The 46,501-nt window shown below is 59.8% G+C and carries 47 protein-coding genes, 1 tRNA gene and 2 pseudogenes; 25 read left to right on the top strand and 25 right to left on the bottom strand.

Annotation, left to right across the window (positions count from 1 at the left end; translation table 11 throughout):
• Nucleotides 1-170: 170 nt before the first annotated feature.
• Nucleotides 171-986, bottom strand: a complete 816-nt coding sequence (locus APH44_RS22325; RefSeq protein ID WP_054894582.1) for a M48 family metallopeptidase — start codon at nt 984-986, stop codon at nt 171-173.
• Between the two features lie 1,202 nt (nt 987-2,188).
• Between APH44_RS22325 and APH44_RS30755 the strand changes: the two are divergent.
• Both APH44_RS30755 and APH44_RS30760 read left to right on the top strand, forming a co-directional pair.
• Nucleotides 2,189-2,392 (top strand): annotated as a pseudogene (locus APH44_RS30755) (HAMP domain-containing protein); the annotation flags it as partial.
• 111 nt (nt 2,393-2,503) lie between these two features.
• Nucleotides 2,504-3,247: a methyl-accepting chemotaxis protein gene (locus APH44_RS30760; protein ID WP_371264436.1), complete on the top strand. Its 744-nt coding sequence runs from the start codon at nt 2,504-2,506 to the stop codon at nt 3,245-3,247.
• Between the two features lie 82 nt (nt 3,248-3,329).
• On the opposite strand, the gene APH44_RS22335 is transcribed toward APH44_RS30760, so the two are convergent.
• From APH44_RS22335 to APH44_RS22345, 3 genes are read right to left on the bottom strand one after another with little or no spacing between them, the layout of a single operon-like run.
• Nucleotides 3,330-3,950: an SOS response-associated peptidase gene (locus tag APH44_RS22335; RefSeq protein ID WP_054894584.1), complete on the bottom strand. Its 621-nt coding sequence runs from the start codon at nt 3,948-3,950 to the stop codon at nt 3,330-3,332.
• Between the two features lie 12 nt (nt 3,951-3,962).
• Nucleotides 3,963-4,223 carry a putative signal transducing protein gene (locus APH44_RS22340; RefSeq protein WP_054894585.1) on the bottom strand — a complete coding sequence of 87 codons (261 nt, stop codon included), beginning with the start codon at nt 4,221-4,223 and terminating at the stop codon, nt 3,963-3,965.
• Complete coding sequence (locus APH44_RS22345; RefSeq protein WP_054894586.1) at nt 4,223-4,408, bottom strand: CPXCG motif-containing cysteine-rich protein; 186 nt, start codon at nt 4,406-4,408, stop codon at nt 4,223-4,225. Before APH44_RS22345 ends, APH44_RS22340 begins: the two co-directional genes overlap by 1 nt.
• Before the next feature lie 127 nt (nt 4,409-4,535).
• Between APH44_RS22345 and APH44_RS22350 the strand changes: the two genes are divergently transcribed.
• The gene (locus tag APH44_RS22350; protein ID WP_054894587.1) at nt 4,536-5,702 is read left to right on the top strand and encodes a 1-acyl-sn-glycerol-3-phosphate acyltransferase; all 1,167 of its coding nucleotides are present in this window, start codon (nt 4,536-4,538) and stop codon (nt 5,700-5,702) included.
• Between the two features lie 85 nt (nt 5,703-5,787).
• Here APH44_RS22350 and APH44_RS22355 read toward each other — a convergent pair whose 3' ends face one another.
• The gene (locus tag APH44_RS22355; RefSeq protein ID WP_054894588.1) at nt 5,788-6,048 is read right to left on the bottom strand and encodes a hypothetical protein; all 261 of its coding nucleotides are present in this window, start codon (nt 6,046-6,048) and stop codon (nt 5,788-5,790) included.
• A gap of 157 nt (nt 6,049-6,205) precedes the next feature.
• Between APH44_RS22355 and APH44_RS22360 the strand changes: the two genes are divergently transcribed.
• A complete protein-coding gene (locus APH44_RS22360; protein ID WP_054894589.1) occupies nt 6,206-6,412 on the top strand; it encodes a hypothetical protein in 207 nt (68 codons plus the stop codon).
• 136 nt (nt 6,413-6,548) lie between these two features.
• On the opposite strand, the gene APH44_RS22365 is transcribed toward APH44_RS22360, so the two are convergent.
• Nucleotides 6,549-7,133, bottom strand: coding sequence for a YajG family lipoprotein (locus APH44_RS22365; RefSeq protein WP_054894590.1), 585 nt, complete (start codon nt 7,131-7,133; stop codon nt 6,549-6,551).
• A 144-nt stretch (nt 7,134-7,277) separates the two neighbouring features.
• On the opposite strand from APH44_RS22365, the gene APH44_RS22370 reads away from it, so the two are divergent.
• Together APH44_RS22370 and mqo are read left to right on the top strand one after the other, a co-directional pair.
• On the top strand, nt 7,278-7,511 hold the full coding sequence (locus APH44_RS22370) for a hypothetical protein (RefSeq protein WP_054894591.1): 234 nt from the start codon (nt 7,278-7,280) through the stop codon (nt 7,509-7,511).
• Nucleotides 7,512-8,116: 605 nt separating this feature from the next.
• The gene (mqo, locus tag APH44_RS22375; protein WP_054894592.1) at nt 8,117-9,622 is read left to right on the top strand and encodes a malate dehydrogenase (quinone); all 1,506 of its coding nucleotides are present in this window, start codon (nt 8,117-8,119) and stop codon (nt 9,620-9,622) included.
• Nucleotides 9,623-9,708: 86 nt separating this feature from the next.
• Here mqo and APH44_RS22380 read toward each other — a convergent pair whose 3' ends face one another.
• The 4 genes from APH44_RS22380 to APH44_RS22395 form a co-directional block, all read right to left on the bottom strand.
• Entirely contained in the window at nt 9,709-9,999 is a 291-nt protein-coding gene (locus APH44_RS22380) for a PA4642 family protein (RefSeq protein ID WP_054894593.1), read from the bottom strand.
• Between the two features lie 69 nt (nt 10,000-10,068).
• On the bottom strand, nt 10,069-10,539 hold the full coding sequence (locus APH44_RS22385) for a hypothetical protein (protein WP_054894594.1): 471 nt from the start codon (nt 10,537-10,539) through the stop codon (nt 10,069-10,071).
• 65 nt (nt 10,540-10,604) lie between these two features.
• The gene (locus tag APH44_RS22390; protein ID WP_054894595.1) at nt 10,605-11,078 is read right to left on the bottom strand and encodes a WbuC family cupin fold metalloprotein; all 474 of its coding nucleotides are present in this window, start codon (nt 11,076-11,078) and stop codon (nt 10,605-10,607) included.
• A gap of 2 nt (nt 11,079-11,080) precedes the next feature.
• Complete coding sequence (locus APH44_RS22395) at nt 11,081-11,638, bottom strand: hypoxanthine-guanine phosphoribosyltransferase (protein ID WP_054894596.1); 558 nt, start codon at nt 11,636-11,638, stop codon at nt 11,081-11,083.
• A gap of 165 nt (nt 11,639-11,803) precedes the next feature.
• Between APH44_RS22395 and upp the strand changes: the two genes are divergently transcribed.
• Both upp and APH44_RS22405 read left to right on the top strand, forming a co-directional pair.
• On the top strand, nt 11,804-12,442 hold the full coding sequence (gene upp / locus APH44_RS22400) for a uracil phosphoribosyltransferase (RefSeq protein ID WP_054894597.1): 639 nt from the start codon (nt 11,804-11,806) through the stop codon (nt 12,440-12,442).
• 2 nt (nt 12,443-12,444) lie between these two features.
• Nucleotides 12,445-13,719, top strand: coding sequence for a uracil-xanthine permease family protein (locus tag APH44_RS22405; RefSeq protein WP_054894598.1), 1,275 nt, complete (start codon nt 12,445-12,447; stop codon nt 13,717-13,719).
• A gap of 60 nt (nt 13,720-13,779) precedes the next feature.
• Here the strand turns inward: APH44_RS22405 and hemH are convergent, their stop codons facing one another.
• Nucleotides 13,780-14,793, bottom strand: coding sequence for a ferrochelatase (hemH, locus tag APH44_RS22410; RefSeq protein WP_054894599.1), 1,014 nt, complete (start codon nt 14,791-14,793; stop codon nt 13,780-13,782).
• A gap of 13 nt (nt 14,794-14,806) precedes the next feature.
• Nucleotides 14,807-15,712, bottom strand: coding sequence for a TIGR01777 family oxidoreductase (locus tag APH44_RS22415; RefSeq protein WP_054894600.1), 906 nt, complete (start codon nt 15,710-15,712; stop codon nt 14,807-14,809).
• Nucleotides 15,713-15,899: 187 nt separating this feature from the next.
• Between APH44_RS22415 and APH44_RS22420 the strand changes: the two genes are divergently transcribed.
• The 5 genes from APH44_RS22420 to APH44_RS22440 all read left to right on the top strand — a co-directional run bounded on the left by APH44_RS22420 (nt 15,900) and on the right by APH44_RS22440 (nt 20,972).
• Nucleotides 15,900-16,886 carry an NAD(P)/FAD-dependent oxidoreductase gene (locus tag APH44_RS22420; protein ID WP_054894601.1) on the top strand — a complete coding sequence of 329 codons (987 nt, stop codon included), beginning with the start codon at nt 15,900-15,902 and terminating at the stop codon, nt 16,884-16,886.
• A gap of 94 nt (nt 16,887-16,980) precedes the next feature.
• Nucleotides 16,981-17,946 (top strand): DUF523 and DUF1722 domain-containing protein, encoded by a 966-nt coding sequence (locus APH44_RS22425; RefSeq protein ID WP_054894602.1) that lies wholly within the window; start codon nt 16,981-16,983, stop codon nt 17,944-17,946.
• Complete coding sequence (locus tag APH44_RS22430) at nt 17,936-18,805, top strand: MerR family transcriptional regulator (RefSeq protein ID WP_054894603.1); 870 nt, start codon at nt 17,936-17,938, stop codon at nt 18,803-18,805. Before APH44_RS22425 ends, APH44_RS22430 begins: the two co-directional genes overlap by 11 nt.
• Nucleotides 18,806-18,828: 23 nt before the next feature.
• The gene (gene phrB / locus APH44_RS22435; protein WP_054894604.1) at nt 18,829-20,256 is read left to right on the top strand and encodes a deoxyribodipyrimidine photo-lyase; all 1,428 of its coding nucleotides are present in this window, start codon (nt 18,829-18,831) and stop codon (nt 20,254-20,256) included.
• An 11-nt stretch (nt 20,257-20,267) separates the two neighbouring features.
• The gene (locus tag APH44_RS22440) at nt 20,268-20,972 is read left to right on the top strand and encodes an SDR family NAD(P)-dependent oxidoreductase (RefSeq protein WP_054894605.1); all 705 of its coding nucleotides are present in this window, start codon (nt 20,268-20,270) and stop codon (nt 20,970-20,972) included.
• 37 nt (nt 20,973-21,009) lie between these two features.
• Here the strand turns inward: APH44_RS22440 and APH44_RS22445 are convergent, their stop codons facing one another.
• From APH44_RS22445 to hemA, 6 genes are all read right to left on the bottom strand, one after another.
• Nucleotides 21,010-21,528 (bottom strand): acyloxyacyl hydrolase, encoded by a 519-nt coding sequence (locus tag APH44_RS22445; RefSeq protein ID WP_054894606.1) that lies wholly within the window; start codon nt 21,526-21,528, stop codon nt 21,010-21,012.
• Nucleotides 21,529-21,645: 117 nt separating this feature from the next.
• Nucleotides 21,646-22,446: a glutamate racemase gene (gene murI, locus APH44_RS22450; protein WP_054894607.1), complete on the bottom strand. Its 801-nt coding sequence runs from the start codon at nt 22,444-22,446 to the stop codon at nt 21,646-21,648.
• Nucleotides 22,439-23,194, bottom strand: a complete 756-nt coding sequence (locus APH44_RS22455) for a molybdopterin-synthase adenylyltransferase MoeB (RefSeq protein WP_054894608.1) — start codon at nt 23,192-23,194, stop codon at nt 22,439-22,441. Before APH44_RS22455 ends, murI begins: the two co-directional genes overlap by 8 nt.
• Complete coding sequence (prmC, locus tag APH44_RS22460) at nt 23,188-24,018, bottom strand: peptide chain release factor N(5)-glutamine methyltransferase (RefSeq protein ID WP_054894609.1); 831 nt, start codon at nt 24,016-24,018, stop codon at nt 23,188-23,190. Before prmC ends, APH44_RS22455 begins: the two co-directional genes overlap by 7 nt.
• The gene (gene prfA, locus APH44_RS22465) at nt 24,018-25,100 is read right to left on the bottom strand and encodes a peptide chain release factor 1 (protein ID WP_054894610.1); all 1,083 of its coding nucleotides are present in this window, start codon (nt 25,098-25,100) and stop codon (nt 24,018-24,020) included. Before prfA ends, prmC begins: the two co-directional genes overlap by 1 nt.
• Complete coding sequence (gene hemA / locus APH44_RS22470; RefSeq protein WP_054894611.1) at nt 25,097-26,374, bottom strand: glutamyl-tRNA reductase; 1,278 nt, start codon at nt 26,372-26,374, stop codon at nt 25,097-25,099. The genes prfA and hemA overlap by 4 nt, the downstream gene beginning before the upstream one ends.
• 271 nt (nt 26,375-26,645) lie before the next feature.
• On the opposite strand from hemA, the gene APH44_RS22475 reads away from it, so the two are divergent.
• The 9 genes from APH44_RS22475 to APH44_RS22520 all read left to right on the top strand — a co-directional run bounded on the left by APH44_RS22475 (nt 26,646) and on the right by APH44_RS22520 (nt 34,868).
• Nucleotides 26,646-28,373, top strand: a complete 1,728-nt coding sequence (locus APH44_RS22475) for a tetratricopeptide repeat protein (RefSeq protein WP_054894612.1) — start codon at nt 26,646-26,648, stop codon at nt 28,371-28,373.
• 3 nt (nt 28,374-28,376) lie between these two features.
• Entirely contained in the window at nt 28,377-28,994 is a 618-nt protein-coding gene (gene lolB / locus APH44_RS22480; RefSeq protein WP_054894613.1) for a lipoprotein insertase outer membrane protein LolB, read from the top strand.
• 4 nt (nt 28,995-28,998) lie between these two features.
• Nucleotides 28,999-29,859 (top strand): 4-(cytidine 5'-diphospho)-2-C-methyl-D-erythritol kinase, encoded by an 861-nt coding sequence (gene ispE, locus APH44_RS22485; RefSeq protein ID WP_054894614.1) that lies wholly within the window; start codon nt 28,999-29,001, stop codon nt 29,857-29,859.
• Between the two features lie 20 nt (nt 29,860-29,879).
• A tRNA-Gln gene (locus tag APH44_RS22490) sits at nt 29,880-29,954 on the top strand.
• 47 nt (nt 29,955-30,001) lie between these two features.
• Nucleotides 30,002-30,943, top strand: a complete 942-nt coding sequence (locus APH44_RS22495; RefSeq protein WP_029614333.1) for a ribose-phosphate pyrophosphokinase — start codon at nt 30,002-30,004, stop codon at nt 30,941-30,943.
• A 121-nt stretch (nt 30,944-31,064) separates the two neighbouring features.
• Nucleotides 31,065-31,664 carry a 50S ribosomal protein L25/general stress protein Ctc gene (locus APH44_RS22500; protein ID WP_054894615.1) on the top strand — a complete coding sequence of 200 codons (600 nt, stop codon included), beginning with the start codon at nt 31,065-31,067 and terminating at the stop codon, nt 31,662-31,664.
• Nucleotides 31,665-31,744: 80 nt separating this feature from the next.
• The gene (gene pth, locus APH44_RS22505; protein WP_054894616.1) at nt 31,745-32,329 is read left to right on the top strand and encodes an aminoacyl-tRNA hydrolase; all 585 of its coding nucleotides are present in this window, start codon (nt 31,745-31,747) and stop codon (nt 32,327-32,329) included.
• A gap of 22 nt (nt 32,330-32,351) precedes the next feature.
• Nucleotides 32,352-33,452 carry a redox-regulated ATPase YchF gene (gene ychF / locus APH44_RS22510; protein WP_054894617.1) on the top strand — a complete coding sequence of 367 codons (1,101 nt, stop codon included), beginning with the start codon at nt 32,352-32,354 and terminating at the stop codon, nt 33,450-33,452.
• A 265-nt stretch (nt 33,453-33,717) separates the two neighbouring features.
• Nucleotides 33,718-34,868 (top strand): IS3 family transposase gene (locus APH44_RS22520; protein ID WP_156343779.1). Its coding sequence is split into 2 segments (ribosomal slippage): nt 33,718-33,952 and nt 33,952-34,868, totalling 1,152 coding nucleotides; the frame shifts between segments, so codons are not numbered across the junction.
• 331 nt (nt 34,869-35,199) lie between these two features.
• Here APH44_RS22520 and APH44_RS22525 read toward each other — a convergent pair.
• The 3 genes from APH44_RS22525 to APH44_RS22535 form a co-directional block, all read right to left on the bottom strand.
• Entirely contained in the window at nt 35,200-36,228 is a 1,029-nt protein-coding gene (locus APH44_RS22525; protein ID WP_054894620.1) for a DUF4238 domain-containing protein, read from the bottom strand.
• Nucleotides 36,229-36,296: 68 nt separating this feature from the next.
• A complete protein-coding gene (locus APH44_RS22530; RefSeq protein ID WP_054894621.1) occupies nt 36,297-37,121 on the bottom strand; it encodes a hypothetical protein in 825 nt (274 codons plus the stop codon).
• 1,323 nt (nt 37,122-38,444) lie between these two features.
• Complete coding sequence (locus APH44_RS22535) at nt 38,445-38,780, bottom strand: GrlR family regulatory protein (RefSeq protein ID WP_054894622.1); 336 nt, start codon at nt 38,778-38,780, stop codon at nt 38,445-38,447.
• A 771-nt stretch (nt 38,781-39,551) separates the two neighbouring features.
• On the opposite strand from APH44_RS22535, the gene APH44_RS22540 reads away from it, so the two are divergent.
• Both APH44_RS22540 and APH44_RS29845 read left to right on the top strand, forming a co-directional pair.
• Nucleotides 39,552-40,388, top strand: a complete 837-nt coding sequence (locus APH44_RS22540; protein WP_054894623.1) for a hypothetical protein — start codon at nt 39,552-39,554, stop codon at nt 40,386-40,388.
• 280 nt (nt 40,389-40,668) lie between these two features.
• Nucleotides 40,669-41,358 carry a hypothetical protein gene (locus APH44_RS29845; protein WP_156343780.1) on the top strand — a complete coding sequence of 230 codons (690 nt, stop codon included), beginning with the start codon at nt 40,669-40,671 and terminating at the stop codon, nt 41,356-41,358.
• Between the two features lie 294 nt (nt 41,359-41,652).
• Here the strand turns inward: APH44_RS29845 and APH44_RS29390 are convergent.
• Nucleotides 41,653-42,469 (bottom strand): annotated as a pseudogene (locus APH44_RS29390) (IS5 family transposase).
• Nucleotides 42,470-42,632: 163 nt separating this feature from the next.
• The gene (locus tag APH44_RS22550) at nt 42,633-43,493 is read right to left on the bottom strand and encodes a potassium channel family protein (RefSeq protein ID WP_054894625.1); all 861 of its coding nucleotides are present in this window, start codon (nt 43,491-43,493) and stop codon (nt 42,633-42,635) included.
• 141 nt (nt 43,494-43,634) lie between these two features.
• Between APH44_RS22550 and APH44_RS22555 the strand changes: the two genes are divergently transcribed.
• A complete protein-coding gene (locus APH44_RS22555; protein ID WP_054925601.1) occupies nt 43,635-44,675 on the top strand; it encodes a hypothetical protein in 1,041 nt (346 codons plus the stop codon).
• Between the two features lie 383 nt (nt 44,676-45,058).
• Here APH44_RS22555 and APH44_RS22560 read toward each other — a convergent pair whose 3' ends face one another.
• Nucleotides 45,059-45,529 (bottom strand): antitoxin Xre/MbcA/ParS toxin-binding domain-containing protein, encoded by a 471-nt coding sequence (locus tag APH44_RS22560; protein ID WP_054894627.1) that lies wholly within the window; start codon nt 45,527-45,529, stop codon nt 45,059-45,061.
• Between the two features lie 108 nt (nt 45,530-45,637).
• Nucleotides 45,638-46,354 (bottom strand): GIY-YIG nuclease family protein, encoded by a 717-nt coding sequence (locus APH44_RS22565; protein WP_054894628.1) that lies wholly within the window; start codon nt 46,352-46,354, stop codon nt 45,638-45,640.
• Nucleotides 46,355-46,501: the final 147 nt, after the last annotated feature.

The following is a 46,501-nucleotide window of genomic DNA, read 5'->3' on the forward strand; positions in this document are numbered from 1 at the left end:
TCCTGACTGTGGGAGCGGGCTCGTCCCGCGATCATCGGCGAAGCCGGTGCCAGACACCGCAGCACCTGGCACCGGCTTTGCCGGTGATCGCGGGACCAGCCCGCTCCCACAGGAATTGCTCCAGCCGCGGGATAGTTGAACCAGACAACTACCCCACAGCGCAGAGCGCTTTACTTCTTCGCCGCCTGGTACAGCGGCATCACCTTCGGAATCGCGGCCTGCAGCGACGCAATGCGGCTGGCCGAAGCCGGGTGGGTGCTCATGAACTCAGGCGGTGCGCCCTCGGACGCCTTGCTCATCTTGTTCCACAGGGTGATCGCCGCATTCGGGTCGTAACCGGCCCGTGCCGACAGTTCCAGGCCGATCAGGTCGGCCTCGTTCTCGTTGGCCCGGCTGTTGGGCAGGGTCATGGAGTAGTTCACCACGGTGTCGGCCAGCGCCATGCTGTCCTGGCCAAGGCCGAAGATCGCACCGGCGCCCTGGCGCGCCATCTCGATACCGTAGGCCTTGGACATCGCCTCGCGACCATGCTCACGCAGGGCGTGGGCGATTTCATGGCCCATGACCGCAGCCAGCTCAGCGTCGGTGAGCTTGAGCTGATCGATCAGCCCGGTGTAGACGATGATCTTGCCGCCCGGGCCGCAGTTGGCGTTGAGCTCATCGCTCTTGATCACGTTGACCTCCCACTTCCATTGCGCGGCATCCGGTCGGAATTGCGGGGCCTGGGCAATCAGGCGGTCGGCAATGACCTGCACACGCTTGGCATCGGCACTGCTCTTGTCCAGCACGCCCTTGCTCGACGCTTCACCGAGCGTCTGCTGGTACGACTGCGCATACATCTGGTTGACCTCATCGGTCGACAGCATGCTGAACATGTACTGCTTGCGCTCGACGCCAACCGCTCCGCCGCTGGTGGTATTGACCGCCTGGCAACCACCCAGCAGAACGCTGGCGCTCAACAGGCTGATCACGAAAGACTTACGCATGAAAACACTCCCTTTTTACATGCCGCGTATCCTAGGCCCACTCGCCTGACCCTGCCAGAGCCGCAGGGAAGATTTCTCTCATCCTCCCCTCATGCTTTCCCTCGACCACGCCGATAACAAAAGAAAACGACCTCCTTGCGTGGAGCTTTCCGGTAATGAAGTTCAAGTCGATCCAGTTTTCCGTGGCGGCCCTGGCCGGTGCCATTGTATTGAGCATTGTCGCGGCGCTGGTGCTGTACGCCGTATACTCCGGGGCCCGCACCCAGGACCTGGTACAGCAGCGCACCCAGCAGCAGTTCGAAAGCGTGATCGAACAGCGCCTGTCGGCCCTGGCCCGCACCCAGGTGAGCGAGATCCAGCGCGGCCTGGAAGCGCCGCTGCTGATCAGCCGCAGCCTGGCCACGGTCAACGCCATGCTCGGCATGCAGGACGCCGACGGCAAACCGCTGATGCAAATCGACCGCGCCTACCTGAACAACCTGCTCAAGCGCACCGTGGAGGTCAACCCGACGGTGCTCGGCGCGTATCTGGGCTGGGAACCGAACGCACTGGATCACGCCGACATCAATGGCGAACGCTACCTGCCCTGGTGGTTCCGCAACGCGGACGGCAGTCTCGGCCAGGACCGCCTGGTGGACGTGAACGACCACACCGTGCTGTCGACCGGGGTGCGCGCCAGTGAGTATTACCTTTGCCCGAAGGAAACCAAGAAGGCCTGCGTGATCGACCCAGCGCCCTACAAGGTTGGCGACAAGATGGTGATGCTCGCTTCGTTCGTCGAGCCGATCATGGTCAACGGTCAGTTCCAGGGCATCGCCGGGGCCGACCTGTCGGTGAACTTCATCCAGGACCTGCTCAACGCTGCCGACCGCCAGCTGTACAACGGCGCCGGCGAACTGGCACTGGTGTCGAGCAACGGTCGTCTGGTCGCCTATACCAAGGACGCCTCCAAGTTCGGCGAGAAGGCCAGCGACGTGCTGGACCCGGCCGAAGCCGCAACCCTGGCGAGTATCAGCGGCGAAGACCTGCACTATAAAGTCGACACAGCCAAGGACCGTATCGAGCTGTTCCTGCCGTTCAAGGTCGCCAGCACCGACGCGCGCTGGGTCCTGCTGCTGGAAATGCCGCTGAGCACGGTCATGGCCGACGTCAACCAGCTACAGAAAGACCTCGGCGAGCAGCGCCGTACAGACATCGCCGGCATGACCCTGGTCGGCCTGGGCATCGCCGCCCTCGGCCTGCTGGTGATCTGGCTGCTGGCCCATGGCATTGCCCGTCCGCTGAAACAGATGGTGGCGATGCTCGACGACATCGCCCAGGGCGAAGGCGACCTCACCCGCCGCTTGCAGAGTGATCGCGCCGACGAGCTGGGCGCCATCGCCAAAGGCTTCAACACCTTCCTGGCCAAGCTGCAGGCGATGATCAGCCAGGTGGTGACCTCGGTGCAGAAAGTCAGCGACTCCTCGGAGCACACCGCCGACATCGCCATCCGCACCAACCAGGGCGTGCACAAGCAGATGGCCGAGATCGACCAGGTAGCCACCGCCGTGCAGGAGATGACCGCCACCGCCCAGGACGTGGCACGCAATGCCACCCACGCCGCGCACGCCGCCAGCAATGCCGACCAGGCTGCCAACCAGGGCATGCAGATCGTGCGCGATACCTCGCAGTCGATCAGCATCCTGGCCAGCGAGATCGGCCGTGCAGTGACCGTGGTGCAGACCCTGGCCCGCGACAGCGAGAACATCAATGCCATCCTGGTGACCATCCGCGCCATCGCCGAACAGACCAACCTGCTGGCGCTCAACGCTGCCATCGAGGCGGCCCGCGCCGGAGAGCAAGGCCGCGGCTTCGCCGTGGTCGCCGACGAGGTGCGCAACCTGGCGCAGAAGACCCAGCAGGCCACCCAGGAAATCCAGCAGATGATCCAGCAGTTGCAGCAGGGCACCCGCGATGTGGTCAAGGTGATGGAAGACAGCCAGGGCAAGACCGACGACAGCGTGCAGCAGGCCAGCCGTGCCGCCGAAGCGCTGGAGAGCATCACCGAGGCCGTGTCGGTGATCAACGACATGAACACCCAGATCGCCAGCGCCGCCGAACAGCAGAGCGCGGTGGCCGAGGACATCAACCGCAACGTCATCAACATCGGCCAGGTGGCCGGCGAAGTGGCCGGCGGGGCTGACGAATCGAGCCAGGCCAGTGCCGAGCTGACCAAGCTGGCCGAGCAGCAGCGGCGGTTGATCAATCAGTTCAGGGTTTGATTCAAATACCGAGTCGCTCTTTTCGCGGGCAAGCCCATCTCTGTGAGGAGTGGGCTTGCCCGCGAAATGCTCGCCATAAATCTCAAGCCGGAGTCAGGCACTCCGGCCCATCGAGCTTCGGATCATTGACCAGATGCGCCAGCGCCCGCTCGCGCAACGCCGCTGGAGGGCTGGCCAGCAGCTCGTGCAGGCGCGCCAGCGGTGTGTCGGGATCCAGCCAGGCGGCCTGCCCGGCCTCATCGAGAATCAATGGCCGACGCTGGTTCATCGCCGCCTGAGTGACCACCGCACAACTGAGCCAGACCTGCTCCTGCACCGGATACGCCTCCCACACCGCGGCATAGAACAGCGATGCGCCCTCCCCCGGCGTCACCCAGTACGGGCGCTTGCGCGCCGTTCCGCGCCACTCGTAGAAGCCGTTGGCCGGCATCAGGCAACGGCGCTGGCGAAATGCTTCGCGAAACATCGGCTGCTCGGCGAGGGTCTCGGCGCGGGCATGGGCGGGGGTGCGGGACAGGTCGGTGAGCCAGGCCGGGGTCAGGCCCCAGCGAGCCCTGGCCAGTTGCAACTGGCCGTCGAGCCGGCGTTGAATCAGCACCGACGCCCCAGGCGAGATGTTCCATTGGGCCTGCTGGTCGGCGGGAAATCCGGGCAGGGCGGCAAAAGCCTGGGACCAGCGAAAGAGGGCGTAACGTCCACACATAAGACAGCAAACCTAGCAGATCAGGGTACCGGGGATACTCTCCGGCTCGTCCCCGGCAAGGGGCTGGGCGGCATTGTACTCATCGATCAGCTGCCGTGCGTACCCGGCCTGTTCATCGGCAACCGCCAGGGCCAGCAAGCCCTGCATCGGCAGATCGCCCATGGCGCCGACCAGATCGCCGCCGATCAGGTGCACCTGGACGCCTTCGCTGGCCAGCATGCCTACCAGCATCTGCGCCTCCATCAGGCTCTCCGGTTCGTAGATGCGGCGCATCAGGCATCGTCCTCGCGGCGTACTTCGAGCATCCATTCGTCACCATGCACCTGCAGGATGAACACGATGGGCTGGCAGCACACCTGGCAGTCCTCGGTGTAGTGCTGGTCGCCACCGGAAATATCGACCGTGGTTTCCACACGCTCACCGCAATAAGGGCAGTCATAAAAGTCGATTTCGAGCATCGGGGGCCTGCGCAGTGACTTATGCGTATAATTGCCGGTCTGTTTACGGGGTCCGTGTGTGTCCGAGCCGTTTTTTTCGGCCCCGCCCCTACTTTATTACTCTAGCCGTTTCCAACAAGAGAGCATGATGGGCGAATTCGATGCCATCCGACCTTACGACGACGCTGAAGTGCCTGCCGTGCTGGCACGCCTGCTCAGCGACCCGGCATTCCTCGATATCCTCACCCACTTCCGTTTCCCGCGTATCGCGGGCGCCTTCGGCTGGCTGCTCAAGCCGCTGATCGCCCGGCGCCTGCGCAAGGAGTTCGCTGGCGTGACCAGCGTCTCGACCCTGCAGGACAAGGTCGAATACTACGTCGACCGCACCATCGACCGAGCCACCGACGGGGTCACCTACACTGGCGTCGAGCAGCTCAAGTCGGGCAGTGCCTACCTGTTCCTGGCCAATCACCGCGACATCGTCATGGACCCGGCCTTCGTCAACTATGCGGTCTATCACGCCGGCCTGCCGACGCCACGCATCGCCATCGGCGACAACCTGCTGCAAAAGCCGTTCGTCAGCGACATGATGCGTCTGAACAAGAGCTTCATCGTGCACCGCTCGATCAGTGGTCGACGCGAGAAGCTCGCGGCTTACCAACTGCTGTCGGCCTACATCAACCATTCGATCCGCAACGACAGCGCCTCGATCTGGATTGCCCAGGCCGAAGGCCGTGCCAAGGATGGTGACGATCGCACCGATTCGGCGATCCTCAAGATGTTCCACATGAGCCGCAAGGACGAGCCGTTCGGCGCAGTGATCCAGAGCCTGAACCTGATCCCGGTGTCGATCAGCTACGAATACGACCCCTGCGACCAGGCCAAGGCGCGCGAGCTGTATATCCGCGCCACTACTGGCACCTACAAGAAAGTGCCTGGCGAAGACGACAACAGCATCGCCCAGGGCATCACCGGCTACAAAGGCCGGGTGCACATCAACTTCGCCCCGCCGGTGACCGAGTACCACGAGGACACCAAGCAACTGGCCCTGGCCATCGACCGGCAGATTCTCGGCGGCTACCGGCTGTTCCCGGTCCACTACCTGGCCTATGCGATGTGGGACGGGCAGGACGCGGCGCTGGAAGTACCCGCCGCAGAGAAGGTGTTTGCGGCCGAGGAGCTGGCACGGGCCAAGGAGGAGTGGCAGCGTCGCCTGGAGGCCTGCCCTGCGGAGCACCGGCCATACCTGGTGCAGCAGTATGCGACCCCGGTGCGCAATCAGTACCAGGTCAAGCGCCAGGCCGAGGTGGTTTGAGACGAAGCCGCTCGCGCAGGAACACCGCCGCGCTCATGAACGGCGCCATCCCTGCAGGAGCGGCCTTGTGCCGCAGAAAAGCTGTTCAGATCCAGGTGCTGAACCAGGACAACAGCAGCGCCATCGCCAGGCACGAGAAGCCCAGGATGTAGTAGTAGCGCGGTACACGCAGGTCGAACGCATCGACCAGCCCTTCCTCGGCAGCCAGGCTTTCACGCACATCGCTCTGGCGACGCCGCGCACTGTGCAGCAGCAGGCCGCCGGGGCAGGTGATGAACAGCGCCAGGACATTGATCAGCTTGGCGGGATGGGCGGCCAGGAACCCCCAGAGGACTTGCAGGGACATCGCGCAACCTCGAAACGACGATAAGCAAAGCCCGGCATTCTACCCAAGCTCCACCCAACCTCCCGTTTTTTGCGACCAAGTGTCACTAAATTTCATCTGTCACACGCTCGTCATCCAGACAGGCCACCCTGTCGGCCTTTCCAGACCGGAGCTTGTCATGCTGCACGCCGAAAACCAGGACCGTCTCTACCTCGTCTCGCAGAGCGACGAGCAGCAGGCACTGATCGACGGATTCGCGATCAATGTCCACGACCAGCGCTGGCTGGTGTATTGCGCCCTGGGCGGACACGCGCACCAGGACCTGCCTGAAGTGGATCAAGACACCGGGCTGAGTGTGCTGGACTTTGGAATCGAGGCGGCTTGACCTGCCCGCTCCTACAGAGAAATGACCCCAGGTGCCGCACCAACCAGGGTTTGAGCGAGCCTCAGCCCTGGCCCAGCCAAAGAAAAACCCGCTGCCTGTCGCCAGGCAGCGGGTTTTGTTCATCCACGCTGCGTGCTTATTCAGCCAGCACCTGACCGATGGTCGGGTCCTTGAACAGCCGGGTCAGCGCATCGCTGAGTACGTCACTGACCAGCTTGGTGTTGGTTTCCTGGTTCGGCGCCATGCCGAAGCGCTGGTCGAGAGAGGCGCCATAGCGGCCGCTGTAGCGACGGTTGGCGTTGGACACGTCGGCACGGAAGGTGGCACCGATGGTGGCCTCGGTCACGTACATCTTGTCCTTGGGCGACTGGTACTTCAGCTCGGCCAGGGTCACGGTCAGCTGTGGCGCGCTACCGGCACCCGAGGTGGGGGTGAAGCCGAGCAGGCGTACTGCCGCTTCGGCCTGGGCCTGCAGCTTGGGCACCACGTCATTGCCGTTGACGGTAATGGTGCTGGTCTCGGGGTACATGCCACCCCGCGTGCCCAGCGACTGCGAAGCACGGCCGTCGACCACCCGCACGACCACCGGCTGGCCACGACCTACCGGATTGAGCTGAGCGGTGAGCTTGGGTTGCGGGCTGAGTTGCTGCGGGCTGTGTGCACAGCCGACCAGGCTCAGGGTGGCCACCGCCATCAAACCGAACAACAGACGTTGCAGCATGCGCATTTCTCCAGAAAAAGCGGCAAAGGCACACAGTATACCCAGCCTGAAGCAAGCCAGTCATCGGCCCGCAGCTGCTGTCACAATGGTTTCATGGCCCCGGCGTTATCCTTGCCCCAGCCCGATCAAACAGGACTCGCCGCCATGGCCTCGCTCTGGACCTTGCTCTTCCAACGCCCGCGCCACAACACCTACGCCCGCCTGGATGCCGATGGAAAATGCCTGGCCTTAAAGCAGTGCCACCAGGCACCGAGCGGCAGTGGCTGGGTCCAGGTCAGCGAAGCGCACCTGGGCTGGCTGGGCCATCCGCTGCCCAACAGTGCCCGGATTTGCGTACCTGCAAGCCGCCGTTGGCAGCAACGCATCCTCCCCGCCTGACAAACGCTGCAATAAAAACCCAAGAAGAACGACCTTTCTGCCCGCGACCTCGTTATAATCTCCCCCCGATTATAAGGACGTCTCCTGATCGGGCCCCGCACTCGCCGCTTGACCCCGGCACCTTCACCGCTTCGCCCACAGAGAGCCTTCCACTCAGGTCTTGCATTGGCTGTCGTGCCTGCTGTCTCTGGCCGTCTGCTGCGCATGAACCTGCGGGTTGCCACCGCGCAGTCCACTTTTGAGGTTCACGACTCCAAAAGAGCGTGAAAAAACGGTTTTTCACAACTTCACGAGAGTGTGGCGAGCAAATGAACAGTCTGGCATGTGCAAAAGCGGCAGATACGTCTCGAACAGCCCTGAACAGACGGCAAAAGCGCTCATCCTGGATGGGAGCCTGAGGCCGGTCCATAACGCACGACGGAACACTTGACCATAAGTCGAATTGCCGCACCCGTGGCAAATGGCGTTCAATTATCGAACACCCAAGACTGATTGGCGGTGTCCGCGGAAGTTGCAAGAACTGCGAAGAGTCGGACATGGCGATCCTGGCCAACCCAGGGGTCCTATGCTGTCAATTAGGTGCTGTAGATTGTGGAGACGCGTTAATGGCGCAGAACGAATCGGTTGATGTGGTACTGGTAGGCGCGGGCATCATGAGTGCCACCCTGGCCGTACTGCTCAAGGAGCTGGACCCTGCGATCAAGCTGGAAGTCGTCGAGGCGATGGACTCCGGGGCCGCGGAAAGCTCCAACCCCTGGAACAACGCCGGGACCGGCCACGCCGGCCTGTGCGAGCTGAACTATACGCCCCAGGCCGCCGATGGCAGCATCGACATCAAGAAGGCCGTGCACATCAATACCCAGTTCGAGGTGTCCCGCCAGTTCTGGGCCTACCTGAGCAAGAAAGGCGGCTTCGGCTCGCCGCGCGACTTCATCAATCCCGTGCCGCACCTGAGCTATGTCGAAGGTGACAAGGGCGTGCAATTCCTCAAGAAGCGCTTCGAGCTGCTCAAGCAGCACCACGCGTTCTCCGAGATGGAATACACCGAAGACAAGGCGCTGATGAACGAGTGGATGCCGCTGATGATGCCTGGCCGCCCGGCCGACCAGCACATCGCGGCCACCCGCGTGCTCAAGGGTACCGACGTCAACTTCGGCGCCCTGACCAACAAGCTGCTCAAGCTGCTGGGCGACAGCCCCAATGCCCAGGTCAAGTACAGCAAGAAGGTCACCGGCCTGCGCCGTAAAGGCGACGGCTGGACCGTGAGCATCAAGGACGTCAACAGCGGCAACAGCCGTGAAGTCGACGCCCGCTTCGTCTTCCTGGGCGCTGGTGGCGCGGCGCTGCCGCTGCTGCAAGCGTCGGGCATCCCGGAAAGCAAGGGGTTTGGCGGTTTCCCGGTCAGTGGCCAGTGGCTGCGCTGCGACAATCCGGAGATCGTCAAGCAGCACCAGGCCAAGGTCTACAGCCAGGCCGCGGTCGGTGCCCCGCCAATGTCGGTGCCACACCTCGACACGCGCGTGGTCGACGGCAAGAAATCCCTGCTGTTCGGGCCTTACGCCGGCTTCACCACCAAGTTCCTCAAGCATGGCTCGTTCATGGACCTGCCGCTGTCGGTGCGCATGGGCAACATCGGCCCGATGCTGGCGGTGGCCCGCGACAACATGGACCTGACCAAGTACCTGGTCAGCGAAGTGATGCAGTCGATGGAGCAGCGCCTGGAATCGCTTCGCCGCTTCTACCCCGAAGCGAAAGCCGAGGACTGGCGCCTGGAAGTGGCCGGTCAGCGCGTGCAGATCATCAAGAAAGATCCGAAGAAAGGCGGCATCCTGCAGTTCGGCACCGAGCTGGTCTCGGCCGCCGATGGCAGCCTGGCTGCGCTGCTTGGCGCCTCGCCGGGCGCGTCGGTGACGGTCTCGATCATGCTCGAGCTGATCGAGCGCTGCTTCCCCGAGCAGGCCAAAGGCGCCTGGGCTGCCAAGCTCAAGGAGATCTTCCCGGCTCGCGAGAAGACCCTGGCCACCGATGCCGCGCTGTACCACAAGATCAGCGCCGACAACGACGTGGCCCTGGACCTGGCACAAAACAGCCCGGCCAAGCACTACGCCTGAAACGGCTGAAACGAAAAAACGCCCCGTGGGGCGTTTTTTTGTGCCTGGAATCCCTACCCGCAAAAAGGGCAGGACCGGCTCGAGGATCAGCCGCGGGCGTTAGCGATGATCTCGATGTACTCGGGCGCATTGCGCTGGTCGGCGATCACCTCGGCGAAGGTCTTGCCGTGCTCGTCCTTGCCATCGACATCGTATCCAGCTTCAACGAAGAAGCCGACGAAACGCTCGAAGTCATCGATGCGCAGGCCACGGTAGGCCTTGATCAGCTTGTGGTGCGACGGCGAGGTCAGGCCATCGGCCGGCTCGAACTGAAGGAACGTCTTGATGTAGTCGTCGCTGATCTCGTCACCGATAACCTGCTTCTTGTCTTTACGCATTGCCGACTCCAACTGGGCCATCACGGGCATTTCAAAGGCGGGCAGTGTACCGCTGGCTGCCCATGCGCCTCAACGCGTACGTACGGTTCCAGTGTGCAGGTCGGCCCAGACATGGCCGTTGGCGTAACTGAGGAACTGCACGTACAGCGTCTCGTTGCGCAGCAGGTCCATGATCACCCGGTAATCGGCCTGTGGATAATTCAGCGTCAGGGTGCGGGTCTTGTCATCGTAGGTCGGCCGCTTGAGGCTCTTGCCGCCCTCGCCGTCGAAGGTGACCAGCACCTGCGCGATGGTTGCCCCCTTGCTCATGGGCTTGCCCTTCAGTCGCAAGGTCAGGGACGAGGTGATGGGGATCGGCTGCTGGCTGGACTGACGCTGGGCACCGACCACCACCGAGTAATCGGTGACCTGCAGCAGTTGTTGCGACTCGGGTTCTTCCTGGCGCAGCGAGAGGTCATCAGGCGGGAGGAACTGGCTGTGCAAAGGCGCTGCCGACAGCGGCAGGCTCAGCGCCAGCAGAAGGGGAAAGATCGCGCGCATGAAGGGCTCCTTGGCATAGGGGAGCACTCTAGCACGCCTAATCGATCGCTACTGGCAGCGTACGCTCAATCGAACTGCGCGCGCATCCAGGCCTGGTACTGTGCCACACCGTCCTCGCCCTCGCGCGGTGCCCAGTAGGCATGCTCGCCCTCGCCTACCGGGCGGTAGGGGCCGGACTTGCATTCGAACAGGATGCTGTCATCTTCGAGCACCACCAACCCGTGATAGGTGCCAGGCGCCAGGTCGACCCCCAGGCAATCGCCGCCGGCTTCGAGCACGCGCTTGTCGCACACCGCGCCCTGCTCATCGAAGATCAGCAGCCCCAGACGCCCCTTGAGCACCACCAGCGCCTCGGCCTTGTCATCCTTCAGATGACGGTGCGGCGGAATGTAGGTACTGGTCTGCAAACCGACTGCCATGCGGTGGCAAGGCTCTTCCATCTCGTGAAAGTTGTGGTGCTGGCGACCGCGCGGACTGGCAGCGGCTTTTTCAGCCAACACCCCGAACAAGGCCTGATCCATGAAAGCCGGCTTGCGCATGATCACATTCCTTTTACGGCGAAGATGCCATTGGCGTTGCGCCAGTAACCCTTGTAGTCCATGCCGTAACCGAAGATATAGCGATCGACGCACGGCAGGCCCACGTAGTCAGCCTTCAAGTCCGGGCTGGCCTTGCGGTCGTGGTCCTTGTCGATCAGCACCGCGGTGTACACCGAGCGCGCGCCGGCATGCTTGCAGAAGTCGATGATGGCGCTGAGGGTGTGGCCTTCGTCGAGGATGTCATCGACGATCAGCACGTCACGGTCGATGAAGGAGATTTCCGGCTTGGCCTTCCAGAACAGCTCACCGCCGCTGGTCTGGTTGCGGTAGCGGGTCGCGTGCAGGTACGAGGCCTCCAGCGGGAACTGCAGGTGGGTCAGCAGTTTGCCGGCGAAGATCAGGCCGCCGTTCATCACGCAGAAGACCACCGGGTTCTTGTCGTGCAGGTCTTTGCAGATCTGCTCGCCGACCTGGGCGATGGCCGCTTCGACCTGGGCTTCGTTGTACAGGCAATCGGCCTCGTTCATCACTTGGCGGATATGCTCGAGATCGGCGGACATGGCGCTCTCCAGGAGGTGCATTTTGGAAAAGCGGGCAAAGGTACGCATCCGCTCGTCCCAGATCAAGCATTTATGGACTAACGTGCTCAATGACTGCACGACAGCAAGGACTGAATAGATTAACCTAGCGCGGTTTTTTTGCCCGCCTCCCGGAGCCCTCCCCCTATGCCCATTCGTGAGATCCGCCATCCGCTGATCCGCCACAAGCTCGGCCTGATGCGCCGCGCCGATATCAGCACCAAGAACTTTCGCGAACTCGCCCAGGAAGTCGGTGCGCTCCTGACCTACGAAGCCACCCAGGACCTGCCGCTGGAAACCTACGAGATCGACGGCTGGTGCGGCAAGGTCCAGGTCGAGAAGATCGCCGGCAAGAAGATCACCGTAGTGCCGATCCTGCGGGCCGGCATCGGTATGCTCGATGGCGTGCTCAGCCTGGTCCCGGGCGCCAAGGTCAGCGCCGTGGGCGTGGCGCGCAACGAGGAAACCCTCGAGGCGCACACCTACCTGGAAAAACTCGCGCCGGACATCAACCAGCGCCTGGCACTGATCATCGACCCGATGCTCGCCACTGGCGCCTCGATGGTCGCCACCATCGACCTGCTGAAGAAGGCCGGTTGCTGGGAAATCCGCGCCATGGTCCTGGTCGCGGCGCCCGAAGGTATCGAGGTGGTCGAGAAAGCCCATCCGGACGTACAGATCTACACCGCGTCCATCGATCAGCGCCTGAACGAGCACGGTTACATCGTTCCGGGCCTCGGCGATGCCGGCGACAAGATCTTCGGCACCAAGCAGAAGGACGCCTGACCATGCAGGACGGCTTCAACGACCCGCTGTGGCGCCAGGTCGTCTCGGGCGCGCAGATGCTCTTCGTGGCATTCGGCGCGCTGGTGCTCATGCCGCTGATCACGGGCCTGGACCCTAACGTGGCACTGTTCACCGCCGGTATCGGCACCTTGCTGTTCCAGCTGGTCACGGGCCGTCAGGTGCCTGTGTTCCTGGCATCGAGCTTTGCCTTCATCACTCCGATCATCCTCGCCAAGGGCCAGTTCGGCCTGGCCGCGACCATGGGCGGCGTGATGGCTGCAGGCTTTGTCTACACCTTCATGGGCTTGATGGTGAAGATCAAGGGCACGGGGTTCATCGACCGCATGCTGCCTCCGGTGGTCATTGGCCCGGTGATCATCTCCATCGGCCTGGCCATGGCGCCGATCGCCGCCAACATGGCCATGGGCAAGGGTGGCGACGGCGCCGCGCTGATGCCCTACAAGACCGCCATGCTGATCTCCATGCCAGCGTTGCTGACCACCTTGATCGTCGCCGTGTTCGGCAAGGGCATCTTCCGCCTGGTACCGATCATTGCAGGCGTGCTGGTGGGCTTTGCCCTGTCGTTCGCCTTCGGCGTGGTCGACACCGCGAAAATCGCCGCTGCCCCCTGGCTGGAACTGCCCAACTTCACGGCGCCAGAGTTCAACTGGCAGGCGATCCTGTTCATCGTTCCGGTGGCCCTGGCGCCGGCGATCGAGCATATCGGCGGGGTAATCGCGGTCGGCAGCGTGACCGGTCGCGACTACCTGAAAAAGCCAGGCCTGCACCGCACCCTGTTCGGTGACGGCCTGGCCACCACGGCTGCCGGCCTGTTCGGCGGCCCGCCCAACACCACCTACGCCGAAGTGACGGGTGCGGTGATGCTGACCAAGAACTACAACCCTAAGATCATGACCTGGGCTGCGGTGTTCGCGATCACCCTGGCGTTCATCGGCAAGTTCGGCGCGCTGCTGCAGAGCATTCCGGTGCCGGTGATGGGCGGCATCCTCTGTCTGCTGTTCGGTTCGATCGCGGCAGTGGGCATGAACACCATGATCCGCCACAAGATCGACCTCTCCGAGGCGCGCAACCTGGTGATCGTTTCGGTGACCCTGGTGTTCGGTATCGGTGGTGTGCTGATCGGCAGCGGCGACGGCCCGGACGACTGGGGCCTGAAGGGCATCGCCCTGTGCGCCGTGGTCGCCATTGCCCTGAACCTGATCCTGCCGGGCAACGACGGTTGGAAGAACAAGAAGCTGGATGACCAGTTGCCTTGACCAGGCGTTGAAACGAATCGGCCTCTTCGCGGGTTTACCCGCGAAGAGGCCATCACCCAATCAAGCCCTCTCGCACATCCCTGCCAATACCTGCGCCCACTGCGGGTGATCGTTCAGGCACGGCACCAGCACCAGTTCCTCGCCCCCCGCTTCGATGAACTGCTCCTTGCCACGATCGCCGATCTCCTCCAGCGTCTCGATGCAATCGGCAACGAAGGCCGGGCACATCACCAGCAGTTTCTTCACCCCCGCCTTGGCCAGTTCATCAAGCCGCGTCTCGGTGTAGGGCTCGATCCACTTGGCCCGCCCCAGCCGCGACTGGAACGAGGCTGACCACTTGCCATCGGGAATTCCTGCCGCCCTGGCGAACGCAGCAGCGCTGGCCAGACACTGCGAGCGATAGCAGACCTTGCGCACCTGGGCACAGGCCTTTTCGCAGCAGTTCGCGCTCTGGAAACAATGGGAGCCGGTCGGGTCAAGCTTCTTCAGATGGCGCTCGGGCAAGCCGTGGAAGCTCAACAGGATGTGATCGTATTCCTGCTCCAGGTATGGGCGCGCGCTGGTGACCAGGGCATTGATGTACTCGGGCTCGTCGTAGAAAGGCTGCAGCACCCGCATGTCGAACGGCAGTTGGCGGTCGGCGACGGTCTGGCGAGCCAACTCCACCACCGTGGTCACGGTGCTGTCGGCGAACTGCGGGTACAACGGCGCCAGAGTGACCTTGCGCACACCCTGCGCAGCAAGACGCTCCAGCACCTCTGGCAGCGCCGGTTGACCATAGCGCATGGCTATTTCCACCGGACCATGCGGCCAATGCGGGGTGATGGCCGCCTGCAGGCGGCGGGTCAGCACCACCAGTGGCGAACCCTCGTCCCACCAGATCGACGCATAGGCGTGAGCAGACTGCTCCGGGCGCTTGATCAGGATCAGCGACACCAGCAAGCGCCGCACCGGCCAAGGCAGGTCGATCACATACGGGTCCATGAGGAACTGGTTGAGGTAGCGGCGCACATCGGCGACCGAGGTGGATGCCGGTGAACCCAGGTTGACCAGCAGCAGGGCATGATCGGTCATGCAGCGTCCTATGTCAGAGGCGGTCGGACAGGTCGTCCAACGCCGATTGCAGATCGTTGAAGCGGAACGTGAAACCTTCGGCCAGCAGGCGCACCGGGCGCGCACGCTGGCCACCCAGCAGCAGGGTCGACAACTCGCCCAGGCCGGCCTTGAGCACCAGCGCCGGCAGCGGCAGCAACGCCGGGCGATGCAGTGCCCGCCCCAGACGCCTGGCGAACTCGCGGTTGCGCACCGGCTCCGGCGCGCAGGCATTATAGGGACCGCTGGCTTGGTTGTGCTGCAAGAGAAAATCAATCAGGCCGATCTGGTCCGCTATATGGACCCACGGCATCCATTGCCGACCGTCGCCGATCGGCCCACCAAGACCCAGCTTGAATGGCAGGCGCAGGCGTGAAAGAAAGCCTCCATCGCTGGCCAGTACCAACCCGGTACGCACCAGCACCACGCGCATGCCGAGGGTTTGCGCACGTTGTGCGGTCTCTTCCCAGGCGATGCACAGCTGGCTGGCGAAATCTTCTTTTACCGGCTGCGAGGCCTCGGTCAACTCACGCTCGCCACCATCGCCATACCAGCCCACAGCCGAGCCCGAAATCAGCACCCCGGGACGCTGCTCGCGGCGCTCCAGCCAGCTCAGCAACTGCTCGGTGAGGGTGACACGACTGGCCCACAACAGTTGCCGGCGTGCCGCCGTCCAGGGGCGATCGGCGATGGGCGCGCCGGCCAGGTTGACCACCGCGTCCAGCGGATCGTCCGGCTCCAGCTCCTCCAGCCGAGCGATGCCGCGCACGCCGCTGCCGCAACGTTTGGGCACCTGGCCAGGCTCGCGGCTCCACACCGTCAGGCGATGACCCTGGCTGAGCCAGAGCTGGCACAAGTGTCGGCCGATCAACCCAGTACCGCCTGTCAGCAATATATGCATGGCTGTGTCCTCACAAGCTGCGGCCATGGTCTATTTTTAAGATCAAGGCACTTTTTAAACCGATAGCTCTCGGATAAACATAGGCCAACCTGTCCTATCGAGCGGAATAACCTTATACAAAACCTCTGTATTGTACAGGTTTGTCTGACAGCGTAGTCTGCTTAAAGCAAGGTTCGAAGAGGCCATCATGACAGTACCTATTGCCATTATCGGTGCCGGTATCGCCGGTCTGTCCGCCGCCCAGGCCCTGCAGAAGGCCGGACAGAACGTCCACTTGTTCGACAAGGGCCACGGCAGTGGCGGGCGCATGGCCAGCAAGCGCAGCGACGCCGGCGCGCTCGACCTCGGCGCCCAGTACTTCACCGCTCGCGACCGACGTTTCGTCGAGCAGGTCCAGCAATGGGTTGCGGCCGGCTGGGTCGCGCAGTGGAAGCCGCGACTCTACAACTACCGCGACGGTGAACTGACCCCCTCTCCCGACGAACAGACCCGCTGGGTCGGCGTACCACGCATGAGCGCCATCACCCGCGGCCTGCTCAAGGATGTCACGGTCAACTTCGGGTGCCGTATCGCCGAGGTGTTCCGCGGCAAGCAGTACTGGCATCTGCAGGACACCGAGGGCTGCAGCCATGGCCCGTTCAGCCGGGTGGTGATCGCTGTGCCAGCACCGCAGGCCACGCCCCTGTTGGCGGCCACGCCCAAGCTCGCCGCGGTCGCCGCCGGGGTGCAGATGGAACCCACCTGGGCCATCGCTCTGGGCTTCCAGACACCACTCGACACCCCGATGCAAGGCTGCTTCGTGCAGGACAATCCACTCGACTGGCTGGCACGCAACCGCAGCAAACCCGGCCGCGATGAGCAGCTGGACACTTGGGTGCTGCATGCGACCTCCAGCTGGAGTAGCGAACACCTGGACCTCCCCAGGGAGAAAGTGATCGAGCAGTTGTGGGGCGAGTTCGCCGAACTGGTCGGCTGCGTGGTGCCAGCCCCCACCTTCGCCCTCGCCCACCGCTGGCTCTATGCGCGCCCCGCCGGTAACCATGAATGGGGCACCCTGGCCGACGCCGACCAGGGCCTGTATGCCTGCGGCGACTGGTGTCTGTCGGGACGCGTGGAAGGTGCCTGGCTCAGCGGCCAGGAGGCAGCGCGGCGCTTGCTCGAACACCTCGAGTAAAGTTGTACAAAAAATTTGTCTTGCATAAGTTTTTCGATGTGCTGGAATAGACCTGTACAACATTTTTGCCTTGTACAGGTCTACGGAGGCCACGATGAACTTTCCCCACTCGACAGGCAAACCCCGCATCGCCATCAGCGCCTGCCTGGCCGGGCAAGACGTGCGCTACAACGGCGGACACAAAGCCTCGGACCTGTGCCAGTCCCTCGATGAGCATTTCGACTGGCTGCCGCTGTGTCCGGAAGTTGCCATCGGCCTGGGCATTCCTCGCGACGCCATTCGCCTGGTCGGCGATCCACAGGCCCCGGAAGTGATCAACCCGCGCGATCCCGGTACCGATCTCGCACCACCCCTGCGTGCCTACGGCCAGCAGATGGCCGAGGCGCTCGACGACATTTGCGGCTATGTGTTCATGCAGAAGTCGCCCTCCTGCGGGCTGGAGCGGGTCAAGGTCTATCAGGACAATGGCCGTCCCTCCGTGCTGGGCGGGCGCGGCGCCTATGCCCAGGCGTTCTGCGAGCGCCGCCCGGACCTGCCGGTGGAAGAGGAAGGCCGCCTGCACGACCCGGTGCTGCGTGAAAACTTCATCAGCCGCGTCTACGCCTATGCCGACTGGCAGCACCTGCTGGCACAAGGCTTGAGCCGCGGAGCTCTGATTCGTTTCCACTCACGCTATAAATACTTGCTGATGGCCCACAACCCGCAGGCCTATCGCGAACTCGGGCGCCTGCTGGGCAGCATGAGCCGCGACGACGACCCGCTGCAGATCGGCCCGCGTTACTTCAGCCAGCTGATGCAGGCTCTGCGTCGCTGCGCCAGCCGCGGCACCCACAGCAACGTTCTGCAGCACCTGTGCGGCTATCTGCGCGATGCCCTGGACAGCAGCGACAAAGCCGAACTGCAGCGTCTGATCAACCAGTACCAGCAGGGTTGCGTGCCGCTGGTGGTCCCGCTGACCCTGCTCAAGCACCACCTGCGCATTCACCCCGACCCTTACTTGATGCAGCAGGCCTACCTGCAACCGCACCCGGAAAACCTGGGCCTGCGCAATGCACTCTGAAGACAGCTTGCCGATCGGTGAACTGGCCCGACGCACCGGCGTCAACCCTGTCACCCTGCGGGCCTGGGAGCGGCGCTACGGCCTGCTGGTACCCGAGCGCACGCCCAAAGGCCATCGCCTTTACAGCACACTGCATATCGAGCGAGTGCAGGCCATCCTGCAGTGGCTGGAGCGCGGCGCCTCGGTGAGCCAGGTGCGTGATCTGCTCGAAAACCGCAACGAAGCTTCGCCAAGGCTGGAGGGTGACTGGCAAGCTCGCTGCCAGCAACTGATCGAGGCCATTGCTGACCTTGCACAGCGCTCGCTGGACCAGCAACTCAACCAGGCCATGGCGCTTTATCCCGCCTCGACCCTGTGCGAGCAATTGCTGCTGCCGCTGCTCGAGCGCCTGGAGCAACGCTGGCGCAAGCACTTCGACGCCAGCCTCGAGCAGGCCTTCTTCCACACCTGGCTGCGCAGCAAGCTGGGCGCGCGGGTCTACCACGACAACCATTCGCTCGAGGGGCCGCCCGTGCTGTTGGCCACGACCCTCGACGCCCCCTTCGATGCTCGACTGTGGCTCTGCGCCTGGCTGCTCAGCAGCAGCGGCTTTGCCGTGGAAGTGCTCGAACAACCGGTCGGCTGCAAACAACTGCTGCACGCAATCGCCCGACTTGCCCCACGCGCCCTGGTGCTGCACCTGGGGCCGCGTATCGACCTCCAAGCACTGGCCCCGCTGCGGGATGTAACGCTGATGAAACTCCTGGGAGGTGCCAGCGTCTTCATTAACGAGGAGCGACTGCGGAGCCTGGAACTTCCGGCGCTGCAGCTCTTCGAGACTCCGCAGGGGGCATTGCGCCTGCTTCAGCAATCACGCTGAACCCGACTGTCAGAGACCCTGAGATGCAATTGATCTGGCTGCGCAGCGACCTGCGCATAAGCGACAACACCGCCCTCTCCACCGCCACCGCACAGGGGCCGACCATTGCCCTGTGGATCGCCAGCCCCGAGCAATGGCAGGCGCACGACGATGCGCCGAGCAAGGTCGACTTCTGGATACGCAACCTGCGCGACCTGCGTCAGGCTCTCGAACGCCTGAATATCCCGCTGATGATCCGCCATACCGACACCTGGCGACAGGTGCCCGAAACCGTGCTGGAGGTTTGCCGCATGCACAAGGTGCAGACGGTGCACTGGAACGATGAGTACGGCGTCAACGAAAGCCAGCGTGACCAGCGTACCCAGTCTTTGCTGGAGCGCTCCGGCGTGGCCACCCGCACGCACCTGGACCAGCTGTTCTTCCATCCCGGCACCCTGCTGACCAAGGCGGGCAACTACTTCCAGGTCTTCGGCCAGTTTCGCAAGGCTTGCCTGGAACATCTGCATCGCAGCCTGCCAACCCTTGCCCATCCCGTGAAACCACAGGCCCCGCTGGGCATCGCCAGCGACTCGATCCCCAGGCATATCGAAGGCTTCGACACGCCCGCTAAGGCCTTGCGCGACCACTGGCCTGCCGGTGAAGACGAGGCTCAGGGCAGGCTGTCGCGCTTCGTCGACGAAACCATCGACGACTACCAGACCCTGCGTGACCTGCCGGCCAGGCCCGGCACCAGCCAACTCTCGCCCTATCTTGCCGCCGGCGTGATCTCGCCGCGCCAATGCCTGCACGCCGCACTGTCGAGCAACCGTGGCGAATTCGACAGCGGCAGCCAAGGTGTACGGACCTGGATCGACGAGCTGCTCTGGCGCGAGTTCTACAAGCACATCCTGGTAGGCTATCCTCAGGTCTCGCGCCACCGCCCCTTCCGCGCCCCTACCGAGGCTCTGCCCTGGCGTGATGCGCCCGAGGATCTGGAGGCGTGGGAACAAGGCCGCACCGGTTTCCCGTTGATCGACGCGGCCATGCGCCAGCTGCTGCATACAGGTTGGATGCACAACAGGCTGCGCATGGTGGTAGCCATGTTCCTGAGCAAGAATCTGCTCATCGACTGGCGCAAGGGCGAGCGGCATTTCATGCGACACCTGATCGACGGCGACCTGGCGGCGAACAACGGCGGCTGGCAGTGGAGCGCCTCCACCGGCACCGATTCGGTGCCCTATTTCCGGATCTTCAACCCAGTGACCCAGTCGCAGCGTTTCGATCCAAAAGGACGCTTTATCCGCCATTGGTTACCAGAACTCACCCATCTGGATGACAAACACATTCATTTGCCTGTGAAATCTGCCGGACTATTTGATACAAATGGATACATCAGTCCGATCGTCGATCTGGACAGGAGTCGCCATAGGGCACTGGCGGCATTCAAGGCGCTACCCGCCTCCACCAACTGAAGGACACGGTATTGAGCAGTACGCGCAGGTTCTGGGTGACAGGGGCCAGCAATGGCGTAGGCCTCGCGCTGGTCGAACGGTTGCTCGAAGAGGGTCATCGAGTCGCCGCCAGCGGAAAGAATTGCCAGGAACTCGACACCTTGGCAGAGCTTCACGAGGCTCGCCTTCTGCGCCTGCCGGTGCACCTGCACGAGCTGGCCGAGGCGCAGGCGGCGGCCGAGCAGGTGCAGTCGCATTGGGGCGCATTGGACGTCTTGATCGTTAATGCCGGCACGTGCGACTACCTGCCAGACAGCCTACCTGCCAACGCGACAATGGAAGCCATCGTCAGCAGCAACCGGCGCGCCAGCGAGCATGTCTTGTCCAACGCACTGTCTTTATTGGCCAGAGGCGACAGGCCACAGGTGATGGCACTGTTCAGTCGCTATTCGACGCTGCAGCTGTTTGCGCCAGCGCAGAACCCGGCAGGGCACAACAGCCTGCCACAGTGGTTCCGCGAGCAACGCAAGGTCCTCGACGATCTGACGGTACAGCTTACGGTGGTTGCGCCGCAGTCGCTCAAGGCGCCTGTTAGCAGCAGCATGGCGATACCTGAATCCTGGACGGCGCAGAGCGCAGCAGAGGAGTTGGTGCGCAGGCTCGAACAACCCCAGGCCGAATTGGTGCTCGAAGTGATGGATCCGACCTTGCTGTGGCCACTGCCCAGGGAAGCTTGAGGTAAACACGGGGCGCTAAGCGCCCCGGTGATTCGGGTCAGAGCGCCATACGATAATGCAGCGAATAGCTCTCGACGCCATCATTGGGCTGCTTGATCCCGGCGTTGGAATAATGGATCGCGCGAACCCCGATCTCGTGCCCACCGGCAAAACGCAGGCCGAATCCGATACGGTCCTCGAACTGGAACGAGGAGCCCAGGTCATTGCTTTCCAGCTTGGTCCGCGAGAATGCCGCCACACCGATCCCCGCCTCGATGTAGGGTTTGACCGAGTCCCCGGCGAACTCGTAAACGAACACCGGCGCGAACGACAGGCTGTGATTGCTTGCTCGCTCGTCGCCATCCCAGAACGTGTAGGCGCCGTCCCAGTACCCAGTAATACGGCCTACGCTGGTCTGCCACCAACTGGCATCCCAGTTCGACTGCAGCCCCAGTCGGTAGACCATGGTGCTGTCGCCGGTCTGCCCCACCGACAACGAGACATCGGCCGCCTGCGCCGATACCGTCTGCCCCAACGCCAACGCGGCAACCACTGCCACTCCAAGCAAATGCCTCATGAGCCCGTCCTTCTTCCTGGTGTTGTTATCAAGTGTCTGCCTGTAAGTCAGGCTCAATGATAGAAATCAGCACTGGGACGATAGTTCAGCTTTGCCGGGGGAAATTTCACATTTTTTTTACAAGTCGAACGCACTGACCTGTTCGACCGAGGCGCCCCACAGAAGCGGGAGGATCTTGTGCAAGTGCTGCGTGTCGCCACTGCTGCAGAATTCGGCCTCACGCGCAGGCCCGTCGGCCAGCAGGTCGCGGGCCAGCAACAGGCGTTGCAACTGACGCGCCACGGCAGCACCGGTATCGATGATCGCCACCTCGGCCGGCACCATGTCGGCCAGCAGCGGGCGCAGGAAGGGATAATGCGTGCAGCCGAGGATCAGCGTGTCGCAGCCGGCAGCCAGCAGCGGCTGCACGTAGCCGAGCAACATCTGGCGTAGCAGTGGACTGTTCAGGTCACCGGCCTCGATCAGCTCGACCAGGCCAGGGCATGGCTGGGTGACCACCTGCACATCGTTGGCGAAGCGGTCGAGCAAGGCGGCAAATTTTGCACTCTGCAAGGTGCCGGTGGTAGCCAGGACGCCGACCACACCGGAGCGTGTCGCCGCAGCGGCCGGCTTGACCGCAGGCTCCATGCCCACCAACGGCCAATCGGGGTAGCGCTCCCGCAAGTCGGCCACAGCCGCCACGGTCGCGGTGTTGCACGCCAGGACCATGGCCTTGGCACCGCGTGCGTGGAAGAACTCGGCGATGCGCCGGCAGCGCTCACGGATGTAGTCGGGGGATTTCTCGCCATAGGGTACGTGGCCGCAATCGGCGACGTAGAGCAGCGACTCGTGGGGCAGCAAGCGCCGAATCTCGGCAAGCACCGACAAGCCACCGACGCCCGAATCCATCACGCCCACCGGCGCCGAGCGATCAGCCATGGCGATCGCCGCACACCGTGCAGGCCGGGTCTCGCTTGACCCGCAGCTCGCGCATGCGCGTGCCGAGGGCATCGATCAGCAACAAGCGGCCCACCAGGGGCTCGCCGAACCCGGCCAGCAGCTTCAGGGCTTCCAAAGCCTGCAAGCTGCCCACCAGCCCCACCAGCGGACCGATCACGCCGGCTTCGCTGCAGGTCAGCTCGGCCTCGCTGCCATGACCATAGAGGCAGTGATAGCAAGGGCTGTAGTCGCGCCGAGGGTCGAACACCGACAACTGCCCCTCCAGGCGAATGGCCGCGCCGCTCACCAACGGTTTGCCAGCAGCCACGCATGCGGCGTTGACCGACTCGCGAGTGGCGAAATTGTCGGAGCAGTCCAGCACCAGGTCCACCGCCGCCACCGCCGCAGCCAACGAGTCGTCGTCCAGGGCATGGCGATGGGCAACCAGGGTGACCTCCGGATTGATCGCCTGCAGACGCTGCAACGCCGAGTCGACCTTGGTCATGCCGACGCTGTCGCTGTCATGGAGGACCTGGCGTTGCAGGTTGGTCAGGTCGACCGTGTCGAAGTCGGCCAGGTGCAACTCGCCCACGCCGGCAGCCGCCAAGTAGAGCGCGACGGGCGACCCCAGGCCACCGAGCCCGACCACCAGGGCCTTGCTCTGTTTGAGCCGCAACTGGCCGTCGATATCCACCTGCGACAGCAGGATCTGCCGGCTGTAGCGCAACAGTTCCTGATCACTCAGCATGGCAGGCGCCCAAGGGAAATACGCTCGTGCCCACCCAGGTCGCGGCGGCTGTCCACCTCGATGAAACCGCTACCAACCAACAGGTCACGCACTGCGCCAGCCTGGTCGTAGCCATGCTCGAGCAACAACCAGCCGCCGGGCAACAGGTGCTGCGGCGCCTGGGCGATGATCAGGCGCAGATCGTCAAGGCCATCTGGGCCGGCCACCAGCGCACTGCTGGGCTCGAAACGCACATCGCCCTCGCTCAAGTGCGGATCTTCGGCGGCAACGTAGGGCGGGTTGCTGAGGATCAGGTCGAAACGCTCGTCGGCCAGGGCGTCGAACCAGTGGCTACTGCGCACCTGAACATTCATCAGGTGCAGGCGCGCGCGGTTGCGCTCGGCCAGGGCCACGGCCTCGTCGATGCGATCGACTGCCGTCACCTGCCAGGCCGGGCACTCGCTCGCCAGGGCCAGGGCGATGGCGCCGCTGCCGGTGCCAAGGTCAAGCACCCGGGCAGGTTTGGCAGGCACCCGTTCGAGCGCGGTTTCCACCAGCAACTCGGTGTCTGGTCGAGGGATCAGCGTGTGCGGCGCGACTTCAAGGTCGAGCTTCCAGAAGCCCTGCTGACCGAGAATGTACGCCACCGGCTCACCTGCGCGACGGCGTTCGAGAAAGGCCGCAAAGGCCTGCGCCGCCTCGCTGCTGACGATACGCTCGGGCCAGGTGTGCAGGTAGCTGCGCGACTTGCCCAAGGCAGCGGACAGCAACAACTCGGCGTCCAGGCGCTCGGTGGGCGAATCGGGCAATTGCGCATTGCGCAGCAGGCTGGCGATGATGGTCATCAGTCCCCCAGGGCGGCCAGTTGATCGGCCTGGTATTCGGCCAGCAAGGGTTCGATCACCGCATCCACACCACCGGCGAGTACATCGTCGAGGGAGTAGAGCGTCAGGTTGATGCGATGGTCGGTGACCCGACCCTGCGGGTAGTTGTAAGTGCGGATGCGCTCGGAGCGGTCGCCCGAGCCCACCAACAGCTTGCGCTCGCTGGCAATCGCATTCTGCGCGGCGCTGGTCTGCATGTCGTTGAGCTTGGCCGACAGCCACGACATGGCGCGGGCGCGGTTCTTGTGCTGGGAACGTTCTTCCTGGCACTCGACGACGATGCCGGTCGGCAAGTGGGTGATGCGGATCGCCGAATCGGTCTTGTTCACGTGCTGACCACCCGCACCCGAGGCGCGATAGGTGTCGACGCGCAGGTCGGCCGGGTTGATCTCGATTGCGGCCTGCTCGTCAGGCTCGGCCAGCACCGCCACGGTGCAGGCGGACGTGTGGATGCGGCCCTGCGATTCGGTTTCCGGCACGCGCTGCACCCGGTGCGCCCCGGACTCGAACTTGAGCTTGCCGTATACGCTGTCGCCCTCGACGCGGGCGATGATTTCCTTGTAGCCGCCGTGTTCACCCTCGTTCTCGGAGAGGATCTCCAGGCGCCAGCCACGCTTCTCGGCGTAGCGCGAGTACATGCGGAACAGATCGCCGGAAAAGATCGCAGCCTCGTCGCCGCCGGTGCCGGCACGGATCTCGAGAAACACGTTGCGCCCGTCGTTGGGGTCCTTGGGCAGCAGCATGCGCTGAAGCTGCGACTCCAGGACGACGAGTTGCTCCTTGGCTTCGCGCACTTCCTCCACGGCCATCTCGCGCAGGTCCGGATCGCTGTCCTTTAGCAGCGCCTGGGCGCCCTCCAGATCCTCCTGGACCTTGCACCACTCCTTATAGGCGACGAACACCGGCTCGACTTCGGCATATTCACGGGAATAGGCGCGGAAACGGGTCTGGTCGGAAATGACTTCGGCATCACCCAGCAGGGCGGTGAGTTCTTCGAAGCGGTCCTGGAGGATGTCCAGTTTTTTCAGCAGCGACGCTTTCATTGCGTGGGTTTGTCCGTCGAGCCCTCGTGGAGGGCAAAGAGTTCCTGGGCCATGGCCAGCGCATCGACGCGGCCTTCGGCAGAGAGCTTTTTCAGTTGCACGCTGGGCGCGTGCAACAGCTTGTTGGTCAGGCCGCGGGCCAGCTGGGCGAGTATTTCTTCGGGGTTACCGCCGTTGGCCAGCAGGCGCTGGGCTTTTTGCAGTTCCTCATCGCGCAACCGCTCGCTCTGCTGGCGGTAGGCCTTGAGCACGTCCACCGCAGCCAGCTCGCGCAGGCGCGCCATGAAGTCATCGGCACCGAGATTGACCAGCTCTTCGGCGGCCTGGGCTGCACCCTGGCGGCTCTTGAGGTTTTCGGCGACGACTTCGTGCAGGTCGTCCACCGTATAAAGATAGACGTCGTCCAGCTCGCCCACCTGCGGCTCGATGTCCCGCGGCACAGCGATGTCGACCATGAAGATCGGCTTGTGCCGGCGCTGCTTCAGCGCGCTCTCGACCGCGCCCTTGCCGAGAATCGGCAACTGGCTGGCGGTGGAACTGATGACGATGTCACTGTTGGCCAGTTCCTGCGGGATGTCCGCCAACAGCACGGCATGGGCACCGAACTGCTCGGCGAGGATGCTGGCGCGTTCGAGCGTGCGGTTGGCGACGACGATCCGCTTGACCCCCTGCTCATGCAAGTGGCGGGCGACCAGGGTGATGGTTTCGCCGGCACCGATCAGCAGGGCCTGGCTGCGGCCCAGGTCGGCGAAGATCTGCTTGGCCAGGCTGACGGCGGCGAAGGCGACCGAGACCGGGTTTTCACCGATGGCGGTGTCAGTGCGCACCTGCTTGGCGGCGCTGAAGGTGGCCTGGAACAGACGCCCGAGCAACGGGCCGATGGTGCCGGCCTCACGGGCCACTGCGAAGGCCGATTTCATCTGGCCGAGGATCTGGGGCTCGCCCAGCACCAGCGAGTCGAGCCCGGAGGCGACACGCATCATGTGTTTGACCGCATCGTGCTCTTCGTGAACGTAGGCACTGGCACGCAGCTCGTCGAGGCTCAGGCGGTGGTAGGCGGCCAGCCACTGCAGCACAGCGTCGGCGCTGAGCTGGTCCTGCTCTATATAGAGCTCACTGCGGTTGCAGGTCGACAGGATCGCCGCCTCGCGGCTGGCGGTCAGTCGGCAGAGCTGCTGCAGGGCATCGACCAGTTGCTCGGGCGTAAACGCCACGCGCTCGCGTACGTCTACCGAGGCAGTCTTGTGGTTGATACCGAGGGCGAGAAAGGCCATGCAAGGTCGCTGGTTGGGACGGGAAGCCGATAATTGTCCTACTTCGCAGGATTCAGGACAACCACCGTTCGCTATTGTCGTGATGAGCCTGGGCTATCGTGAGGCCTGGAGGCACGCCCCGAACCCAGCCAGGCATCTGCCGCAAACACGTGTGACAGTCGGCCTGCCCCCGAACATCACGCGCTCAGTGCGGTCACACACTTCGCGGGTGGGTTTGCCCCCGCGCTTGTGTCATCATGCTCCGACCGCCGGTTAGTCCACCAAAGCCTCTATGAACAGACCCTACGCATTGCTGCTTGCCTTCGCCCTGCTCCAGGGCTGCCAGAGCCTGATCCCGCACAAGAGCGAGGATCAGCAAGCTGTTGCCGAAGCCGACAAGCCCGAGGCGAAACCCCCTGTGGTGTATGGATCGTTCAAACAGGACACCCTCTACAGCCTGCTGGTGGCTGAACTTGCCGGCCAGCGCAACCGCTTCGACATTGCCCTGGCCAACTATGTCGACCAGGCACAGAAAACCCAGGACCCGGCCGTCTCCGAGCGTGCCTACCGCATCGCCGAGTACCTCGGGGCCGATGAACCGGCCCTCGATACCGCGCTGATCTGGGCCCGCAACGACCCGCAGAACCTCGACGCCCAGCGCGCCGCGGCGATCCAACTGGCCCGCTCCGGCCGCTACGACGACGCCATGGCCTACATGGAGAAAGTGCTCCAGGGCCAGGGCGATACCCACTTCGACTTCCTCGCCCTGTCTGCCGCCGAAACCGACCAGAGCACCCGCGACGGGCTGATGCAAAGCTTCGACCGCCTGCTGGTCAAGTACCCGGACAACAGCCAACTGGTCTTCGGCAAGGCCCTGCTGCTCAACCAGGATGGCAAGACCGAACAGGCACTCGAACTGCTCGAAAGCCATCCGCCACGCAATGGCGAAATCGCGCCGATCCTGCTGCGCGCGCGCCTGCTCCAGGCCCTGGACCGTGGCGGCGAAGCCCTGCCACTGCTGCGCGGGGCGATTCGCGACAATCCGGACGACAAGCGCCTGCGCCTCACGTATGCCCGTACGCTGGTCGAACAGGACCGCATCACCGACGCCAAGGCCGAGTTCGAGAGCCTGCTGCAACAGTACCCGGATGACGACGAGCTGCGTTATTCGCTGGCGCTGGTGAGCATGGAGAACAAGAACTGGGACGAGGCCGAAGGCTACCTGCAGGAGATGGTCGAGCGCGACAGCAACGTCGACGCCGCGCACCTGAACCTCGGGCGCATTCGCGAAGAACGCGGCCTCCCGGCAGCGGCCCTGCGCGAATACGCGCTGGTCGGCCCAGGCCCGGACTACCTGGCCGCGCAATTGCGCCAAGCCGATATCCTGATCGCCAACGGCCGCAGCGCCGAGGCCTCGCGCCACCTGGCCGAAGCCCGCGAAGCACAGCCCGACTATGCGATCCAGCTCTACCTCATCGAGGCCGAAACCCTGGGCAACAATGGCAAGGAAGCCCAGGCCGACCAGGTACTGCAGCAGGCCATCAAGCGTTACCCCGACGATCTCAACCTGCTCTACACCCGCGCCATGCTGGCTGAAAAGCGCGACGACCTGCCGCAGATGGAAAAAGACCTGCGTGCCATCATCGCCCGCGAACCGGAAAACGCGATGGCCCTCAACGCCCTGGGCTACACCCTGGCCGACCGCACCACACGCTATGGCGAAGCAAAAGCACTGATCGACAAAGCCCACCAGCTCACCCCGGACGACCCGGCAGTGCTCGACAGCCTGGGCTGGGTCAATTATCGCCTGGGCAACCTGGACGAGGCCGAGCGCCTGTTGCGCCAGGCGCTGGAGCGCTTCCCCGACCATGAAGTCGCCGCCCACCTCGGCGAGGTGCTGTGGGCCAACGGCAAGCGCCGCGAAGCGCGCCAGGTCTGGGCCAAGGCCTTCGCCGAACAACCCGACAGCCCTATCCTGCGCAAGACCGTCCTGCGCCTGACCGGATCCGAGAACCTTTAAATCATGCGTTTGCGTCATCTCATCACCTTCGCCCTGATCGCCCTGCTCACCGGCTGCGCCGGTTTCGGCACCCGTGAAGCCGTCCAGGGCAAGGGCAGCCCGCAACAGTGGCGCGAGCACAAGCAACAGCTGAGCACCCTCGACGGCTGGCAGATCAACGGCAAGGTCGGCATCCGCGCCCCGCGTGACTCGGGCAGCGGCACGCTGTTCTGGCTGCAGCGCCAGGACTACTACGACATTCGCCTGGCTGGGCCCCTGGGTCGCGGCGCCGCACGCCTGACCGGCCGCCCCGGCGGCGTGGTGCTGGAAGTGGCCAATCAGGGCCGTTACGAGGCAGCGAACCCCGAAGCCCTGCTCGAAGAGCAGCTCGGTTGGCGCCTGCCCGTATCGCATCTGGTCTGGTGGGTGCGCGGCCTTCCGGCCCCGGACAGCAAGAGCCAACTGACCCTCGATGGCGACAGCCGCCTGGCCCGCCTCACCCAGGACGGCTGGGAAGTCGAATACCTGAGCTACATCGAACAGAACGGCTACTGGCTGCCCGAGCGCCTGAAGCTGCACGGCGAAAACCTCGACGTCACCCTGGTGGTCAAGGACTGGCAACCCCGCCAGCTGGGACACTGATCCGATGCAAAGGCTCACCCTGCCCGCGCCGGCCAAGCTCAACCTGTGGCTGCACATTACCGGCCGACGCGCCGACGGCTATCACGAGCTGGAAACCGTGTTTCAGTTCCTCGACCACGCCGACCAGCTGAGCTTCGAGCTGCGTGACGATGGCCTGATCCGCCTGAACACCGAGATCGCCGATGTCCCCCACGACAGCAACCTGATCGTGCGCGCAGCGCGCAAGCTGCAGGAACAGTCCGGCACACAGCTGGGTGTCGACATCTGGCTCGACAAGGTCCTGCCCATGGGCGGCGGTATCGGTGGCGGCAGTTCCGATGCGGCCACTACCCTGCTCGCCCTGGATCATCTGTGGCAGCTCGACTGGCCGGTCGACCGCCTGGCTGCGCTGGGGCTGACACTGGGGGCCGATGTGCCGGTGTTCGTACGTGGTCATGCCGCCTTCGCCCAAGGCGTGGGCGAACAACTGACCCCGGTCGATCCGGAAGAACCCTGGTATGTCGTGCTGGTGCCGCAAGTGTCTGTCAGCACAGCGGAAATTTTTTCGCATCCAGAGTTGACACGTGATTCCCTCCCCCTTAAGATGCGCCCCGTTCCCGAGGGAAACAGTCGAAATGACTGCCAACCGGTGGTAGAGCAACGTTATCCAGAAGTTCGCAATGCGCTGAATTCGCTGGGTAATTTTACGGAAGCTCGAATGACCGGCACTGGAAGTTGCGTGTTTGGGGCCTTCCCAAGCAAAGCCGAAGCTGATAGAGTTCTGGCCCTTCTTTCAGAGACCCAAGCAGGGTTTGTGGCAAAAGGAAGCAATGTTTCGATGTTGCATCGCAAGCTGCAAAGTCTGATCAAGAAGTCGAGCGCATAAGCGTTCGCAGCAACAGATACAGGGGCGTCGCCAAGCGGTAAGGCAGCAGGTTTTGATCCTGCCATGCGTTGGTTCGAATCCAGCCGCCCCTGCCATTTTCCTTATACTCATCCAGGTTACCCTCAGCCTTCAGGTACTGCGCGTGTCCAAGATGATGGTCTTCACGGGGAATGCCAACCCCGATCTGGCTCGGCGTGTCGTACGTCAGCTGCATATCCCACTGGGTGATGTTTCTGTCGGTAAATTCTCCGACGGCGAAATCAGCACTGAGATTAATGAAAACGTCCGCGGTAAAGACGTCTTTATCATTCAGCCGACCTGCGCTCCGACCAACGATAATCTGATGGAACTGGTAGTGATGGCCGACGCCTTCCGCCGCTCCTCAGCTTCCCGAATCACCGCCGTGATTCCTTACTTCGGATACGCCCGCCAGGACCGCCGTCCGCGTTCGGCACGTGTAGCCATCAGCGCCAAAGTCGTCGCTGACATGCTCACTGTCGTGGGTATCGACCGTGTTCTCACCGTCGACCTGCACGCTGACCAGATCCAGGGTTTCTTCGATATTCCTGTCGACAACATCTACGGTTCGCCCGTACTGGTCGACGATATCGAAGACCAGCGTTTCGATAATCTCATGATCGTCTCCCCCGACATCGGTGGTGTGGTGCGTGCACGCGCCGTCGCCAAGTCGCTGGGTGTCGACCTGGGTATCATCGACAAACGCCGCGAGAAAGCGAACCACTCCGAGGTGATGCATATCATCGGCGACGTCGAAGGACGCACCTGCATCCTGGTAGACGACATGGTCGACACCGCCGGCACCCTGTGCCACGCGGCCAAGGCCCTGAAAGACCACGGCGCTGCCAAGGTCTACGCCTATTGCACCCACCCGGTTCTGTCGGGTCGTGCGATCGAGAACATCGAGAAGTCGGTGCTCGACGAGCTGGTGGTGACCAACACCATCCCGCTGTCCGCCGCTGCTCAAGCCTGTGACCGTATCCGCCAACTGGATATCGCACCGGTAGTCGCTGAAGCGGTCCGCCGCATCAGCAACGAAGAATCGATCAGCGCGATGTTCCGCTAAGCGGAACGCACGCTGACGAAAAGCGCCCCGCCCCGGCATCGATGTCGGGGCGGGGCTTTTTTGCCATCCCCGTCCGGCGCTGGTCGCAAACGCCCTCGGGGGGCTATTTTGGAGAAACAAAATGACTGATTTCACCCTGAACGCCCAAGCGCGTACTGACCTGGGGAAAGGTGCGAGCCGCCGCCTGCGTCACTCGCTGAACATCCCTGCCGTTGTCTACGGTGGTAACAAGGACGCCGAGTCCCTGACCATCCTGGCCAAGGAAATCACCAAGCTGTTCGAAAACGAAGCTGCCTTCAGCCACGTTCTGGAACTGAACGTCGACGGCAAGAAGCAGAACGTCATCGTCAAGGCCCTGCAGCGCCACCCGGCCAAAGGCTTCATCATGCACGCCGACTTCGTTCGCGTCGTTGCTGGCCAGAAGCTGACCGCCAAGGTTCCGGTTCACTTCGTTGGTGAAGAAGCCCCGGTCAAGAAAGGCGGCGAGATCTCCCACGTAGAATCCGAGATCGAAGTTTCCTGCGAAGCCAAGGACCTGCCTGAGTTCATCGAAGTCGACCTGTCCAAGGCCGAAATCGGCACCATCATCCACCTGTCGGACCTGAAAGCTCCGAAAGGCGTAGAGTTCGTCGCTCTGGCCCACGGTGATGACAAAGCCGTTGCCAACGTTCACGCTCCACGCGTGTCCGCTGAAGCTGCTGAAGAAGGCGCTGCCGAGTAATCCACTCGCACGCCGGCGTTGATCGGGTTACAGTGCCGCGCGCACCGTAACCCACCAACTCCAAGGAAAGAGCCCCTGACGTGACCGCCATCCAGTTGATCGTCGGCCTGGGTAACCCCGGCCCCGAATACGAACAGACCCGGCATAACGCAGGGGCTCTTTTCGTTGAACGCATTGCCAGCGCCCAGCGCGTTTCGCTGTCCGCTGACAAAAAGTATTTTGGCCTGACGGCTAAGTTCAGCCATCAGGGCAACGATGTTCGCCTGCTGATTCCCACCACCTACATGAACCGCAGCGGCCAGTCCGTGGCGGCATTGGCCAATTTCTTCCGTATCAAGCCGGAAGCGATCCTGGTGGCACATGACGAACTCGACCTGCCTCCCGGCGTCGCCAAGCTCAAGCGTGGCGGCGGGCATGGCGGGCATAACGGCCTGCGCGACATCATCGCGCAGCTCGGTAACCAGAACGACTTCCACCGCCTGCGGCTTGGCATTGGCCACCCGGGCGACGCCAAACTGGTCTCCAACTTCGTCCTGGGCCGCGCGCCGCGCGCCGAGCAGGAGAAGCTCGACGCCAGCATCGATTTTGCCCTCGGCGTGCTGCCGGACGTGCTGGCCGGCGACTTCGCCAAGGCCATGCGCGAACTGCACAGCCAGAAGGCCTGACTTTCTAGAAAGGGGAATTCCCATGGGTTTCAATTGCGGCATCGTCGGCCTGCCCAACGTCGGCAAGTCCACCCTGTTCAACGCCCTGACCAAATCCGGTATCGCGGCGGAGAACTTCCCCTTCTGCACCATCGAGCCGAACAGCGGCATCGTGCCAATGCCCGACGCACGCCTGGCGGCGCTGGCCGAGATCGTCAAGCCGAACCGCATCCTGCCGACCACCATGGAATTCGTCGACATCGCGGGCCTGGTCGCCGGCGCCTCCAAGGGTGAAGGCCTGGGCAACAAGTTCCTCGCCAACATCCGCGAGACCGACGCCATCGCCCACGTGGTGCGCTGCTTCGAAGACGAGAACGTGATCCACGTCTCCAACAGCGTCGACCCCAAGCGCGATATCGAGATCATCGACCTCGAACTGATCTTCGCCGACCTCGACAGCTGCGAAAAGCAACTGCAGAAGGTCGCTCGCAACGCCAAGGGCGGCGACAAGGAGGCCCTGGCACAGAAGGCCTTGCTGGAAAAGCTGATCCCGCACTTCACCGAAGGCAAGCCTGCGCGCAGCCTGATGAAGCACATGGCTGACGATGAAAAGGCCGCGATCCGTGGCTTCCACCTGCTGACCAGCAAGCCGGTCATGTACATCGCCAACGTTGCCGAGGACGGCTTCGACAACAACCCGCACCTGGACGTGGTGAAAGCCATCGCCGAGGAAGAAGGCGCGGTCGTGGTGCCGGTGTGCAACAAGATCGAAGCGGAGATCGCCGAGCTGGAAGACGGTGAGGAGAAGGACATGTTCCTCGAGGCCCTCGGCCTTGAAGAACCCGGCCTGAACCGCGTGATTCGCGCCGGCTACGAGCTGCTCAACCTGCAGACCTACTTCACCGCCGGTGTGCAGGAAGTCCGCGCCTGGACCGTCCGCGTTGGCGCCACCGCCCCGCAAGCGGCCGGTGTCATCCACACCGACTTCGAGAAGGGCTTCATCCGCGCCGAAGTGGTCGCCTATGACGACTTCATCCAGTTCAAGGGCGAAAGCGGCGCCAAGGAAGCCGGCAAGTGGCGCCTGGAAGGCAAGGACTACATCGTCAAGGACGGTGATGTGATGCACTTCCGCTTCAACGTATAGTGAGCGCTCATTGACAGCCAACCATCATGTGCCAACCTATGGACACGATGGTTGGCTGTCAATCTGTAAAGTGCTAGTTCGAGCTCATCTCGGGCTGCTCTTCAGAGGAGGCTCACATGGCTTATCTGGAGTACGTTCACCTTTCTCCTGTCTCCTCCACCACCTCCTGTGGTCCATCCACCTTTGCCCCGCATCTACGCCTTGAATCGCCCCTGGTTTCGTAGACACCTCCAAGCCTCATAATGAGGCCCAAATAGGAGGTGCCATGAGTCGTCAGCGTTACCCCGAAGAATTCAAGATCGAAGCGGTCAAGCAAGTGACCGAAAAAGGCAAACCTGTCGCCGAGGTCGCCCAGCGCCTGGGCATGTCCGTGCACAGCCTTTACGTCTGGATCAAGGTCTACAGCAAGCCCCAAGAGCAGCGTCAGCAAGACAATGATCAGCAGGCTGAACTGCGCAAGCTGCGCGCTGAACTCAAGCGGGTGACAGAAGAGCGAGACATCTTAAAGAAGGCCGCCGCGTACTTTGCCAAGGAGTGCGGCTGAAGTACGCCTTCATCAACAAGCACTCGACGGATTACCCAGTGCGTCGCCTTTGCCAAACCCTCAAGGTGCATCCCAGCGGCTACTACGCTTGGTTGGCCGAGCCTCACTCTGCCCGAGCCAAAGAAGATCAGCGCCTGCTTGGCTTGATCAAGCAGGCCTGGTTAGAAAGCGGCGGCGTGTATGGCCATCGCAAGATTCACGATGACCTGCGAGAGCTAGGAGAGATCTGTGGGCGAAATCGAGTCGGTCGCTTGATGCAGGCAGAGGGGCTGCGTTCGCAAACGGGCTATCGCCGTCGTCCTGGGTTTTATGGCGGAAAACCAACAGTGGCATCGCCCAACCATCTGGCCCGGCAGTTCAAGGTCTGTGAGCCGAATAAGGTCTGGGTGACCGATATCACCTACATCCGCACCTATGAAGGGTGGCTGTACCTGGCGGTAGTGCTGGATCTGTTCTCTCGCCAAGTCATTGGTTGGTCAATGAAGCCCAGGATGAGCAGCGACCTGGCCATCGACGCCATGCTGATGGCCGTGTGGCGACGCAAGCCACAGCAGCAAGTGATGATTCACTCAGACCAAGGCAGTCAGTTCAGTAGCTCAGATTGGCAAAGCTTGCTGAAGGCCAACAATGTGATCAGCAGCATGAGCCGACGGGGAAACTGCCACGACAATGCCGTAGCCGAGAGCTTTTTCCAGCTTTTGAAACGGGAGCGAATCCGACGGAAGATCTACGCAACGCGTGACGAAGCCCGAAGTTATATTTTCGATTACATCGAGATGTTCTATAACCCCAAGCGTCGACACAGCAGTGCTATGCAGCTGTCTCCAGTAGAGTATGAGAAACGCTATTTCCTGAGCTTGGAGAGTGTCTAGGAAACCAGGGGCGATTCAAAGCCTTGAGCCGTGAGCTTCAAGACGCCGGCTATGAGATTGACTGGAACAAGGTGATGCGCAGCTAGCAGGGTTTACCTATGCCATTGCCAATTCTCGATGGCACAAGCCGCGTGAAATGCGTAACCTGTGGGGGATTGCTCTGAGACTTTGTTGGCCATGGCCTCCCCTCGGAGACACTTGATAGCCCGCCTCACATGGCGGGCTTTTCTATTTTTACGGGAATGCTAAGGACAGTACCCAGCTTACCGTCACAGCAGCGCCATTGTGAAGGTGGTGTCCGCCTTATGAAAACCTACACAACGCGTAATCATCAGAGGTCGGGATAATTGGCCTCCTCTCTCGACTGGGTCTCATGCCATTCCGCCCAATGCTTACGTACTGCTTTAAATTGCTCGGGACAGACGGTACGGGGTCTGTACTCCTCAATATCTCGCGTATCTGTCGCAAATACGTAGTGATGGGCCCCGGTCAAAATCATCATCCTGAAAAATGCTGCTTGATCGAGACTCAACGTGGTGCCGCGCCGAGGGGGTGGTGAGCCAACACACGTGTACAGAAGATGCTTAGGACTGAGTGGCATGAACAGCTTTGTGCCTGGAACATCCCAACCGCCCTCAAGACTAAGTGCTCCATTCGCCCCAACTCCGACCCTCATGAACGGATTATCGGACGTTGGCCAGGTGACTCCAGGTGGGGCGTGTAGGATGGTCCAACGATGATTTGGCAATCGATGGATAGTGCCCTTGAGCACATGTTCGATCTGCCAGAGCCAAAACTTCCGCCCGACCAAGATCTCGGCTTGGATGCCTTCTTCGCCATGCTCATTCTTCACACGTTGAATCTTCAGCGGCAGCTTACTGTAAGGGTCTAGAACCGGAGGAGGCTCAGGTTGAACTCCAGCGGCTGAAGCTGCCTCAATTTGGCCCACGGACCACTTCATGGTCTCAGACAGGAATGCCTCAAGCGTTTCAGTGTGGCGTTTGATAAAGCTCTGCATTTGGGCAGGAGTACGGACAGATTGCGCAACAGCAAAGCGGAACAAATTGTTCCAATCCTCTCGGGACAACTGCGACTCGCTGACTACCTTTTCGACGGATGCGAGTCCTGGACTTTCGAAATCCCGCTCAAGCCAGCGCTCGACTTCGTCGCTCTCCTCAGAGCCAGCCAGACGCGTATAAAGATGCCGAAGCACAGCCACGCTTTTGGTTGAAAGCGGCTTCCAAATCGCGCTTTTTTCATGTGGCACTAGCAGACGGTAGGCGAGGACGTTGCCTTGGATCATCCAGTGTCTCAGGTACGCCTGAGGTACGTAGTGGTTGTCCTTTTTGATGCTTTCCATTTCTGCTACATCCTCAAATGCCTTGCCACTTGGCAACCGTGCTCGCATGGGTGGCTCGCCAGCGAACCCTATCTCGAACCATCCTGGACGAATTCCAACGTCGCCTCTATATCCTTCTTATTGGCAGGCATCTTCGCACCCGGCGCATTAGCTTTCTCGGCAGCCGCTTGGTGATCATCAGGTGATGGCCAACGAGTCCCGAATCCCCTCACCAAATAGCGGTTAGTCCGGTCAAATTCGTACTCGCTCTGAAATTCCCCTGGCCTGAACGATATGAGCCGGGAATCGTACAGTCGAGTGATGGCATCGGCTACCTGATGCCTGAGCACCCCTGTGTAATGGACCAGGCGATCATAACTCAAGGTCGCAATCCCTCTGCGGTCTCTAAAGGCGAGCAATGTGAGGTAAATCTTCAGCGCGTGAAGAGATAGCTGTGAGAAGTTGAATTCCTTCAACAGGAGCATCCGTCCACGGTTGCCATCGTAGAGCCAAAGCTTGGGGATCTTGCCCCACGCATAGTCATCGTCCCAAGCCAAAATTTGAATCTTCGATCCACTCTTGAGTGCTTGCGGCTCCCTCTTGATGAGCTGCGCCGCCTCCAACCTGGTGAGTGAGCGCGATATGACCGCTCGGGACATCACTGCAAGGCTTTCCAGATCTGTGTAGGTGAAGGTTGCGAGACCAGTGCGGTAATCCGCCTGGCAGCAAAGCACCAAATAGAGCTTGAGCGCGGCGATGCTTTCGTTGCGTAGCGGAGCATCATCTGCGTCCCTCACGAAATCGAGCATCGAGAACATCCGCACGCCCTGGGGTGAACGGCCCTGAAAATTCACTAGTCCTTGCTCATGAATCCAACGCAAAGGCATTTTTGCCCAATGACTTCCCGTACTCATCTGGATTTCCACCACGCTAGGTAAATCACAAACATAACTAGGACCAAGCTGAGCATTACGCAGCAAAGCGCAAGGTTAACAGGGTCTGAGTAGAGCGCTTTCTCGAAGAGCTTAATGAAGTTGTCCACCTTAAATAGCTCCGCAACCAATTCAGGCTGCAATTTGAAGCATCAAGGCGCCCTCTATCTAGATAGGGGCGGCACGAGAATGACTCTGGAGCCCGCGCAGGTCATGGGGCCAGTGGGAAATTTATAGTTCATTTCGATGAGGGTAATGGAGGCTGGATTGATGGTGAGCATCTGAATCACAGCTCAAACGACAACAGAATTTCGGGCTGCCGGTTTGCGCGGACTGGTGATTGGCACCGTGGTAAAGTAGCTCGGCCCGCACAGATTTGGAGGATCGCAGAGGGTGAAGCCCTACTCCTTTGGAGGCGCATCCCTGCCCTGAGCTTCCCAGAAAGGTGGGCACAAAAAAGCCGCCTTGGAGGGGCGGCTTTCTCGGCCAGCTAGCTTTTGGAGAAGCTTACCGGCGACTTGATGACACGTTCGACGGGTTGAATATAGCTACGTGTTAAATCACGTGCAATAGCATCCTACGTTGCCTTTTTTGATCAAGCGCTCCATCTCTACGAAGCTCATCGGGATTCTATGGATCTCTTCGGAAAGATTGAACATCATCATTTTGGTGGCGTTTTGACTCCATTTTGGGGGTTAAGCTAGCTGAATCGGGCATTTAGGCGATTTCCGCCTACCTAGACACACCGTCGGATAGAGGTGTGTTGCTACTAGCAACAGGGGCTGCACAATATGTGTATTTCACCCATACCGTTCGTCGAAAACATGCCAAAATCCGACGAGAAACAGTCGCCACTGCTCTAGGTCGGCTCGCCGATCAATGGTAAAAAGATGGCACGCGCTAGCTTGCTATCGCTTGGCCCCTCAACCATGGGTGGAACCGTGCCGGGAATGGGCCTATTCACAGAATTCGGACTTGATGATGCGTTCGACAACAAATCATCAGCCGACCGCCGAGCCCGGAGAGGCGGTCGGAGTCCGGTTCCTGCACTAGGAGCCTTCCCCAATGGGGTTGAAACTTCCTTTGCGCTAGGTGTGGCGCGCTTTGCAGGTGATCACTGGCGTGCTTAACGCTGGTCGCTTGTTCAGCGGTGTGCTGGACATGCTTGATCGCTTGGATCACTGAATAAAAGACCCCGCCAATCGGCGGGGTCTTTTTTTGGGCTTTGCCTGTCGAGGAAAGGCCCCCTATCCAGCAACAACCCAAGGGGTATGGGTGAAAAGCGAAGGCGGTATCGACGCTGGCTCACACTACCGGCTGGATTTTACGGCCACCTAGCTGAATGGTTAGCTGAGGGTGTCCCTCCACGGCTCCGCGCAGCTCGATGGTGCCACCCTCGTAGTCAACGCGCCCCCTCGCCAAAAGGGTGTAGTTGTCGATGCCTACGACGTTTACGTTACCGTTACGATATTTCCGAACGATAAACCGTGATTCGAACTCGCCAGATTGAGTTGGAACCTCCCCTTGGTAGAGGTAGTGAGGATCGCCTCCATTCACCGCGCCGTCCTTCACAACCACGAGTCCGTCACCGAAATCGCCTGTGCTCGCGCGAAACTCCACATGAAAAATCCCACCGGCCATACGCATTAACCTCGGTTTATTGGAATGAAGAAGCGTAGTTCACCAAGGCTAGAGGCGTGGTGGGGCACTGTAACTTTGTGTGTAACAAAATTTTGGGAAATTGCACCTGAACTGACAAGGCGTTTGCATCCCACTTAACCACCTGTTGGCATTCAAATTGGCCAGCCATTTGAATCGGATGTGACCAGCACACTGCAAAAAAACCCATCGAGACCATTCAACATTTGGCTAAGGGGGTGTCCACCGCAGTTGCTGAGCGGCAAGCCTAGGCAGCATGCTTCACATTTGGTTTCAGATTGTTAGCAAGGCGTTTGCACGCTCCAGGCCAAGGCCCGAGTCATGGATTCGCCCGGCCGAGAGTCGAATCCTCTTCATGAAGGATCATTCTGCAACCGGCCTACACGCCTATGCGTGTCGCAGACACTCGTGCAATGAAAAAGGTCGTTATCCTAACGCCGAATGGACGATTTCGCTGCCCGCTACTTTGAGCGTTTGGAGGCATGCCGATGGTGGTCCTGAGGCTAATGGAAACTTACTCCTGCTGGCTAGTGGGTATAGGCGCCTTCGCTAACAGCCGCTGACGACGCACCGCCGTCCCTCGCGTCGCACCGCAAGCGGCTAGGAGAAGCCACTCGTGGAGGCCTTGTAATGTTGAGTAGGCTCCGACTATTGTCTGGAGCAGTTGTATCGGGTTCTGGCGAAGCCAGTGGGTTACAGTTACGACTCAATGCCACTAACGTAAATATTTCAACATAACTCCTAGGATGGCTCATGGAAAAGGAAATCGTACAGAGGGCGGTCAGTCGGCTTGCCAATACAATGCGGATCTATGGTGAGGAACATCTTCGTTACAAGAGTTTGGTAGCAGTTGACAAAGAGGAAGCTATCGAGAACTTAGATAGAGCCTGGGAAGCAAAGTTAGAGGCTTTTCACACACTGTACGATGTCTCTAAAGATGAGTTCGATTACTTTGCACAGTCGGATACATCTTTGCTGATTGCCTTGCGTAATGCGTTGCATCATCGAGATCACTCGTTATTTTCCAGTTTGCTCCCAGAGTTGTGGCTCTGCGAGGCCCCTGAGAGGTTAGAGGGAGCAGCATTTTTACTGGCGAGCCATAAATTTGTGGGCGGCGAGCAATCACGCATGCATCATTTTATCAAGTTGGATGACATATATTCTCGCCTAGATCCCAGTAAGAATTCGCCAGAACTTCTGGGGATCGGAAAAACGGCCGATCTCCAAAAACGGTTCAATCTCATAGCGGAAGGCCTTAGTTTTATGAAGATTCAGACAGAGGCTAAATCTGAGCGATATCCAGAAAAGCAAGTGTATCTCGATATCATGCCGATTTTTATATCGGGTGTGGTTAGGGTGTTTAGGGCACTAAAATCCTTGGGCGTAGAGTTCAAGGGATACGACGCAAGAGCTTATGAGAAGTGCTTTACGGAAGAGCTAGAAATAGATCTAAGTTTCTTTGAGTTCAAAATTCTCAGGATGAATATGGTCCAGCTCTATCTTGGGCCGACTCTTACAGTTAATGAGGCTGCAATTTTATATGGTCGCAAGAGAAAATCTTGCGAAGAAGATTCTTATTTTGATTTTTAGATGCTAACCTACATTGAATAAATCTTATATTGCCCCGCTGCAAGATGACTAGCCGCGCCTAGATTCTGAGAAGGCGAATGATCTTCGGCGCCATAGCATGTAGTGGTTACACCAATTTTTATGCTCATGCAGGCGCGCTAGCAGCATTCATCATAAGGGTAGCCCTAGGCCGTCTTTCGCTTCTAGACTAAGGTCATTTGACCCAGCGAGTGGCCTTTGGGCTACTCGCGAAAAACTAGGTGTTACAGCGCCGGGCCTCAATCTAACCGGGAGCATGATATTGACTCGTAGAATTGCGGTAGACCACGTTCGCGACAACTTTATCAGGGAGATTAAAACCGCACGAAAATTGGTTCAGTCGGTTCACGCGTTGCCTCGCTACTCTCCCAAATCACAAGGTATTCATCCCTCGCATGTGCTTCAGGTAGCTGAGCTTGCATTCATGGGATTGGTTGCCTCTTGGGAAGAGTTCTTGGAAGGAACACTTGTAAGATATGTTGCCAATGCTACGACCAACTCAGGCTACAAGCCGACGGCCAAAATAGGTTATTCTGCCACATTATCAGATGCCTATGTGGTTCTATCCCAGAACCCAAACTACGATCCTGCCAAACACTACCTAAAGGTCACTGATTACCAATGGGTAGTGAAAACTGCTAACTTCCTTTTCTCGGCCCATCCCTATAGCTGTATTAGTAACCAACTGAACCTATTGAAATATGCGATTTCCATCCGTAATCGGGTCGCTCATGCTTCCGATAAGTGCAGGAAGGACTTCGTGTTAGTTGCAAAGCTATTCAAGTTTGCGGCCCCTAATGCACAGCCCTTACCACAAGGCTTCACACCAGGAAAATTGCTGTTCGAAAATGTACAGCGCCACTTCTCTCAACAATGCATCCAGCGGCAAACAACTCATTTCGAGGCCTATGCGAGTTTATACGAGGTATTAGCTCGCCAGATCGTTCCCTGAAGTTGACAAGCGTTAGCACAGAATTGATTTAAACTTTGTCGTAAGCTAACGCCGTAGTCGCTCTTCACAAAGGCAGCTATGGCTCAATGGCCGTCATTCGTGGTCACCAGACTTCGTTCCAAGTCGCACGATCATGAATGACGGTCCTTGGTAATAGAGAGACGCGCACTCATCGAGATGATGCCCTTCGACAACGAGTTATCTCATCTCAAATAGATTTCAGCAAGTGTGGTTCATGGCCGCAGCGCCAGATCAGTTTGAGCTCGCGTACACTTTGGGCGGCAGGGGAGCATCTTAGGCTCTGTACGAAAAGAGATGTCGCAAACACCGCATGGAACAAGCCAGGGAAACCATGGCGGCGCAACTTTTAGCGAGCTTATCGAAGCGCGTTACGATCCGGCAGTTCTCTTTCAGCCAGCCAAACATGCGCTCGATGATGTTGCGCTGTCGGTACTTGGGCCGATAAAACAGCCTGGGTAAGCCAGGCTTGGGTTTGCGCTTCATCGAGCGCAGCGGGATGACGGGCTGCATCCGATATTGATCGCAATAGCGGCGTAGTGCGTCGGCGTCGTAGCCTTTATCGGCAAGCAGCCATTTGCAGCGTTTGCGCGGGTGGCCATTTTGGCTCGAATGTCACTGGCTTGACCGCCAGATAGTAGGAAGCGCAACGGTGTCCCGTTAGCGTCGCAGAGCATGTGGATTTTGGTTGTCAGGCCGCGGCGACTGCGGCCTAGAGCGTGATCGGCAGGCTCGTCAGGCCCCCTTTTTTCTCGGCGCCAGAAGAGGCTCGGGTTGCGTGTACTGCGGTTGAGTCGATCATCCAGGTTAGCAGATCGATCAAGCCTTGTTCATTCAATCTCAGGTGCAGGCGTTTCAGCATCTGATCGAACGTCCCCTGATTTCGCCAGCCCCGAAACCGTTGATACACCGTTGACCACGGGCCGAAGCGCTCCGGCATATCTCGCCACCCAGCGCCCGAGCAGAGACCCAAGAGCACGCCATCAAGCATCAGTCGGTCGCTCAAGCGAGGCCGCGCTCGGCCATGGGTTTCGATGAAGAGATCGGAGACTACTCCCCAGGCCTCTTCCGAGAGTTCGTAACGCTTTGCCATCACAGAATTCCTTTCCGTCGAGGGCGGGTGACTCTACAAAATCTCGGTGTTCAAGGGGCGGCGATTGGTTTTCTCGGGATTTCGTACAGAGCCTAGCCCCGAAGGGCGCTGATGAAATTACTCGGGGACCGTACGGAGTCTTATATCTTTTTTTAACGGGGCTTTATACAGTTGAAATTAGTGACCGAATATCTGCGACTCGCGTAAGGTAAATTTCATGATATGACTTCACACCACTCTTATATTTTTTATTAGCCAGCTGCGTATCTTTAAAGTAGTTCTCAACGAAACCATCGACTTCTTCCAGCAGGTCATTTAGGATATTTAATGTTCGCGGTGTTTTCCAGGCAACCTTAAGCTGGGTTAAGTTAAGTAGATACTTTCGCGCAATGCTTGTTAGCTCTTCAATTTGATAAAAAGTAGCCTCAATGCTGGTTCGAAGTGCCGCTATCTTCTGATAACGATGAGCGTATTCCGCGCACTCATTAAGCATTTTCATGCTTCGCAAAGCTGGATAAAACGGATTACCTTGGTTAAACATAAACTGGCGGTCATTTATCCTTGACCTGTCATCTGCGCCGTGTTTTTTTGCGGGCACTACCAACTCTTTAGCTTCGCGCCTACGATCGCCGATCAGTTCCTTTCCTTCAACTAGGTTGGCTAAGCAAGCGTTATATTTAAAGACAAAACGCTCCTCCACCAAGTGTTCAATTAACCTCTCTTGCTTGAGAGATACCACCTGTGAAATAGAATAGCCTGCAAGAACTAATCCGGTGACTGCTTCTATACTTGAAAGCGCTCGTGCTAAACCCAGAGGTTGCAGGTCGCCGTACCCGAGCGTTGTCACTGTTACTAAGCTAAAATAGCAAGCATCGCTGAAGCTAACACATGAGAGATTTTGGAAGACTGGAACCTTTGCGAGTGAAAGAGCCCAGTAAAATACGGCGAATAGCAACACGACAAAAAAAAAATAAAGGGTAAGCCTGACTATCAATCGAATATATTGCTTATTGGTTGGATACATTGTTGACCGTCCTTGCTCAAGCCATGGATAGAGACGGTTCTACCATCCTCCGAGTAGATCTGCAAGAAAACGCGCATAGTTGAAAAATTTACTTGGATGATGCATAATTTTTGATTACCACAATTTATGCAGGGAAGCAAGATGAGCGACATGGAAAAAGCAAATATTTTACATCAATTAAAAACGTACTTTGATGTTTCTCCAGAGGTTCTTGACACTCTGCTTGACCAAATATCGAACAGGTCTGTTAAGGATAATTTCAAACGGATCACTAGTGGGTTGACTATTGAGGACAATTATAAGCATTTGTACTCTTCTTTGCCCTGGATCAAGAACATTAGTGGACTTCATCAAGCTCAGGCAGAGAAATACAAAAAGAAATTCCAAATTCCAGATTACTCACTGCTAATTGAAAATTCTCAAAAAGACACCTTTCCTTTATTAGTAGACGTCAAATATGTAAAAGGTGCCGCCCAAAATTGCACTATAATTCCGAAGCAAAAGCATACCCTGCGCGAATACGCAAAGGCTCACCGGCAGCCGTTGCTGGTCGCAATATACTGGGAGTTTATAGGTTACTGGACGCACACCTGTCTTTCTCACTTTGGGGGCAAAAAAAATAATAAGATTGATTGGCAGACCGCAATTCGTAATGATCTGTCGCATATGCTGAGCGACTACACCTTTCTCATTAACAAGCCATTTTATAGAAAAACTGTCTTTCCGAAGCCGGCTGATCACTCGGATGGAAACGTCGCGCGCCACGAAGTTTATGGGAAATATGACTCGGTTTTCATTGGTCGAGATGTGAATTCTCTCTTTAGAGAGGATGAGCCGTTTTACTCAATGGTAATTGATGCGAATTTTAACGCAACTTCTGTTTCAGTTGAAGAGCAGGAGGATAGAATCTGTCTTACTGAGGAGTTTTCTCGTCAGCCAAGCATGATAAAGATTAGCCAGTGGTTGTTGAATTTTACTCAGTTTATGAGTATTAAGCAGTCGATGGTAGTCAATGATATGCATGTTTTGGAAATGGCGAGAACCATTATAGTTGATCTTATGCATAGGCTCGGATATTCATTGAACTACAATATTCCTTCTGCTAAGAATAAGTGCACTGACGAACTTTTTGAGCTCGCTTATAAGGACACAATTGTGATGTACGAGTATCGTCGCAGCTAGGTGCTGTACGAAATGAGGTCTTGTGAACATCGTCGGCAGTAGGCCAATTTGGCCATAGTCGAATAATTCCTGTGTTGCAGTAACTAGTGGCCGGTCGGAGATGTTCTTTAACGCTTGAGAAAAATTCGCTCTTGGTATTCTGAATTTTCGAATAGCTGTGGCCAATTTAATTGAATAAAGGGGATGGGTCAAAGCATAACAGTGAGCGTTGGGAGATACACTTATATGAGGTCTGCTTTTTTCGTGGTGAATCGGTAGACATCGCAAACAACATCACTGACGCCTTCAATTTCGACTATGCCGATAACTTTCATCCCTATCTCCTTGCGTCAGCGAGCGCACGAGAGCAGATCCGCCCCGAAGAATCGCGTGCAGGGTCGCTGCTACTGGTATACACCCAAGCGAGCGCGTTCCAAGTAGTCCATCACAACCTTGAAACCCACCGAGGTATCAAGCATCTCGAAGGGAACCATACCTGACAGATGCTTACATGGCCGTCCCAGCCAATGCTCGGCTAGGGGTTGAGAGCCGAAGACCGTCACAGCAAGATCCAAGCCTTGGGCGTACTGGACCGCGACTGCACTCTGCTGGGGATTCAACCGGACTTCGTTATGGGGAGCACTCAACCGCTGGATAGTCCGAGAAGACTTCCCCATGATTTGCTCCAGTAGCTTGCGGGCCTTGAACAGGCACGACGAGTGGACCATAACCTGGACATCACTCAGGGCGAAACCAGCTTTAACAAGATGCAGGATGTCCAGTGGGCTCAAGCTTCCTGATTCAGCTTGGGTCAACAGGAACATCGGTGGTTGAGCTACCGCCCCTCCTTGAGGACTCAATAATGATGAACTCATTGCACTGACCTCCCTATGATCTGGATGCCAGATTAAATCCGTTTCACTCTCATAGCACTAGAATGCTGCTCAAGGGGGCTGAGTACACAGCTATATGAACTGGCCTTCTCATGCGTCGAAATCCAATTCGGCCTGATGAGGAGGCGCTTCCCTGGCACACAGTGGCTGCAGGGTGAGCTTTTTCATGATGATGTCGGCGAGCGGTATAGATTTGGCTTGTACCTCTGTCTCCGGCCAACTCATTGGCTGGCCAGGTAGGCTTTCAGGCTTAGGGAGCCTTCCCCAGTTTTGGACGTCAGGCGCCTCAAATCCAGCCATCAGCGCACGCTCAAGCCAATAACCTTCAAAGTAGGTTGCATTGCTTTGGGTGCCTGCGACCCAAGTCAACACAGCAGCGCGAACCTCCACCTGCTCATGTTTTGCCCATTCAAATAGCGCGTACGAGCTGTGCCCCACTCTGGCGTGATTGAAATGCTCTCGCAGGCGCTTGCGCAGGTTAGCTGCCTGGCCGATGTAACAGGCTTTACGAATACCGTCATCGCTCTGTGCGGTCAGCGAGTAAATCCAGTAGCCGCCTGTCTCCGTTCGACGCACGATTTTCTCAGAGCCTGGCGGCGGACGGTCTTTGAAGTCAAATCGGACTCTGAGCCGCTTTCCGCTCTTGCAGAGGAAGCCGGCGTAGTCACGACCGTTACGCGTGACGCTCAGGTCGTTGCTCGCGGCCACTGCGAGTAGCTGCTGTCGAGTTCGAATCAGCCCAGCATCAATCGCGGCCTGCATGGTGCTCCTCAGCCGCCTGGCATGTTCGATAGCTTCCCGGTCCATTTGGGCTCCTGATGGCTCTTTGCAATCGGAGCCTACGGTCAACAGTGCGGGGATGGCAATTCACGCGTTGAGCAAAGCAGCCCCCGAGAACGCGCCGGACCCATTTCTCGACTACTGTTTGGTGGCTATTAGACTTGTCATCTAAGG

Origin of the sequence: Pseudomonas sp. NBRC 111143, from assembly GCF_001320965.1 — a bacterium.
GTDB lineage: Bacteria > Pseudomonadota > Gammaproteobacteria > Pseudomonadales > Pseudomonadaceae > Aquipseudomonas > Aquipseudomonas machongensis.

Excerpts from the sequence above, each read along its gene's own strand:
- APH44_RS22390 (WP_054894595.1), bottom strand. The coding sequence starts at position 11,078 with ATGCGCAAGCCGGCTTTCATGGATCAGGCCTTGTTCGGGGTGTTGGCT.
- APH44_RS22560 (WP_054894627.1), bottom strand. The coding sequence starts at position 45,529 with ATGAGTTCATCATTATTGAGTCCTCAAGGAGGGGCGGTAGCTCAACCA.
- APH44_RS22345 (WP_054894586.1), bottom strand. The coding sequence starts at position 4,408 with ATGCTCGAAATCGACTTTTATGACTGCCCTTATTGCGGTGAGCGTGTG.
- APH44_RS22550 (WP_054894625.1), bottom strand. The coding sequence starts at position 43,493 with ATGTATCCAACCAATAAGCAATATATTCGATTGATAGTCAGGCTTACC.
- APH44_RS22540 (WP_054894623.1), top strand. The coding sequence starts at position 39,552 with ATGGAAAAGGAAATCGTACAGAGGGCGGTCAGTCGGCTTGCCAATACA.
- APH44_RS30760 (WP_371264436.1), top strand. The coding sequence starts at position 2,504 with ATGGCCGAGATCGACCAGGTAGCCACCGCCGTGCAGGAGATGACCGCC.
- APH44_RS22395 (WP_054894596.1), bottom strand. The coding sequence starts at position 11,638 with ATGTCCGCCGATCTCGAGCATATCCGCCAAGTGATGAACGAGGCCGAT.
- APH44_RS22355 (WP_054894588.1), bottom strand. The coding sequence starts at position 6,048 with ATGTCCCTGCAAGTCCTCTGGGGGTTCCTGGCCGCCCATCCCGCCAAG.
- ychF (WP_054894617.1), top strand. The coding sequence starts at position 32,352 with ATGGGTTTCAATTGCGGCATCGTCGGCCTGCCCAACGTCGGCAAGTCC.
- APH44_RS22405 (WP_054894598.1), top strand. The coding sequence starts at position 12,445 with ATGCAGGACGGCTTCAACGACCCGCTGTGGCGCCAGGTCGTCTCGGGC.
- APH44_RS22325 (WP_054894582.1), bottom strand. The coding sequence starts at position 986 with ATGCGTAAGTCTTTCGTGATCAGCCTGTTGAGCGCCAGCGTTCTGCTG.
- APH44_RS22385 (WP_054894594.1), bottom strand. The coding sequence starts at position 10,539 with ATGCGCGCGATCTTTCCCCTTCTGCTGGCGCTGAGCCTGCCGCTGTCG.
- APH44_RS22430 (WP_054894603.1), top strand. The coding sequence starts at position 17,936 with ATGCACTCTGAAGACAGCTTGCCGATCGGTGAACTGGCCCGACGCACC.
- murI (WP_054894607.1), bottom strand. The coding sequence starts at position 22,446 with ATGGCTGATCGCTCGGCGCCGGTGGGCGTGATGGATTCGGGCGTCGGT.
- APH44_RS22415 (WP_054894600.1), bottom strand. The coding sequence starts at position 15,712 with ATGCATATATTGCTGACAGGCGGTACTGGGTTGATCGGCCGACACTTG.
- APH44_RS22445 (WP_054894606.1), bottom strand. The coding sequence starts at position 21,528 with ATGAGGCATTTGCTTGGAGTGGCAGTGGTTGCCGCGTTGGCGTTGGGG.
- hemA (WP_054894611.1), bottom strand. The coding sequence starts at position 26,374 with ATGGCCTTTCTCGCCCTCGGTATCAACCACAAGACTGCCTCGGTAGAC.
- APH44_RS22455 (WP_054894608.1), bottom strand. The coding sequence starts at position 23,194 with ATGCTGAGTGATCAGGAACTGTTGCGCTACAGCCGGCAGATCCTGCTG.
- ispE (WP_054894614.1), top strand. The coding sequence starts at position 28,999 with ATGCAAAGGCTCACCCTGCCCGCGCCGGCCAAGCTCAACCTGTGGCTG.
- mqo (WP_054894592.1), top strand. The coding sequence starts at position 8,117 with ATGGCGCAGAACGAATCGGTTGATGTGGTACTGGTAGGCGCGGGCATC.
- APH44_RS22555 (WP_054925601.1), top strand. The coding sequence starts at position 43,635 with ATGAGCGACATGGAAAAAGCAAATATTTTACATCAATTAAAAACGTAC.
- hemH (WP_054894599.1), bottom strand. The coding sequence starts at position 14,793 with ATGACCGATCATGCCCTGCTGCTGGTCAACCTGGGTTCACCGGCATCC.
- APH44_RS22500 (WP_054894615.1), top strand. The coding sequence starts at position 31,065 with ATGACTGATTTCACCCTGAACGCCCAAGCGCGTACTGACCTGGGGAAA.
- APH44_RS22340 (WP_054894585.1), bottom strand. The coding sequence starts at position 4,223 with ATGCGCCGCATCTACGAACCGGAGAGCCTGATGGAGGCGCAGATGCTG.
- APH44_RS22335 (WP_054894584.1), bottom strand. The coding sequence starts at position 3,950 with ATGTGTGGACGTTACGCCCTCTTTCGCTGGTCCCAGGCTTTTGCCGCC.
- upp (WP_054894597.1), top strand. The coding sequence starts at position 11,804 with ATGCCCATTCGTGAGATCCGCCATCCGCTGATCCGCCACAAGCTCGGC.
- lolB (WP_054894613.1), top strand. The coding sequence starts at position 28,377 with ATGCGTTTGCGTCATCTCATCACCTTCGCCCTGATCGCCCTGCTCACC.
- APH44_RS22380 (WP_054894593.1), bottom strand. The coding sequence starts at position 9,999 with ATGCGTAAAGACAAGAAGCAGGTTATCGGTGACGAGATCAGCGACGAC.
- APH44_RS22350 (WP_054894587.1), top strand. The coding sequence starts at position 4,536 with ATGGGCGAATTCGATGCCATCCGACCTTACGACGACGCTGAAGTGCCT.
- APH44_RS22360 (WP_054894589.1), top strand. The coding sequence starts at position 6,206 with ATGCTGCACGCCGAAAACCAGGACCGTCTCTACCTCGTCTCGCAGAGC.
- APH44_RS22420 (WP_054894601.1), top strand. The coding sequence starts at position 15,900 with ATGACAGTACCTATTGCCATTATCGGTGCCGGTATCGCCGGTCTGTCC.
- phrB (WP_054894604.1), top strand. The coding sequence starts at position 18,829 with ATGCAATTGATCTGGCTGCGCAGCGACCTGCGCATAAGCGACAACACC.
- APH44_RS22565 (WP_054894628.1), bottom strand. The coding sequence starts at position 46,354 with ATGGACCGGGAAGCTATCGAACATGCCAGGCGGCTGAGGAGCACCATG.
- APH44_RS22425 (WP_054894602.1), top strand. The coding sequence starts at position 16,981 with ATGAACTTTCCCCACTCGACAGGCAAACCCCGCATCGCCATCAGCGCC.
- APH44_RS22370 (WP_054894591.1), top strand. The coding sequence starts at position 7,278 with ATGGCCTCGCTCTGGACCTTGCTCTTCCAACGCCCGCGCCACAACACC.
- APH44_RS22530 (WP_054894621.1), bottom strand. The coding sequence starts at position 37,121 with ATGAGTACGGGAAGTCATTGGGCAAAAATGCCTTTGCGTTGGATTCAT.
- APH44_RS22475 (WP_054894612.1), top strand. The coding sequence starts at position 26,646 with ATGAACAGACCCTACGCATTGCTGCTTGCCTTCGCCCTGCTCCAGGGC.
- APH44_RS22525 (WP_054894620.1), bottom strand. The coding sequence starts at position 36,228 with ATGGAAAGCATCAAAAAGGACAACCACTACGTACCTCAGGCGTACCTG.
- prmC (WP_054894609.1), bottom strand. The coding sequence starts at position 24,018 with ATGACCATCATCGCCAGCCTGCTGCGCAATGCGCAATTGCCCGATTCG.
- APH44_RS22535 (WP_054894622.1), bottom strand. The coding sequence starts at position 38,780 with ATGGCCGGTGGGATTTTTCATGTGGAGTTTCGCGCGAGCACAGGCGAT.
- APH44_RS22365 (WP_054894590.1), bottom strand. The coding sequence starts at position 7,133 with ATGCTGCAACGTCTGTTGTTCGGTTTGATGGCGGTGGCCACCCTGAGC.
- prfA (WP_054894610.1), bottom strand. The coding sequence starts at position 25,100 with ATGAAAGCGTCGCTGCTGAAAAAACTGGACATCCTCCAGGACCGCTTC.